Origin of the sequence: Pseudomonas syringae pv. coryli str. NCPPB 4273, from assembly GCF_000972175.1 — a bacterium.
Taxonomy (GTDB): Bacteria; Pseudomonadota; Gammaproteobacteria; order Pseudomonadales; family Pseudomonadaceae; genus Aquipseudomonas; species Aquipseudomonas syringae.
Genome location: NZ_AWQP01000072.1, coordinates 1 through 57,225, shown reverse-complemented (window position 1 = coordinate 57,225; position 57,225 = coordinate 1). Strand labels below are relative to the sequence as shown.

General features: G+C 59.7%; 56 protein-coding genes (1 of these 56 only partly in view). 39 read left to right on the top strand and 17 right to left on the bottom strand.

The window, feature by feature from the left end:
- Positions 1–249 carry the final stretch of a UTRA domain-containing protein gene (locus P406_RS25000; protein WP_003390893.1) on the top strand. It extends 471 nt beyond the left edge of the window, so the window shows 249 of its 720 coding nt (coding positions 472–720); its start codon lies beyond the left edge, outside the window; it ends in the stop codon at positions 247–249.
- Between the two features lie 822 nt (positions 250–1,071).
- A complete protein-coding gene (locus P406_RS24995) occupies positions 1,072–4,590 on the top strand; it encodes an Ice nucleation protein (RefSeq protein ID WP_442439554.1) in 3,519 nt (1,172 codons plus the stop codon).
- 255 nt (positions 4,591–4,845) lie between these two features.
- On the opposite strand, the gene P406_RS24990 is transcribed toward P406_RS24995, so the two are convergent.
- The 5 genes from P406_RS24990 to minC form a co-directional block, all read right to left on the bottom strand.
- A complete protein-coding gene (locus tag P406_RS24990) occupies positions 4,846–6,135 on the bottom strand; it encodes a M18 family aminopeptidase (RefSeq protein WP_003368366.1) in 1,290 nt (429 codons plus the stop codon).
- Positions 6,136–6,497: 362 nt separating this feature from the next.
- Complete coding sequence (locus tag P406_RS24985) at positions 6,498–7,133, bottom strand: RluA family pseudouridine synthase (RefSeq protein ID WP_003317452.1); 636 nt, start codon at positions 7,131–7,133, stop codon at positions 6,498–6,500.
- Between the two features lie 90 nt (positions 7,134–7,223).
- Entirely contained in the window at positions 7,224–7,478 is a 255-nt protein-coding gene (gene minE, locus P406_RS24980) for a cell division topological specificity factor MinE (RefSeq protein ID WP_003317453.1), read from the bottom strand.
- Entirely contained in the window at positions 7,478–8,290 is an 813-nt protein-coding gene (gene minD, locus P406_RS24975; RefSeq protein ID WP_003317454.1) for a septum site-determining protein MinD, read from the bottom strand. Before minD ends, minE begins: the two co-directional genes overlap by 1 nt.
- A gap of 231 nt (positions 8,291–8,521) precedes the next feature.
- On the bottom strand, positions 8,522–9,262 hold the full coding sequence (gene minC / locus P406_RS24970) for a septum site-determining protein MinC (protein ID WP_046237676.1): 741 nt from the start codon (positions 9,260–9,262) through the stop codon (positions 8,522–8,524).
- Positions 9,263–9,382: 120 nt separating this feature from the next.
- Here minC and P406_RS24965 point away from each other — a divergent pair, with 120 nt between their 5' ends.
- Entirely contained in the window at positions 9,383–10,315 is a 933-nt protein-coding gene (locus P406_RS24965; protein WP_046237675.1) for a lipid A biosynthesis lauroyl acyltransferase, read from the top strand.
- A 32-nt stretch (positions 10,316–10,347) separates the two neighbouring features.
- On the top strand, positions 10,348–11,529 hold the full coding sequence (locus tag P406_RS24960; protein ID WP_046237674.1) for a patatin-like phospholipase family protein: 1,182 nt from the start codon (positions 10,348–10,350) through the stop codon (positions 11,527–11,529).
- A gap of 41 nt (positions 11,530–11,570) precedes the next feature.
- On the opposite strand, the gene P406_RS28380 is transcribed toward P406_RS24960, so the two are convergent.
- From P406_RS28380 to P406_RS24940, 5 genes are read right to left on the bottom strand one after another with little or no spacing between them, the layout of a single operon-like run.
- Positions 11,571–11,807, bottom strand: a complete 237-nt coding sequence (locus tag P406_RS28380; protein ID WP_082100958.1) for a Rieske (2Fe-2S) protein — start codon at positions 11,805–11,807, stop codon at positions 11,571–11,573.
- A complete protein-coding gene (locus P406_RS24955) occupies positions 11,791–12,648 on the bottom strand; it encodes an iron-containing redox enzyme family protein (protein WP_046237673.1) in 858 nt (285 codons plus the stop codon). Before P406_RS24955 ends, P406_RS28380 begins: the two co-directional genes overlap by 17 nt.
- On the bottom strand, positions 12,648–13,445 hold the full coding sequence (locus P406_RS24950; RefSeq protein ID WP_046237672.1) for a dihydrodipicolinate synthase family protein: 798 nt from the start codon (positions 13,443–13,445) through the stop codon (positions 12,648–12,650). The genes P406_RS24955 and P406_RS24950 overlap by 1 nt, the downstream gene beginning before the upstream one ends.
- The gene (locus P406_RS24945) at positions 13,435–13,953 is read right to left on the bottom strand and encodes a DUF6190 family protein (RefSeq protein ID WP_003415657.1); all 519 of its coding nucleotides are present in this window, start codon (positions 13,951–13,953) and stop codon (positions 13,435–13,437) included. The genes P406_RS24950 and P406_RS24945 overlap by 11 nt, the downstream gene beginning before the upstream one ends.
- Positions 13,946–15,142, bottom strand: a complete 1,197-nt coding sequence (locus P406_RS24940) for an aminotransferase class I/II-fold pyridoxal phosphate-dependent enzyme (RefSeq protein WP_046237671.1) — start codon at positions 15,140–15,142, stop codon at positions 13,946–13,948. Before P406_RS24940 ends, P406_RS24945 begins: the two co-directional genes overlap by 8 nt.
- 219 nt (positions 15,143–15,361) lie before the next feature.
- Between P406_RS24940 and P406_RS24935 the strand changes: the two genes are divergently transcribed.
- Complete coding sequence (locus tag P406_RS24935; RefSeq protein ID WP_046237670.1) at positions 15,362–16,042, top strand: acyl-homoserine-lactone synthase; 681 nt, start codon at positions 15,362–15,364, stop codon at positions 16,040–16,042.
- Between the two features lies 1 nt (position 16,043).
- Here the strand turns inward: P406_RS24935 and P406_RS24930 are convergent, their stop codons facing one another.
- On the bottom strand, positions 16,044–16,787 hold the full coding sequence (locus tag P406_RS24930; RefSeq protein WP_003409569.1) for a helix-turn-helix transcriptional regulator: 744 nt from the start codon (positions 16,785–16,787) through the stop codon (positions 16,044–16,046).
- A gap of 287 nt (positions 16,788–17,074) precedes the next feature.
- Between P406_RS24930 and P406_RS24925 the strand changes: the two genes are divergently transcribed.
- Positions 17,075–18,178 (top strand): transketolase-like TK C-terminal-containing protein, encoded by a 1,104-nt coding sequence (locus P406_RS24925; protein ID WP_046237669.1) that lies wholly within the window; start codon positions 17,075–17,077, stop codon positions 18,176–18,178.
- A 2-nt stretch (positions 18,179–18,180) separates the two neighbouring features.
- Here P406_RS24925 and P406_RS24920 read toward each other — a convergent pair whose 3' ends face one another.
- Positions 18,181–18,633 carry a MarR family winged helix-turn-helix transcriptional regulator gene (locus P406_RS24920; RefSeq protein WP_003409572.1) on the bottom strand — a complete coding sequence of 151 codons (453 nt, stop codon included), beginning with the start codon at positions 18,631–18,633 and terminating at the stop codon, positions 18,181–18,183.
- Between the two features lie 144 nt (positions 18,634–18,777).
- Between P406_RS24920 and aceE the strand changes: the two genes are divergently transcribed.
- Positions 18,778–21,447 (top strand): pyruvate dehydrogenase (acetyl-transferring), homodimeric type, encoded by a 2,670-nt coding sequence (gene aceE, locus P406_RS24915; RefSeq protein WP_046237668.1) that lies wholly within the window; start codon positions 18,778–18,780, stop codon positions 21,445–21,447.
- Between the two features lie 97 nt (positions 21,448–21,544).
- Here the strand turns inward: aceE and P406_RS24910 are convergent, their stop codons facing one another.
- The 3 genes from P406_RS24910 to P406_RS24900 all read right to left on the bottom strand — a co-directional run bounded on the left by P406_RS24910 (position 21,545) and on the right by P406_RS24900 (position 25,523).
- Positions 21,545–22,399: a pirin family protein gene (locus P406_RS24910; protein ID WP_046237667.1), complete on the bottom strand. Its 855-nt coding sequence runs from the start codon at positions 22,397–22,399 to the stop codon at positions 21,545–21,547.
- Between the two features lie 189 nt (positions 22,400–22,588).
- Entirely contained in the window at positions 22,589–22,999 is a 411-nt protein-coding gene (locus P406_RS24905) for a PA2817 family protein (RefSeq protein WP_003317460.1), read from the bottom strand.
- A gap of 76 nt (positions 23,000–23,075) precedes the next feature.
- Positions 23,076–25,523, bottom strand: coding sequence for an acyl-CoA dehydrogenase (locus P406_RS24900; RefSeq protein ID WP_046237666.1), 2,448 nt, complete (start codon positions 25,521–25,523; stop codon positions 23,076–23,078).
- Between the two features lie 162 nt (positions 25,524–25,685).
- Here P406_RS24900 and P406_RS24895 point away from each other — a divergent pair, with 162 nt between their 5' ends.
- The 10 genes from P406_RS24895 (at position 25,686) to murB (ending at position 34,763) form a co-directional block, all read left to right on the top strand.
- Positions 25,686–26,309 (top strand): glutathione S-transferase, encoded by a 624-nt coding sequence (locus tag P406_RS24895; RefSeq protein ID WP_046237665.1) that lies wholly within the window; start codon positions 25,686–25,688, stop codon positions 26,307–26,309.
- Positions 26,310–26,492: 183 nt separating this feature from the next.
- The gene (locus tag P406_RS24890) at positions 26,493–27,425 is read left to right on the top strand and encodes an ABC transporter ATP-binding protein (RefSeq protein WP_003317464.1); all 933 of its coding nucleotides are present in this window, start codon (positions 26,493–26,495) and stop codon (positions 27,423–27,425) included.
- Positions 27,422–28,210: an ABC transporter permease gene (locus tag P406_RS24885; RefSeq protein WP_003421319.1), complete on the top strand. Its 789-nt coding sequence runs from the start codon at positions 27,422–27,424 to the stop codon at positions 28,208–28,210. The genes P406_RS24890 and P406_RS24885 overlap by 4 nt, the downstream gene beginning before the upstream one ends.
- 136 nt (positions 28,211–28,346) lie before the next feature.
- A complete protein-coding gene (locus P406_RS24880; protein WP_046237664.1) occupies positions 28,347–30,563 on the top strand; it encodes a DNA internalization-related competence protein ComEC/Rec2 in 2,217 nt (738 codons plus the stop codon).
- An 81-nt stretch (positions 30,564–30,644) separates the two neighbouring features.
- Complete coding sequence (pocA, locus tag P406_RS24875; protein ID WP_002552676.1) at positions 30,645–31,322, top strand: flagellar polar localization protein PocA; 678 nt, start codon at positions 30,645–30,647, stop codon at positions 31,320–31,322.
- Positions 31,319–31,750, top strand: coding sequence for a flagellar polar localization protein PocB (gene pocB / locus P406_RS24870; RefSeq protein WP_003317468.1), 432 nt, complete (start codon positions 31,319–31,321; stop codon positions 31,748–31,750). Before pocA ends, pocB begins: the two co-directional genes overlap by 4 nt.
- Entirely contained in the window at positions 31,750–32,745 is a 996-nt protein-coding gene (gene lpxK / locus P406_RS24865) for a tetraacyldisaccharide 4'-kinase (RefSeq protein ID WP_046237663.1), read from the top strand. Before pocB ends, lpxK begins: the two co-directional genes overlap by 1 nt.
- A gap of 17 nt (positions 32,746–32,762) precedes the next feature.
- Positions 32,763–32,948, top strand: coding sequence for a Trm112 family protein (locus P406_RS24860; RefSeq protein WP_002552679.1), 186 nt, complete (start codon positions 32,763–32,765; stop codon positions 32,946–32,948).
- Complete coding sequence (kdsB, locus tag P406_RS24855) at positions 32,945–33,709, top strand: 3-deoxy-manno-octulosonate cytidylyltransferase (RefSeq protein ID WP_003317470.1); 765 nt, start codon at positions 32,945–32,947, stop codon at positions 33,707–33,709. The genes P406_RS24860 and kdsB overlap by 4 nt, the downstream gene beginning before the upstream one ends.
- A 34-nt stretch (positions 33,710–33,743) precedes the next feature.
- A complete protein-coding gene (gene murB / locus P406_RS24850; RefSeq protein WP_046237662.1) occupies positions 33,744–34,763 on the top strand; it encodes a UDP-N-acetylmuramate dehydrogenase in 1,020 nt (339 codons plus the stop codon).
- 151 nt (positions 34,764–34,914) lie between these two features.
- On the opposite strand, the gene rne is transcribed toward murB, so the two are convergent.
- Positions 34,915–38,244 carry a ribonuclease E gene (rne, locus tag P406_RS24845; protein WP_442439553.1) on the bottom strand — a complete coding sequence of 1,110 codons (3,330 nt, stop codon included), beginning with the start codon at positions 38,242–38,244 and terminating at the stop codon, positions 34,915–34,917.
- A 717-nt stretch (positions 38,245–38,961) separates the two neighbouring features.
- Here rne and rluC point away from each other — a divergent pair.
- Genes rluC through sppA form a run of 3 tightly spaced genes read left to right on the top strand, consistent with a single transcriptional unit; the run spans position 38,962 to position 41,593 of the window.
- Complete coding sequence (rluC, locus tag P406_RS24840; protein ID WP_003409598.1) at positions 38,962–39,918, top strand: 23S rRNA pseudouridine(955/2504/2580) synthase RluC; 957 nt, start codon at positions 38,962–38,964, stop codon at positions 39,916–39,918.
- Positions 39,908–40,570, top strand: a complete 663-nt coding sequence (locus P406_RS24835) for an HAD-IA family hydrolase (protein WP_046237660.1) — start codon at positions 39,908–39,910, stop codon at positions 40,568–40,570. Before rluC ends, P406_RS24835 begins: the two co-directional genes overlap by 11 nt.
- Positions 40,571–40,594: 24 nt before the next feature.
- Positions 40,595–41,593, top strand: a complete 999-nt coding sequence (gene sppA, locus P406_RS24830; RefSeq protein ID WP_046237659.1) for a signal peptide peptidase SppA — start codon at positions 40,595–40,597, stop codon at positions 41,591–41,593.
- A 57-nt stretch (positions 41,594–41,650) separates the two neighbouring features.
- Here the strand turns inward: sppA and P406_RS24825 are convergent, their stop codons facing one another.
- Positions 41,651–42,229 (bottom strand): Maf family protein, encoded by a 579-nt coding sequence (locus P406_RS24825; RefSeq protein WP_046237658.1) that lies wholly within the window; start codon positions 42,227–42,229, stop codon positions 41,651–41,653.
- Between the two features lie 106 nt (positions 42,230–42,335).
- On the opposite strand from P406_RS24825, the gene P406_RS24820 reads away from it, so the two are divergent.
- The 19 genes from P406_RS24820 to P406_RS24730 form a co-directional block, all read left to right on the top strand.
- Entirely contained in the window at positions 42,336–42,863 is a 528-nt protein-coding gene (locus P406_RS24820) for a YceD family protein (protein WP_003390869.1), read from the top strand.
- A gap of 13 nt (positions 42,864–42,876) precedes the next feature.
- On the top strand, positions 42,877–43,059 hold the full coding sequence (gene rpmF, locus P406_RS24815) for a 50S ribosomal protein L32 (RefSeq protein WP_002552688.1): 183 nt from the start codon (positions 42,877–42,879) through the stop codon (positions 43,057–43,059).
- Positions 43,060–43,063: 4 nt separating this feature from the next.
- Positions 43,064–44,086, top strand: a complete 1,023-nt coding sequence (gene plsX / locus P406_RS24810; protein WP_046237657.1) for a phosphate acyltransferase PlsX — start codon at positions 43,064–43,066, stop codon at positions 44,084–44,086.
- 116 nt (positions 44,087–44,202) lie between these two features.
- Positions 44,203–45,141: an ACP S-malonyltransferase gene (fabD, locus tag P406_RS24805; protein WP_004418598.1), complete on the top strand. Its 939-nt coding sequence runs from the start codon at positions 44,203–44,205 to the stop codon at positions 45,139–45,141.
- 15 nt (positions 45,142–45,156) lie between these two features.
- Positions 45,157–45,900, top strand: coding sequence for a 3-oxoacyl-ACP reductase FabG (fabG, locus tag P406_RS24800; RefSeq protein WP_003318510.1), 744 nt, complete (start codon positions 45,157–45,159; stop codon positions 45,898–45,900).
- Between the two features lie 191 nt (positions 45,901–46,091).
- On the top strand, positions 46,092–46,328 hold the full coding sequence (gene acpP, locus P406_RS24795) for an acyl carrier protein (protein WP_003227051.1): 237 nt from the start codon (positions 46,092–46,094) through the stop codon (positions 46,326–46,328).
- A gap of 114 nt (positions 46,329–46,442) precedes the next feature.
- Positions 46,443–47,687 carry a beta-ketoacyl-ACP synthase II gene (fabF, locus tag P406_RS24790; RefSeq protein WP_003390862.1) on the top strand — a complete coding sequence of 415 codons (1,245 nt, stop codon included), beginning with the start codon at positions 46,443–46,445 and terminating at the stop codon, positions 47,685–47,687.
- Complete coding sequence (gene pabC / locus P406_RS24785) at positions 47,687–48,502, top strand: aminodeoxychorismate lyase (protein ID WP_046237656.1); 816 nt, start codon at positions 47,687–47,689, stop codon at positions 48,500–48,502. The genes fabF and pabC overlap by 1 nt, the downstream gene beginning before the upstream one ends.
- A 2-nt stretch (positions 48,503–48,504) precedes the next feature.
- Entirely contained in the window at positions 48,505–49,638 is a 1,134-nt protein-coding gene (gene mltG, locus P406_RS24780; protein ID WP_046237655.1) for an endolytic transglycosylase MltG, read from the top strand.
- Between the two features lie 19 nt (positions 49,639–49,657).
- Positions 49,658–50,290, top strand: a complete 633-nt coding sequence (gene tmk / locus P406_RS24775) for a dTMP kinase (RefSeq protein WP_003415681.1) — start codon at positions 49,658–49,660, stop codon at positions 50,288–50,290.
- Positions 50,283–51,269 carry a DNA polymerase III subunit delta' gene (locus P406_RS24770; protein ID WP_003347832.1) on the top strand — a complete coding sequence of 329 codons (987 nt, stop codon included), beginning with the start codon at positions 50,283–50,285 and terminating at the stop codon, positions 51,267–51,269. Before tmk ends, P406_RS24770 begins: the two co-directional genes overlap by 8 nt.
- 34 nt (positions 51,270–51,303) lie before the next feature.
- Positions 51,304–51,660 (top strand): PilZ domain-containing protein, encoded by a 357-nt coding sequence (locus tag P406_RS24765; protein WP_003409617.1) that lies wholly within the window; start codon positions 51,304–51,306, stop codon positions 51,658–51,660.
- 14 nt (positions 51,661–51,674) lie between these two features.
- Positions 51,675–52,460: a TatD family hydrolase gene (locus tag P406_RS24760; RefSeq protein WP_003318499.1), complete on the top strand. Its 786-nt coding sequence runs from the start codon at positions 51,675–51,677 to the stop codon at positions 52,458–52,460.
- Between the two features lie 304 nt (positions 52,461–52,764).
- Positions 52,765–53,418 (top strand): LysE family translocator, encoded by a 654-nt coding sequence (locus tag P406_RS24755; RefSeq protein WP_046237654.1) that lies wholly within the window; start codon positions 52,765–52,767, stop codon positions 53,416–53,418.
- A gap of 159 nt (positions 53,419–53,577) precedes the next feature.
- Entirely contained in the window at positions 53,578–54,240 is a 663-nt protein-coding gene (locus tag P406_RS24750) for a TetR/AcrR family transcriptional regulator (RefSeq protein ID WP_046237653.1), read from the top strand.
- A 123-nt stretch (positions 54,241–54,363) separates the two neighbouring features.
- Positions 54,364–54,966, top strand: a complete 603-nt coding sequence (locus P406_RS24745; RefSeq protein ID WP_003318496.1) for a DUF4823 domain-containing protein — start codon at positions 54,364–54,366, stop codon at positions 54,964–54,966.
- Between the two features lie 21 nt (positions 54,967–54,987).
- Entirely contained in the window at positions 54,988–55,548 is a 561-nt protein-coding gene (locus P406_RS24740) for a DUF1285 domain-containing protein (protein ID WP_046237652.1), read from the top strand.
- An 85-nt stretch (positions 55,549–55,633) separates the two neighbouring features.
- Positions 55,634–56,647 (top strand): aspartate-semialdehyde dehydrogenase, encoded by a 1,014-nt coding sequence (locus tag P406_RS24735; RefSeq protein WP_046237651.1) that lies wholly within the window; start codon positions 55,634–55,636, stop codon positions 56,645–56,647.
- A gap of 109 nt (positions 56,648–56,756) precedes the next feature.
- A partial coding sequence (locus tag P406_RS24730; RefSeq protein ID WP_046237650.1) for a type IV pilus assembly protein FimV occupies positions 56,757–57,225 on the top strand: 469 nt, incomplete at its 3' end.

Below are 57,225 nucleotides of genomic sequence, written 5' to 3'. Positions count from 1 at the left end.
GATCTGAACGAATCACTCACCGAGCTTTATGCTCGCAGTTATGACGTGCATTACGGGCAGGTGCGTTTCGACATGGTGCCGACCGCGCTGCATGCCGACGCGGCTGCCGCCCTGAAGGTTTCGCTTGGCAGCCCGGGCCTGCGCATCGCACGTGTCAATTATGATCGCAAAGATCGGTTGATCGACTGTGACCTCGAATACTGGCGTCATGATGCTATTCATGTGCGCGCCGAGGTGCATGGCGACTGAATGCCGGTGTGGCAAACCGGCTTTGTGGGCACTGACCTGCAACTCGTTAGTTGACTGTTTTCTATAAGTAAATACTCATTTCGTTGATGAAAACTTATGCAGTGCACGGCCTGTTTAATAGGTTTTGTATAATATATGCGTTTGATTAACAAAAAAAATCAATGAGCGTTATTCTATTACTGCTGGCGGCGCAGGGTTAAATTAGTTGGTTTTTCATGAGATTTTCCAGAGTAATTATTCTAATTTTTAACGGGCTGTAAGAAAAATCTCAATATTAATTAATACTTATTAATAGGGTGTGGTAGGTTTTTAGTGTGGAAGGTGGTGCACTGCTTAGTTGGTGTTATGTGCACCATCGTTCCACGTTGGGATTAAGGCTGACATGGCGGTTGTCCTATAAAGCAATGCTTGATAAGTGCAGCTGCTTTTATTTAAAGGATCTATGAGGATGCTGTAATGAATCTCGACAAGGCGTTGGTGCTGCGTACCTGTGCAAATAACATGGCCGATCATTGCGGCCTTATATGGCCCGCTTCCGGGACGGTGGAATCCAAATACTGGCAGTCAACCAGGCGGCATGAGAATGGTCTGGTCGGTTTACTGTGGGGCGCTGGAACCAGCGCTTTTCTAAGCGTGCATGCCGATGCGCGATGGATTGTCTGTGAAGTCGCCGTTGCCGACATCATCAGTCTGGAAGAGCCCGGAATGGTCAAGTTTCCGAGGGCCGAGGTGGTTCATGTCGGCGACAGGATCAGCGCGTCACACTTCATTTCGGCACGTCAGGCCGACCCTGCATCAACGCCGACGCCGACGCCGACGCCAATGGCCACGCCCACACCCACGCCCGCGACAGCAAATGTCGCGTTACCGGTGGCCGAACAGGCCAGTCATGAAGTGTTCGATGTGGCGTTGGTCAGCGCGGCGGCCCCCCCGGTAAACACCCTGCCGGTGACGACGCCGCAGAATTTGCAGACCGCCACTTACGGCAGCACGTTGAGTGGCGACAACCACAGTCGGCTCATTGCCGGTTATGGCAGTAACGAGACCGCTGGCAACCACAGTGATCTGATTGCCGGTTATGGAAGTACAGGCACCGCTGGCTCCGACAGCTCGCTGGTAGCAGGCTATGGAAGCACCCAGACCGCCGGTGGGGACAGCGCGCTGACGGCGGGTTACGGCAGCACCCAGACCGCCCGCGAGGGCAGCAACCTGACGGCCGGGTACGGCAGTACGGGAACAGCTGGCTCGGATAGTTCGTTGATCGCCGGTTACGGCAGTACTCAGACTTCCGGAGAAGACAGCTCGCTCACGGCGGGTTACGGCAGCACGCAGACGGCTCAGGAAGGCAGCAATCTCACCGCAGGGTATGGCAGCACCGGCACGGCAGGCTCGGATAGCTCGTTGATCGCCGGTTACGGCAGTACACAAACCTCGGGAGGCGACAGTTCGCTGACCGCAGGCTACGGCAGCACGCAAACGGCCCAGGAAGGTAGCAATCTCACCGCAGGTTACGGCAGCACCGGCACGGCAGGCTCGGACAGCTCGTTGATCGCCGGCTACGGCAGTACCCAGACTTCCGGGGAAGACAGCTCGCTGACGGCGGGTTACGGCAGCACGCAAACGGCCCAGGAAGGTAGCAATCTCACCGCAGGGTATGGCAGTACCGGCACTGCGGGCTCGGATAGCTCGTTGATCGCCGGCTATGGCAGTACCCAAACCTCGGGAGGCGACAGTTCGCTGACTGCGGGCTACGGCAGTACGCAGACCGCCCAGGAAGGCAGCAACCTGACCTCCGGATACGGCAGCACTGGTACTGCCGGTGCCGACAGCTCGTTGATCGCCGGCTATGGCAGCACGCAGACTTCGGGAAGTGACAGCGCCCTGACCGCAGGCTACGGCAGCACGCAAACGGCTCAGGAAGGCAGCAATCTCACCGCTGGGTATGGCAGCACCGGCACGGCAGGTTCCGACAGCTCGCTGATCGCCGGTTACGGCAGCACGCAAACCTCCGGCAGTGACAGCTCGCTCACGGCGGGTTACGGCAGTACGCAGACGGCCCAGGAAGGCAGCAATCTGACGGCGGGTTACGGCAGCACGGGTACAGCAGGTGTCGACAGTTCATTGATCGCCGGATATGGCAGCACGCAGACGTCTGGAAGTGACAGTGCGCTGACAGCGGGTTACGGCAGTACGCAGACGGCCCAGGAAGGCAGCAACCTGACGGCGGGCTACGGCAGCACTGGCACGGCAGGTGCCGACAGTTCGTTGATTGCCGGATATGGCAGCACGCAGACATCAGGCAGCGAAAGTTCGCTCACCGCAGGCTATGGCAGTACCCAGACTGCCCGCGAAGGCAGCACCCTGACGGCCGGATATGGCAGTACGGGAACAGCTGGCGCTGACAGCTCGTTGATCGCCGGTTACGGCAGCACGCAAACCTCGGGCAGTGAAAGCTCGCTCACGGCAGGTTATGGCAGTACCCAGACCGCACAGCAGGGCAGCGTACTCACCTCAGGCTATGGCAGTACGCAAACGGCCGGGGCTGCCAGTAACCTCACCACCGGCTACGGAAGTACAGGCACCGCAGGGCATGAAAGCTTCATCATCGCGGGTTACGGGAGTACACAGACAGCGGGCCACAAAAGTATCCTGACCGCTGGTTATGGCAGTACCCAGACGGCCAGGGACGGTAGCGACCTGATTGCGGGCTATGGCAGTACGGGGACCGCAGGCTCAGGCAGTTCGCTGATCGCAGGTTATGGCAGCACCCAGACCGCGAGCTACAGAAGCATGCTGACCGCCGGCTATGGCAGTACCCAGACCGCCAGAGAACACAGTGACCTTGTCACAGGCTATGGCAGCACTTCGACGGCAGGGTCAAACAGTTCGCTGATCGCCGGCTACGGCAGCACTCAGACGGCGGGCTTCAAAAGCATATTGACCGCAGGTTATGGCAGTACCCAGACGGCACAGGAGCGCAGCGACCTAGTCGCAGGCTACGGCAGCACGTCGACTGCGGGCTATTCCAGTTCCTTGATCGCCGGCTATGGCAGCACGCAGACGGCAGGCTATGGGAGCACCCTGACGACCGGTTATGGCAGTACGCAAACCGCTCAGGAAAACAGCTCGCTCACCACAGGTTACGGAAGTACCTCCACTGCGGGCTATTCCAGCTCGCTGATCGCGGGTTACGGCAGTACTCAGACGGCAGGCTACGAGAGCACGTTGACCGCCGGTTACGGCAGTACGCAAACCGCGCAGGAGCGCAGTGACCTGGTGACAGGTTATGGAAGTACTTCCACTGCGGGATATGCGAGTTCGCTGATTGCGGGTTATGGCAGCACGCAGACAGCAGGTTACGAGAGCACCTTGACCGCCGGTTACGGCAGCACGCAAACCGCACAGGAAAACAGCTCGCTCACCACCGGCTACGGAAGTACTTCCACTGCCGGCTTTGCCAGCTCGCTGATCGCCGGTTATGGCAGTACGCAGACAGCCGGCTATAAAAGTACCCTTACGGCCGGTTATGGCAGTACTCAGACCGCAGAGTACGGAAGCTCGCTCACTGCGGGCTACGGCAGCACTGCAACGGCCGGGCAGGACAGTTCATTGATAGCCGGTTATGGCAGCTCCCTGACCAGCGGAATCAGGAGTTTTCTGACCGCAGGCTATGGCAGCACGCTGATCGCCGGACTTCGCAGCGTTTTGATCGCCGGTTATGGCAGTAGTCTTACATCGGGCATTCGCAGCACATTGACTGCGGGTTATGGCAGCAACCAGATTGCAAGTTACGGCAGCTCGTTGATTGCAGGCCATGAAAGCATTCAGGTCGCCGGAAATAAAAGCATGCTGATCGCCGGCAAGGGCAGTTCGCAGACAGCGGGTTTTCGCAGCACGCTGATTGCCGGTGCGGGCAGCGTACAACTGGCGGGTGATCGCAGCAGGTTGATTGCCGGTGCAGACAGTAATCAGACCGCAGGTGACCGCAGCAAACTACTGGCCGGTAATAACAGTTATCTGACTGCCGGCGATAGAAGCAAACTGACCGGCGGACATGACTGCACCCTGATGGCGGGAGACCAAAGCAGATTGACCGCTGGTAAGAACAGTGTCTTGACGGCAGGCGCGCGTAGCAAACTTATTGGCAGTGAAGGCTCGACGCTCTCGGCGGGAGAAGACTCCACACTTATTTTCAGGCTCTGGGACGGGAAGAGGTACAGGCAACTGGTTGCCAGAACGGGTGAGAACGGTGTTGAAGCCGGTATACCGTATTACGTGAACGAAGATGACGATATTGTCGATAAACCCGACGAGGACGATGACTGGATAGAGGTCGAGTAGCCCGCGTTATTCCAGCACTCCACGACTGAATCATCGACAGGGTGCGTCGATGGAATTCGGGACATGAAGTCCCTTTATAAACTAACGACTTGTTGTTGCGTACCAGGGGGTTATGAGTGACGCAGGCAAACGCATCTTTTTTATCGTCGTGATTAGAGAAAGTTTTATTTCTTTCCATGGGCATTTTAGCGGGCGTCAACACCAATATGCGGGAGCAGCAGGCCGCTCCCACGTTATCGGTGATCGCCTCAGCCGTTATGGCAACTCGTGGCTGGCATAGAACGCGCTCAATACCTTGACCAGATGCGCCAGGTCATGGCTGCCGGCCAGTTCGCGAATCGAGTGCATGGCGAACGTCGGCAAGCCGATGTCTACCGTGCGGATACCCAGGTGGCTGGCAGTGATCGGTCCGATGGTCGAACCGCAACCCATGTCGCTGCGCACCACGAAGCTCTGCACCGGCACTTCTTCGGCCATGCACAGATGGCGGAAGAAACCGGCGGTTTCGCTGTTGGTGGCGTAACGCTGGTTGCTGTTGACCTTGATCACCGGCCCGGCGTTGAGCTTGGGACCGTGATTGGCGTCGTGCTTGTCAGCGTAGTTGGGATGAATGCCGTGGGCGTTATCGGCCGATATCAGCAGCGACTTCTGAATCGTGCGCACGTAGTCTTCGCTGCTCGGCAACAGGCGCTGGACGATCTGCTCGAGCATCGCACCGTCTGCGCCACAAGCGGAAGACGAGCCGACTTCTTCGTGATCGGTGCACACCAGCAGGGCGGTTTCGTCGCTCTCGGTGTTGAGCAGTGCCTGCATCCCGGCGAAACACGACAACAGGTTGTCCAGGCGTGCGCCTGCCAGGAAGTCCCCGTTGAGGCCGACCACGGCGGCGCCCTGGGTGTCGTAGAAACTCAGCTCGTAATCGAGCACCACATCGGCATTGAGTCCGTGTTCGCGGGCCAGTTGGTCGGTCAGCAGCGCCCGGAAGTCCGCTCGCTCGTCACCGGCAACCTGCGCCAGGATGGGCGGCAGTTCGTTTTGCGCGTTGATCGCCCAGCCTTCGTTGGCCGTGCGGTTCAGGTGAATCGCCAGATTGGGAATCACGGCGATCGGCAGTTTGAAGTCGATCAGCTGGCTTTCGACCTTGCCATCGCGGCGGAAAGTGACGCGACCGGCCAGCGACAGATCACGATCAAACCAGGGAGCCAGCAAGGCGCCGCCGTAGACTTCGACGCCCAGCTGCCAAAAACCCTGGCGTTGCAGTTCCGGTTGCGGCTTGACCCGCAGGCACGGGCTGTCGGTGTGTGCGCCGACCATGCGGATGCCGCCAGTAAGGGGCGACTGACGACCCATCCGGAAAGCGACGATAGAAGAGTCATTACGGGTGACAAAATAACGGCCCCCGGTTTCTACTGCCCACGTGTCACGTTCGTCCAGCCGCTGAAAACCTGCGGCTTCGAAGTGTTGCACGAGTGTGGCAGTGGCGTGGAAGGGGGTAGGAGAAGCCTTCAGGAAATCAATAAGGCCTTTGTTCAACTCTGCGCGCATAAATAGCTCCAGACAACAATGGCGCGAGTTTACCGTATTGGATGATTTGCTGCCTTGGGTTGCGCTTATCGCACAGCTCTCGTGCCGATGTGCTGCGTTACACAACGGTTCTACGGTGCCAGTGGGGGTGAGGCTCGACTCAAGTCACCTTTTCGCCCTTGCGGCGAGTTACTTTGACGGGCCAAAGTGAGGCGTCGCAAGGGCGCAAAGGTAACCTGAGCCGAACACCAATCCATCTGACACCACAGAACCGCTGTGTGACGCGGAGCGTCACGAACTGCATTCCCACGCGGAGCGTGGGAACGATAGTCAACGGCATGCCGGCGCGGAGCATCTGCAAGATAGTCAGCGCATCATTCAGATCAGAACGGCGCAGCACACTCGAAGGTCATTCGCTCGCCAGTCCCTGGATGCGTGAAGCTCAGCATGCTGGCATGCAGACACAGACGCGGATAGGCCGCCAGCGCTTCCGGATGCGCGTACAGACCATCACCCAACAGCGGATGCCCGATCGACAGCATGTGCACCCGCAACTGATGCGAGCGGCCAGTGATCGGCGTGAGCTCGACACGACAGTGAGTATCATGCCGCTCGACAACCTTCCAGAACGTCAGCGCGTGTTTGCCACCCTCGTGATCCACCACATGCCGGGGCTTGGTGGGCGGGTCATAGCGCAATGGCAGATCGATACTGCCGCTGTCCAGGGACGGTTGGCCCCAACACAGCGCGGTGTAGGCTTTCTCGGTTTCGCGGTCATGAAACTGACGCGACAGCTCGCGATGCGTATCGGCATCACGGGCCAGCAGAATGATGCCCGAGGTTTCCCAGTCCAGGCGATGGACGATACGCGCTTCGGGGTAACCGTTTTCCTGCAGGCGGGTAATCAGGCAATCCTTGTTATCGTCGGCACGGCCGGGAACGGAAAGCAGCAGGGTAGGCTTATCGATCACCAGAACGGCGGCGTCCTGATGAATGATGCGGATGTTCGACAACGGCATGCAACGGCCTCGAAACGCTAGAAACGCCAACGGCGGCAAGGGCGCAGCTTCCGTAGAAGTGCGCCGATACCGCCGCGAGCGACTGCCTGATCAGCGATCGGGCAGGGTGATATTGAGTTCCAGAATCGAACAGCTGCCCTGGCTTTCCAGAGCGACCTGTACCTGGTCAGACTCGATATTGACGTATTTACGGATCACTTCCACCAGCTCTTTCTGCAGCGCAGGAAGGTAGTCCGGGGTACTGCGTTGGCCGCGTTCGTGAGCAACGATGATCTGTAGACGCTCTTTCGCTACCGAGGCCGTGCTTCCTTTTTTGCGGTCACGAAAGAAGTCAAAAATATTCATTAATTACCCCCGAACAGGCGTTCAAAGAATCCTTTCTTATGCACATCCAGAAACCGGTGCTCAAGTGTTTTGCCCAACAGGCGGTCAACCGCATCGCTGTAGGCCTGACCCGCGTCGCTCTGGTCATCGAGAATGACCGGCACGCCCTGGTTGGAAGCTTTCAGTACAGCCTGGGATTCTGGGATCACGCCGAGCAGGGTAACGGCAAGGATTTCCTTGACGTCTTCCACTCCGAGCATTTCGCCCTTGCTGACGCGCTCAGGGTTGTAGCGGGTCAGCAGCAAGTGTTCCTTGATCGGGTCTTCGCCACGTTCGGCGCGACGCGATTTGCTGGCCAGCAGGCCCAGCATGCGGTCGGAATCGCGCACCGACGAGACTTCAGGGTTGGTCACGACGATGGCTTCGTCGGCGAAGTACATGGCCAGGTGAGCACCGGTTTCGATACCGGCCGGCGAATCGCAGACGATGTATTCGAAGGATTCCTTCAGTTCCATGAGGACTTTTTCAACGCCCTCCTTGGTCAGCGCTTCCTTGTCGCGGGTCTGGCTGGCGGCCAGCACGAACAGGCCTTCGATCTTCTTGTCCTTGATCAGCGCCTGTTGCAGGTTGGCTTCGCCATTGACCACGTTGACGAAGTCATACACGACCCGGCGTTCGCAACCCATGATCAGGTCGAGGTTACGCAGGCCGACGTCGAAGTCGACGATGACTGTCTTGTGGCCGCGCAGTGCGAGACCGGTACCGATGGCGGCGCTGGTGGTGGTCTTGCCCACACCACCCTTGCCGGATGTAACAACGAGAATCTTGGCCAAGGTGTATCACCCCTAGAGGAAAAGGACATTGAGTCCCTGAAGGGCATCTCTTGGCGCCGCGTCCGCCGAAGCATTCTGGAAGTCCTGGGGTCTGATTCCGGAAAGCTAGCACTAAGCTATTACTTTCGACTCATATACCCGCTGAAAAGCAGTGCTTTTCAGAACTTCCTGCCGCCTTCACGACAACTTCGCGACGAATCAGAGATGCTTTGAAAATTGCGGCAGTATCCGTTAAAGACGAATGATGTTCAACACATCACCTGACAAGCTGATCTGGACCGGCGAGCCCCATAACGGGTCCCTGCGCAAGTCCTCGGACACCTTGTATTGCCCGGCAATCGAAATCAGCTCGGCACTCAACTGCTGACAGAAGATGCGTGCCTTGGTATCGCCCTTTATTCCCGCCAGTGCCCTGCCACGCATCGGGCCGTAGACATGGATGTTTCCATCGGCGAGAAGTTCCGCACCGGGACTGACCGGCGCGACTACCACTAGGTCGCCGCCCTGGGCGTAGATCTGCTGACCGCCGCGTACTGGAGCGGTTATCACTCGGGTCGGCTTGACCAGGGGCTCGGGCGGTTTTTCCGGCATTTTTTTCGGTGCTTCGGTTTCAACCGGGTCGATCACGCGTTCACGTGCGCCGGACGGCGGCAGGACCGGGAGGTCGACGGCAATCGCTGCAGCAATGTCTTCGATACGGTTGGCGCGGATCGCCAGGGTGCGCAGGCCGTGCTGGCGACAGATACGCACCAGACCCGGGAGATCCACCGGGCCTTCGTTCGGTGCGAGTTTGTCCAGAGCCAGGATCAATGGCGTATTGCTGAAGAAGTTGGGGGCTTGTGCCACCTTGGCCGCCAACTGCCTGTCGAGCACTTCAAGGTTGGTTCGGGCCAGCTCCATCACGGTGATGGCGAGCATGCTGCCCTTGAGCTGAAATACAGGTTCCGGGTTTTGCGATTCAATCTGGCTCATGGTTGATATACACAACAGCTTGTCGCTAAAAGTGCCGAGACTTATAGCGAGAACGCCCGCGAGCCGCAAGCGGCTAGAACCGTTGTAGAATGCGCGGCCTTTGTTCTGACGGAAGCCCAAATGGATCGCCCGCGCTTTAAAGCCAGTTTCCTTCACCCCCGTTTCTGGCTGCTATGGCTGGGGCTGGGGCTCTTGTGGCTGATTATCCAATTGCCATTTCGCGTTCTGCTGGTCATCGGTCGGGCACTGGGCGCCATCATGTACCGTGTGGCCACTGATCGAAAAAAAATCGCGTCACGCAATCTGGAGCTGTGCTTCCCGCATTTGTCCGCGGCCGAGCGCAAGCGTCTGCTCAAGGCAAACTTCGCCTCCACCGGGATTGCCTTCTTCGAGATGGCCATGAGCTGGTGGTGGTCGAAAAAACGTCTGGCCAGGCTTGCCCATGTCGAAGGGCTCGAGCATTTGCAGAATGCCCAGGAAAAAGGCGAGGGCGTGATTCTGATGGCGCTGCATTTCACCACGCTGGAAATCGGCGCGGCGCTGCTAGGCCAGCAGCACACCATCGACGGCATGTATCGCGAACACAAGAGCCCGCTGTTCAACTTCGTCCAGCGTCGCGGGCGCGAGCGCCATAACCTTGATTCACTGGCTGTCGAGCGAGACGACGTGCGCGGCATGCTCAAGTTGCTGCGCGCCGGCCGGGCGATCTGGTACGCGCCGGATCAGGACTATGGCGCCAAGCAGAGTATTTTTGTGCCGCTGTTCGGCATCCAGGCCGCGACCGTGACCGCCACCAGCAAGTTCGCCCGCCTGGGCCGTGCGCAGGTCGTGCCCTTCACTCAGCGGCGTCTGGCAGATGGCAGCGGTTACCGGCTGGTGATTCATCCGCCGCTGGACAACTTTCCGGGTGAGAGCGATGAAGCGGATTGCCTGCGCATCAACCAATGGGTAGAAAAGGCCGTCACTGAATGCCCCGAACAGTATCTTTGGGCCCATCGACGCTTTAAAAGTCGACCAGCCGGTGAACAGAAGCTATATGAGAAGCGTAGATAAAAAGCGTCGTTGATCACCGAGGTCAGTCGTAGATGCAGGATCGCGCAGTAACGAGCAGTGCAGTAAGTGATGTCGAGCCTGTAACCGGGTTGATATTGTCGGGTGGCGGGGCGCGTGCGGCCTATCAGGTCGGCGTGCTGGCAGGCATTGCCGACCTGCTGCCGCCTGGTTCGCCCAATCCCTTTCCGGTTATCGTCGGTACGTCGGCTGGCGCGATCAATGCGGTCAAGCTGGCCAGCGGCGCGCTGCATTTTCGAATCGCCATTCATCAATTGACCGAATTCTGGCAGTCGTTTCGCAGCCATCAGGTGCTGCGCAGCGACTGGTCCGGGGTGATTCATCAGGCCAGCCGTTTTTTCGGTCGCAGCCTGCTGGGTTTCGGACGCAATATCCCGGTCGCCTTGCTCAACAGTTCGCCCCTGCGTGATCTGCTCAATGAGCGGCTGGACCTGTCCGGAATCGAAGCGGCCATCGACGCCCATCATTTGCGTGCAGTGGCGGTGACGGCCTTCGGTTACGAATCGGGTCAGGCGGTCACGTTCTATCAGGGCCGCGGTACGATCGAACCCTGGCTGCGCCATCGCCGTATCGGCCGTCCGACGCAACTGACCGTGGATCACTTGCTCGCCAGCTCAGCCATTCCCTTGCTGTTCGCCCCCGTGATGCTGGACGAGGAATACTTTGGCGACGGGGCCGTGCGCCAGTCGGCACCGATCAGCCCGGCGCTGCATCTGGGCGCCAATCGTGTGCTGGTGGTCGGCGTCAGCGGCAACCCGCGCGGCCTCAAAATAGAAAGACCTGCCCCCCGCGCGCCCCGCGGCGTTCAGCCCAGCCTGGCGCAGATCAGCGGCCACATGCTCAACAGCACCTTCATCGACAATCTGGAAAGCGATATCGAGCTGCTGGAACGCTTGAACACCGCCAGTGCGTTGCTGCCCGAGGATCAGGTTCGGCAGCCGGGCATGGAGCCGGTGGAAGTGCTGGTGATTTCGCCGAGCCGTCCGCTGGATGAAATCGCGGCCCGTCACCGCCGCGAACTGCCCCCCGCACTGCGCACGTTTCTGCGCGGGCCGGGCGCGACCAAGAGCAGCGGCGCCAGTGTGCTGAGCTATCTTCTGTTCGAGTCAGGTTATTGCAGCGAATTGATCGAACTGGGTCGTCACGATGCGATTGCTCAGGGTGCCGAGCTGAAGCGCTTTTTGCGTCTGACCTGACGTCGCTACGGCAGGGGCGATCCCTGCCGTAGCACGTGCTGTCATCTCACTCTGCGTACTTGCAACTGACCGCACGGCGGACCGCTCAGTTGCTCCCCGGTTTCGAGACTGAACACCGAAAAGTGCAGGGGACAGGTGATCGACCGGCGTTTCTCGTTGACCACTCCATGCTCCGGCCATCCTTCACGATGCGGGCAACTGCTTGGTATCAGGTATTGTTCCTGGCCGATGTTTACGGTGAACGTGTCGGGACGACGAAACTCAGCAGGCTCGTTCAAGGCTGACCTCCTTGTTGAAGTGTTTGAGCCGACGGGCTTTATCTACCGCCAGGTCGAACGCCAGGTTGGTGATCTCGCGTCCCATGCAGATGCCCCGCCAGGCTTTTACCGGATCCAGATCCCCATTGACGTCCATGGCTTTGAGCAGGCGCTGTCCCTCGATGGCGTGGAAAACGTCGATATGAACGTGCTCTGAATAGCAGGTATGAGCCTTGATGTGCAAGCGCTCGCAAAGCTGCGTGTAGCACTCGAAAAAGAACGGCACCACGGTCTCGAAGTAAGTGATGACTCCGGCGAACCATGACGCATCGTCCGCCCGCATCGCCAGCCAGCAGAACATATTGGGAAAGTTGAAACCGGCGCTGGAGTTGGCATCTACGTAAAACTGCAGGTCCAGCGGCATTTCCAGTTCGCGCAACAGGTCCTGATAGAGCGTGGTATGCGAGCGCTTGAGGTTTCCCGAACCGAACTCGTCGATCATCATGCGCAGCATGGGCATCTGTGCGGGAAGGCTGAGCCTGGGCATCAGGTGATAGAACACCTGTGCTTCGGTCAGACCATCCAGCGCAAACTCCTGAACCAGAATCCGGAATTCGTCGAGCGTCATGTCGTTGGCGACATACTGTGCGCTGGGCGGTACTTCGCTGCTCTCCTGTTCGACCAGCTCGGTCAGCATCCTGCGCAGACCAGCAAGATCATCAGGCGCATCTGCCGTCATGCTGCGTTCGATGGCATCGTCGATCCAGCGTTGCTCGAACGCCAGAATCTCCGGTGGAATAGGCACCAGCTTTTCGATAAGCGCACGGTTGGCCAGAAACAGTTGCTTGTGCAGGTCTTTCATCAGGCAGCCTCCTCGGTCACGACTCGTTCGCTGTTGATCACGCCCCTGGCTTTGAGCTCGCGCTTGATATGCGCGTACCAGTCCGGGGCATTGAGCAGATAACGCTGGTTAAGCATTGCGACTTCGTCGCTGAGTGCGGGCTGTTGCCGGGTAGCCGCTGTCCGGCACAGCAGCGGTTCCAGATTGGCCAGCGAAACCACATTGCCGTCGGACTCCAGGTCTTTGGCCAGTTGCATTTCCCAGCCGATGAAGTAGTCGACGCCCTCCTGCCGGATGGCATCTACCTGAGCCTGCGGGCGAGACATCGAGGGCGAGTCCTTCAAACCAATGACTCTGGGTAACTGCGCGATGGCCTTGAGGGTGTCGAAGGACTTTTCGTTGCCCGACAGGGCGGCCTCGTTGTACATGAAGATATCTAGGTGCGTCGCGTCATGAATGGTCTGGTAATGCTCGATGATCGCCTGCTGGCTGATACCGGGCGTCAAGGGTGAGGTGAACATCACTGCTCGAGCACCGGCAACCTCAGCCAGGCGGGCAAAGTCCAGCACCTCTTGCGTAGAGTGGCGTTCAATCCCGGCGATGACGCTGCGGTCGCCCGCGTGCCTGAGGGTCAGCCTCAGCATCTGCAGCCATTGCTGACGTGACAGCCGCCAGCCCTCGCCGGAGGTCAGGCACGGAATGTAGCCGTCGACATGCGGCGCGAGGCTGCCCAAAAGGCGTTCGAGACTGGCTTCGCAGACCTGATCCTGCTCGTTCAGAGGCGTTATCAGGGGCACCAGAATGCTCTTACCAGACATGTTGAAAGTCCTCGTTGCGGATCACCATGGCGCAGGACTGGTCATAGAGACGCTGCAGCGTCTCCGGAAACGTCTGTCGTCGAATGGCGCTTTCGAATGGCTGGAGGAAAGGCTGCAGGACTTGCAGGCGCAGCAACTCCAGATCGTGGGTATAAAACGGGATTTCCTGCTCCAGTACCTGAGCCGCCAGCAGTTTCTTGTCGGCTGGCAGGCCCTTGAACTGCGTCTCACCCGCTGCGCGCTGGAGCACTTGTTCGCTATAGCCCTGACGCTGGATCGCCATGTCGGTATGCAAAACATCCATGAACGGGTAATAGGCGTCCTGCAAGGCACGGCCTTTTTTCCAGATGATTGCGTCGCAAATACCTATCTGGGCGAAATTCATCTGCACGCTGCTCTCGTAGAACCGGGAGAAGAACCCCAGGGATTTGTCACGCACGCCCGGATCGGCATGGTGCATGCCCATGAAAACGGTCGCATCGATCATCGGCAGGTCGAAGTCAGACATGAACGTTCTCCAGTGCCTGCGCAATTGCCTGAACGGCGGCCTCGAATTCGTCCGGTTTGCGTGCCAGTGCCAGGCGTATGTAGCGCTGGCCTTTTTCCGGCTGGCTCCAGTAGAAATACTTGCCGGGCAGCACGTAGACGTCTGATTGCAACAGGTAAGCCTGCAAGTCATCGGCGTTTACGCTGGCGGGCAGGATCTCGAACCACGCCACGCTGGTATCGATCATCGGTTGCACATACTTCAAGACCTTGCCCTCAAGACAGGCCCGCGCTTTGCTGCGGTTGATGTCCAGCACCGAGCGCACGGAGTCGAAGTCATCGTCGTTGCTGTCCTCGATGTAACGGGTCACGACGTTGAGGATGAACGGCGAGACATTCAGCAGGACGCTGGTGACGATGCTGTAGATATCGGCGTTGATGTCGCGGCTGGCCATGAGTGTTGCGCATTTGGTGTCCTGCAGGGGCCAGGTCTTGCCAGTGTCTTCCATGACCAGGTACTGAGTGCCGATGTCGTCGAGAATCGCGTAGGCATCCACGCGATGCTTGCCGGCGGCCTTGAAGAACGAGGCGAAACAGAAATCGAGGATCAGCAGCTTGTTGTAGTCCCGGCAGTAGCGGGCCACTTCGACAAACGTGTCCGGCCCCTCGGCAAACAGGCTGGAACCTGTCGGGTTGTTGGGATCGACCAGAAAGATCGCATCCAGTCCGATGGCGGCCTTCTGCAACTTTGCGTACACCTCGGTCGATGACGTGAACAGGCTTTCATCCAGGGCCGACATGGGCACTTCGATATGTTTCAACAGGTCATGCAGGTTGTCGAAGCAGGGCTCGATCAGCCCGACACTCATGTTCTTTTTGCGCAAATAGGTTGCGGTGATATGCATGGCGATGGACGCTGCGTAGACGAGATAGATTTCGTCGTGGCGCTTCAACGCATGGTGCTGGCCGTGGAAGGTGAAGAAGGCCTGAATGAATGCCTGTTCACTCTGATATTGGGTCTGGTTCTGTGCCCGATACCACAGCTCGGGCAGGCTGGCGACGATCATGCGCTGGGTCTCGCTCTGATCCTGATGCGTGTGGGCATCGGCCAGATTGAAGCGGGTCTTGAGGGCAGAAATTTCGTGTTGAGTAATATCGTCCAGAACAGGAACTGCGCTCAACGTGTCGATACCGGCATATAGACTATTCATACCATTATCCCTGTGGCGTCATTATTGTTTGGGAAGTCGCCGTCCTGGATAGCCAGAACGCTGGAACAGATTTCCTTATTTTTGGCAAAAATAACACTGTACCTAAGTGCACACTGTTGAGCGTTAGTGTTTCAAAGTGTTGACCTGTTCTTAAGTACAGTAGATTTACTTATTTAAATACGTGATGCTTTACGCTGGTTGCGTCGGGTGGGGTTTATTATGTCGAGCGGGTTTGAATTTCAGGTAGCCAGTTATAGTCAGGTGCCCGTCACGTTGCTGGAAACGCTGTACGCGCTGCGCAAGAAGATCTTTTCGGATCGCCTTGAATGGAAGGTTCGCGTCAGTCATGCGTTCGAGTTCGATGAGTACGACAGTACCGCTGCGACTTACCTGATAGGCCGTTGGAATGGGGTCCCGCTGGCCGGGCTTCGGCTGATCAATACCTGCGACCCGTACATGCTGGATGGGCCATTTCGCAGCTTTTTCGACTATACGGCGCCCAGAAATGCTGCCATGGCAGAGTCGAGCCGGTTCTTTGTCGACACGGAGCGTGCCCGGTCGCTGGGTATTCTGCACGCGCCACTGACTGAAATGCTGCTGTTCTCGATGCACAATCACGCAACCTCGGCGGGTCTGCAATCCATCATTACGGTGGTCAGCAAGGCGATGGCGCGGATCGTGCGCAAGTGCGGGTGGGAGTACCATGTTCTGGCAACGGGGGAGGCTTCGCCAGGCGAGACGGTATTGTTGCTGGACATGCCTGTAAACGCCGACAACCATCAACGGCTGCTCGGCAGCATTGCCCTCAGGCACTCTGTCACGGACGGCTTGCTGCGCTGGCCGACGCCGCTCGATGCGTCGGTATCGTTGCAGCAAGCACGCATGGACAGCGCAGCCTGAGTCAGACCATTCCCATATTGATGGCTTTGTACACGGCCTGTTTGGCGGTGCGCACTTCGAGTTTGCTGGAAACGTTGGACATGTGAAATTTCACCGTGCGTTCCGAAATGGAAAATATCTCGGCGATTTCGCTGTATGCCTTGCCCATGGCCACCCATTTCAGCACGCCTATCTCGCGGCTGGACAACTTGCACTGCGCGGGTTGCGGAAAGAGTTCGTGGGGCGCCTGGGTCTTGGTCAAACGATCATGGAAGCGGATGAGGCTCATCTGGATATCAGCGGCCTTGTCGCGGATTCGCTGATCGAAGTCGGTCTGTTGCCTGGCATTGCAAAGACTCAGCGCGGCGAAAAGCCCACTGGCATCGTGCAGGGTGAAAGTGGCCCCGGAGGACAGCTGGTATTTGGCCGAGCGCTTCAGGAAATCATCGGTTTCGACGCCCTGAATGGCATGTCGGGCTTCTCTCCAGAAAAATGGCGTAATGCTATGCCAGGCATGTTTGATGATGGGATCAATAAGGTGATAGTTGGAGGCAATATACGATTTCAACCACGAATCAGGATAATTGGACAGGATGACCGGTTTGACAGTGCGTGTCTTTGGGCTGGAAAAGTAGGCATAGGTGAAATCGCCAATACGATGCAGGTCGTTTTCAAAGTCTTCAATCAGTTGACGCAGAGGAGCAGGGGCTCCGTTGATCTTTAAGGGCGGGCAGTCAAGTTGGTTGTGCACGGTACGAACCTCCATGTAATACCTTGTTTATTGTTTGTTTGCGGCCTGGCCGTATTCATTATCCTCATTTGTACTTTCAGCCGTACATGAAAACATGGACGGCGTGTGTCTTTTGTTTTTGAACAAGGGCTTGGCCGTTGAAAATAATACACTCATCGACCTGCCGAGCTGCGAACGCATGTGTGTTCGGGTACTGGCCATCGCCCTACGGTAAGGCGGGCCAGTGATTTTTATTGCGATTGCAATCATATTCTTGGTTCCATCAAGGTGCAAGGATGCTTGTCCGACAGCAAGGAGTAGTGATGAACAGCGCAAATAGCCACTCGTTGGCACCTCAGACCCGATCCGCGGCGTTGGCCTGCATGGAAAAGATTCAGGCGGTTGCGGGGCTTGCACTGCGTGGGTGCTGTTCGCCCCTGTTTGCGATGGCCGATATCGTCGAACGCCTGACCAGAGATCCGTCCACCTCGCGGCGGATATCGGTGGTGCGGGCCAGCAAGCATATGTCATGCGGGCAGGAATGCTTGCTTGCCAGCGCCTGGCCCATGAGATTTGCTACGCAGGCCGGGGCGGCAGAGTTGCCGCTGATTTACATGACCAGCAGCGAAACGTCCGCCGAGTTGAGCGCGCTGGCGTCGGAGTCGTTCCAGCGGGGCATCTTCTGCAATGACATCGAGACGCTGCCGTCACGCTGGCCCAAGGGTGCTCATCCCTGGTTGCCGCTGTGGCTGCTGTCGAACCGCAAGTGCCAGCCGTTCGATCCTGCGGATGCTGCCGAAGCGCGGGCGATCACACTGCACGCCCTGCACAGTCTGTATGTCGAAGGCCGTAGCGGTTTCTACTACATGGCGTTGCACGACGAATCCAATGAGGAAGTCAGTGAACTGAGTGAGGCTCAGGCGGTGGCGGCTGTACAAGGCATGTACCGGATTAGCGACGCCGTTTGCAGTCATGAAGGTCGTCGCGTACGCCTTCTGGGGGCGGGCCTGGCGCTGCGCTCGGTACGCCAGGCTGCCTGCCTGCTCCGGGAACACTGGGACGTCGATTGCGAAATCTGGAGCTGCCCCAGCTATACCCGAGTCGCGCGTGATGCCGAAGCCGCGCGACGCTGGAACCGTTTCCACCCCACGCAACCCGCACGATCCTGGCATCTGCGTGATTGCCTTGGCGAAGAGCAGGATGCTGTGGTGGCCGTCACCGGCTACCCGCAGGCCGTGGTTGAACAGCTGCGTGAGCATGTTCCGGGGCGGTTCGTCGGGCTGGGTGCCGATTCCGCGGCCCCGCAGGATACGTCTGCAACCAGTGCGAAGTGGATCGTCATACAGGCCCTGACGGCGCTTGCGGAAGGCGGGCAATTGGGCTACGAGCCGCTGAAACTCGCCTTGCAACGCTATCAATTCGTCTGATGTCAGCCTTTTCCAGCGCTTTGCCGGGCGGCCAGCGCGGCACGCTCCAGCGCGTCGGCGAACACGCGGCGCTGCTGGTCGTCGAATTGCGCCAGAAACAGCTCGTCGACTGCCGTTTCGTAAACCTGCCACATCTGTTTGCGCAGGGTCCGGCCCTTGTCGGTGATCGCTGCCACGGCGCCTCGGCCATCGCTGTCGGACCTGTGGCGTGCCACCAGCCCTTCACTTTCGAGTCGGTCGACCAGACGAGTCAGGTTGTAGCGTTCAATGGCCATGACATCGGCCAGTTCATGCATGCGGCGCATGCCTTGCGGGCCGCTTTCAATGCCCCAGAGCGCGTCATACCACGCATAGGGCGGCAGCTCGGCCGCCGCCAGACGTCGTTCGATTTCGCGAATCAGACAGCGGTGTGCCCTGACGAATCTGAACCACGTATCCGGTTCGGCTGACGACATGATTCACCTTTGTCTGAAATTCTTGAGGGTTGCAATAGTAACCGAGCGCGGGATAAATTCCGGTATGTGATTGCAATTGCAATCAGATTTTTCAAGGCAGACGCCTGTCCGGCGTCCACTGCCGCATCACAGTAGGAGGCGACGATGGCACAGCAACCCCGGTTTCTTGACGAGGATCCGCAAGAAACCCGCGAATGGCTCGAATCGATTGAGTCGGTACTCAACACTGAAGGGCGCCCGCGCGCTCACTATCTGATCGATCAGTTGCTGGACTTCGACGTCGCCCAACATGGCGATTTCTACGGTCGGGTCACCACGCCTTACGTCAACACCATTCCCAGTGACCGCCAGCAGCCTTATCCGGGCGACCTTCAGGTTGAAAAACGCATCAACGCGTTCATCCGCTGGAACGCCCTGGTGATGGTGCTGCGTGCCGGCAAGCATTCCGGCGTGGGCGGCCATATCGCGTCCTACGCATCAGCTGCCGTGCTTTACGACGTCGGGTTCGACCACTTCTTCCGGGGACGTACCGAGCAGTTCGCCGGTGACCTTGTTTATATTCAGGGCCATTCTTCGCCAGGCATTTACGGCCGGGCGTATCTGGAAGGTCGTCTGAGCGAGGAGCAACTGGACAACTTCCGTCGCGAAACCGATCGTGACGGCATTTCTTCCTATCCGCACCCGCGCCTGATGCCGGACTTCTGGCAGTTCCCCACCGTCTCCATGGGGCTGGGGCCCATCACTGCGGCGTATCAGGCACGCTTCATGCGCTACCTGGAGAATCGCGGGCTCAAGGAGCATCAAGGACGCAAGGTCTGGGCGTTCCTGGGCGATGGCGAAATGGATCAGCCTGAGTCACAGGCAGCCATTGCTCTGGCCGGGCGCGAGAAACTCGACAACATCATTTTCGTCGTCAACTGCAACCTGCAACGCCTTGACGGGCCGGTACGCGGCAACAGCAAGGTCATCCAGGAGTTCGAAAGTCTGTATCGCGCCGCTGGCTGGAACGTGATCAAGGTCATTTGGGGCGGCGGCTGGGATGCGCTGCTCGAGAAGGACAAGAGCGGGCTGCTGCGTCAGCGCATGATGGAATGCGTGGACGGCGAGTACCAGAACTACAAATCCCAGAATGGCGCCTACGTTCGCGAGCATTTCTTCGGCAAATACCCGGAGCTGCTGGAACTGGTCAGCGACATGAGCGATGACGACATCTGGAAGCTCTCGCGTGGCGGCCACGATCCGGAAAAAGTCTACAACGCCTACGCTGCCGCGATGCGCCACAAGGGTGGGCCGACCGTGATCCTGGCCAAGACCGTCAAAGGTTTCGGCATGGGCGAGGCGGGTGAGGGGCAGAACATCAACCACCAGTTGAAGAAGCTCGGGGCAGAGGCGATCAAGGCCTTCCGCGACCGCTTCTCGCTGGACATCACCGATGACCAGCTGGGCGACATGCCTTACCTGAAACCGGCCGAAGGCAGTACCGAAGCGCTGTACCTCAAGGCTCGCCGGGCTCACCTGGGCGGTTACATTCCGGCCCGTTTCAGTGACGCCGCCACCCTGCAGATTCCGCCGCTCTCGGTGCTGGATACCCAGCTCAAGAACACCGGCGATCGCGGCATATCCACGACCATGGCCTTTGTGCGCATCCTCTCGACGCTGCTCAAGGATCCGAACATCGGCAAACTGATCGTGCCGATCGTGCCGGATGAGTCACGAACCTTCGGTATGGAAAATCTGTTCCGTCAGATCGGTATTCATTCCCACGTCGGTCAGTTGTACACGCCGCAGGATGCAGGGCAACTGAGCTACTACAAGGAAAGCACCGACGGGCAGATCATGCAGGAAGGGCTGAATGAGTCAGGTGCCATTTCTTCCTGGATCGCGGCCAGTACCTCCTACGCCAACCACGGTGTGATGACCGTGCCGTTCTATATCTTCTACTCGATGTTCGGCTTCCAGCGGGTGGGCGATCTTGCCTGGGCTGCGGGCGACGCCAGGGCGCGAGGCTTCCTGCTGGGCGCCACGTCAGGTCGAACCACACTGATGGGCGAGGGGCTGCAGCATGATGACGGGCACAGCCATGTCATGTCGTCGACGATACCTTGCTGCGTGTCTTACGACCCGACGTTTGCCTTCGAGCTGGCGGTGATCATTCAGGACGGCATGCGTCGTATGTTTGCCGAAAATGAGGACATCTATTACTACATCACCTTGCTCAACGAGAACTACCCGCACCCGGATCTGCCCGAAGGCGCCGAGGCCGGCATTCTCAAGGGCATGTACCCGTTGCAGGCCAGTGCATCGATCAATACCGGCAAGCACGTGCAGTTGATGGGCTGCGGGTCGATCCTTCTGGAAGTCATCGCGGCCGCCAGATTGCTCGAAGACGACTTTGGCGTGAGCAGCGAAATCTGGAGCGTCACCAGCCTGACCGAACTGCGTCGTGAAGGCCAGGATGCCGAGCGCTGGAACCTGCTGAATCCCGAGCAGGAGCCGCGTCTGAGTTACGTGGAAAGCTGTCTGGCAGACAGGGAAGGGCCGGTGATCGTGGCGACCGATTACATGAAAATCTTCGCCGACCAGATCCGTCCGTTTGTACCCATGCGCCGTTTCGTGGCACTGGGTACTGACGGCTTTGGCCAGTCCGATACGCGTGAATCACTGCGTCATTTTTTCGAGGTGGACCGTTACTTCGTGGCGGTGGCTGCGCTCAAGGCGCTGGCCGATGACGGCAAAGTCGAGCGCAAGGTGGTCGCGCAGGCCATCGAACGTTACAAGATCGACCCAGGCAAGCAGAACCCTGTGCTGGTCTGAGTCGCGCTGGTATCTGCTCTGAAACCGGCAAGGCGATCCGCCTTGCCGGTGAAGGGGCCAGTACAGACGAAGGGGAGTCTGACGGCTTGAACCGGTTTCACGCCGTCAGACGATCTTCCCGGAAGTCACGAATCGCCTGCTCGATCTCTTCCTTGGTGTTCATCACGAAGGGGCCGTATTGCACGATCGGCTCACGTAACGGCTTGCCTGCAATCAGTAACAGCCGCGCACCGGCGGCGCTGCTGATCTGCACTTCACCGCTGTCGGACAGGCGTGCCATTTGGCGCTTACCGATCGGCTGGGTGCTGCCTTCCAGCTCGACACTGCCTTCATAGACGTACAGCAGCACAAGGTGCCCTTCGGGTACGTGCGGGCTGATACGGCTGCCGGCAGGCATGTCAAAGTCAAAGTACAACGGCTCGGTGTCCGGGCGCTGTACCGCCCCGGCCTGGCGAACCTGGCCATCGTCGAAATGCCCGGCCAATACCACCACCTGCACATCGGCCTGGGTGGTGACACTCGGAACGTTTTCCGGCTGGATGTCCTGGTAGCTGGCATCGCTCAGCTTGTTCTTGCCCGGCAGGTTCAGCCACAGCTGAAAGCCGCGCATGGTGCCTTCTTCCTGTTCAGGCATTTCGCTGTGGATGATCCCGCGTGCCGCAGTCATCCACTGTACACCGCCGCCCTGCAGAAGGCCGACATTGCCCATATGGTCTTCATGACGCATACGGCCTTCAAGCATGTAGGTCACCGTTTCGAAGCCCCGGTGCGGGTGAGGTGGAAAGCCGGCGATGTAGTCATCCGGCTTGTCCGACCCGAACTCGTCCAGCATCAGAAAAGGGTCGAACTGCTCCACGCCACGCCCGCCAAAAACACGCGTGAGTTTGACGCCCGCGCCATCGGACGCTGGTTGACCCGTTTGAATGGACAGGACTTTACGAAATTGAGTCATGGGAGAGAGAGCACTCCTTATCAGGTGATACGAAGTGTCATGGTATACCTGTTTATTCGATAAATTTATTCGAATGGCAGGACAGAATTATCGTATTAATCGATGGTTGGCACGGTGTGGCGTATTGGCGCGGGTTGACTGGCCACCTGCCCGGAATGACCTCCGGAGCAGGCTTGGAGCCAGGGATGCTCAGTGCTTGCTGCCCTGTGTCGACATGCTCAGCAGCTGTTTCTCCTGATTCCAGTCGAACGGTTCTTCGTTCTGCTCGGCTTCGTAGCGGCGTTCTTCCAGCGCCTGATACAGCTCGATTTCATCATCCGGCATGAAGTGCAGGCAGTCTCCGGCGAAGAACCACAGCAGGTCGCGCGGTACCAGGTGCGCGATTTGCGGGTAGCGCTGGATGACCTGGCAGAGGATGTCCTGACCCAGGTATTGGCTTTCGATGGGATCCTGCGGCAGCAGCTCGACCAGTTCGTCGAAACGCTCCATGAACAGCGCGTGGCTTTCTTCCGGAACCTGCTCGGCCTCGCCCAGCGCGACCAGAATGCTGCGCAGGTGTGCCAGCAGGCCAAGTTGGTGATCGAGAGTGGCGTCGGCCATTGGGTAATCCTCAAATGCAAAAACAGGCGCGAGAGTATAAAGCTCTACGCGCCTGCTGTGTGGTGCGACCTGACTATCAGCGAATCTTGCCGGCTGCCAGGGTCAGCTCTTCCTTGTCGAAATCATCCACATCGATCACCTTGCGGCGGGCTGCCTCGGCGGTACGCAGGGTCTGCGCTTCGTCGGCCTGCAACACACCGATGCGCAGCGCGGCGTCGATGACAGGCTCGCCAGCGTCCGGCTTGACCTGACCACTCTTGATTGCCACTTGCAGCTTCTTGTGCAGCGGATACGCAGCGCTGAGCAGATCGATGGCCTGTTGCAGTGCGCCGACCGGGTCGTCTGCCGATTGCGGGCGATAGCAGCCTGCCAGCAACTCTTCCAGCGTCGGATCGCCTTTGGCGCGGCCCAGTACCTGGGCAACTTCGGCGTCCAGTCTGTCCGACGGTCCCTTGTGCCGGCGACCGAACGGGAACACTACGGCACGCAGCACCCCGCCCAGTATGCGGTTGGGGAAGTTGCTGAGGATTTCGTCCATCGCACGTTCCGAATGCCCCAGACTTTCTTCCATGGCCCAGCGGAACAAGGGGCTCATGTGGTCCGGCGATCCGAGGTCGTGATAACGCTTGAGCGCCGCCGAGGCCAGGTACATATGGCTGAGCACGTCACCCAGGCGGGCCGACAGGCGTTCGCGGCGTTTCAGTTCGCCACCCAGCAGCATCATGCTCAAGTCGGCGAGCATCGCGAACGCGGCTGCCTGGCGGTTAAGCGCGCGGAAGTAGCCCTGGCTGAGGCCGTTGCCCGGCGCTCTTTCGAAATGACCGAAGCCCAGGTTGAGGATGAAGGTGCTGGCGGCATTGCTCACCGCAAAACCGATGTGTTTGAGCAACAGGCTGTCAAACTCGATCAGCGCCTGCTGTTTGTCCTCACGCCCGGCCAAGGCCATTTCCTTGAGCACGAACGGATGGCAGCGAATCGCGCCCTGGCCGAAGATCATCAGGTTGCGCGAGAGGATGTTGGCGCCCTCGACGGTGATGAAGATCGGCGCGCCTTGCCAGTTGCGACCCAGGTAATTGTTCGGGCCCATGATGATGCCCTTGCCGCCATGCACGTCCATGGCGTGACCAATACACTCGCGGCCACGCTCTGTCAGGTGGTACTTGAGGATCGCCGAGAGCACCGATGGCTTCTCGCCCAGGTCGACTGCATTGGCCGTCAGCATGCGCGCACTGTCCATCAGCCAGGCGTTGCCGCCGATGCGCGCCAGTGCCTCCTGGATGCCTTCGAATGCGGAGATAGGCACGTTAAACTGCTCACGCACCTTCGCGTACTGGCCAGTGACCAGGCTGGTGTACTTGGCAGCGCCGGTGCCGACGGCCGGCAGCGAGATCGAACGACCCACCGACAGGCAGTTCATCAGCATCATCCAGCCCTTGCCCAGCATCGGTTGACCACCTATCAGGTAGCTCAGCGGGATGAACACGTCCTTGCCCGAGTTGGGGCCGTTCATGAACGCCGCGCCCAGAGGCAGGTGACGGCGGCCGATTTCCACGCCGGGCGTCTCGGTGGGAATCAGCGCCAGGCTGATGCCCAGATCTTCTTTTTCGCCGAGCAGGTGCTCAGGGTCGTGGGCCTTGAAAGCCAGACCGAGCAGGGTCGCGACCGGGCCGAGGGTGATGTAGCGTTTTTCCCAGGTCAGGCGCAGGCCGATGACTTCTTCACCCTGCCACTGACCTTTGCAGATGATCCCGGTGTCGGTCATCGCACCTGCATCGGAACCGGCCAGCGGACCGGTCAGCGCAAAGCAGGGAATGTCTTCACCGCGTGCCAGACGTGGCAGGTAATGATTGCGTTGCTCGTCGGTGCCGTAATGCAGCAGCAATTCAGCCGGGCCGAGGGAGTTGGGCACCATCACTGTGGACGCCAGGTCGCCGCTGCGGGTGGCCAGCTTCATGGCCACCTGAGAGTGGGCGTAGGCGGAGAAGCCCTTGCCACCGAATTCCTTGGGGATGATCAGCGCGAAGAAACCGTGCGCTTTCATGTGCGCCCAGGCTTCAGGCGGCAGGTCCATGGCTTGGCCGATTTCCCAGTCGCTGACCATCGCGCAGAGTTCTTCGGTCGGACCGTCGATAAAGGCTTGTTCCTCTTCGGTCAGCTGGACTTTCGGGTAGGCCAGCAGCTTGTCCCAGTCCGGGCGACCGCTGAACAGCTCGCCATCCCACCAGACCGTGCCGGCATCGATCGCATCACGCTCGGTTTGCGACATCGGCGGCAGGACTTTTTGAAACCAGCTGAACATCGGCGCAGTGAAGTGTTTGCGGCGCAGATCGGGCAGCATTATCGGTATGAACACTGCCAGCCAGAGCAACCAGAACACTGTCAGCAGCCATCCTGGCGCGTGACTGAAAATGCCCATGGCCAGCAGGTAGACAGCTACCACGCCAAGCGCCGGGAGCGGGGCGGTTCGCCGATGAGCCAGCCAGGCAATGCCGACGACCAGCACAACAATCCACAACAACAGCATAAGTATTCCTCCGTGATGACCGCCGCCGTGGCAGCGATCAAGAACTGGTCGCCAGGCAGTGGTGGGGCGACATCGATAGTGACCCCTGGTTGACGAGTAAGTTGCCGCCGCTTCGGGGTAGACTGTGAGCCTTTATTTATCAGCGACTGCGAGGGGAACGCAATGCTCAAGATCTGGGGGCGGAAGAATTCCAGCAATGTGCGCAAGGCACTCTGGATTGCCGAGGAAGTGGGCGTGCCCTACGAGACGCAGGACGCCGGTGGTGCATTCGGCCTGGTCAACGAAGCGGCCTATCGCGCGAAAAACCCCAACGGCCGGATTCCGATGATCGAAGACGGCGACTTCGTGATGTGGGAGTCCAACGCCATCGTGCGCTATCTGGCCGCCCGCCATGCCCCCGATTCTGATTTATACCCCGCAGACCTGCAGGCCCGCGCCAACGCAGACAAATGGATGGACTGGACCACCTCGACCATCGCCGCGCCGTTTAGCCCGGTGTTCTGGGGCGTGGTGCGCACGCCGGCCGACAAGCAGGACTGGCCGGCCATCGAGCAAGGCATCAAGACGCTGCACAGCCTGCTGCTGGTGGCCGACGAGGCGCTGTCGCGACAGCCCTATCTGTCTGGCGATGCGTTCGGCATGGGCGATATTCCCTTGGGATGCTTTGCCTACGGCTGGTTTGAAATGCCGATTGAACGTCCGCCGCTGCCTCACCTCCAAGCCTGGTATGAGCGTCTCAAGACGCGCCCGGCTTATCGCAAGGCGGTCATGACCCCCCTGACCTGAGCATGTGAAGTGAGCAAGTGAAAGGGCTGATCGGGTGCATGTCCGGCGCTCGATATTTACTATTAACAGATGTGTCTGTACTTGAACGGCGCAGCCGAGCACCATTGCGCGGCTGGGTCGTCACGGCAGGCGGCTGGTGACAGTCATCTTCAATTCCTTTTTCTGATGAGTACCTTTCCCGATATGTCTTCCGCTCTGTCCATTCGGCAGTTAACCAAAACCTACGGCAACGGTTTCCAGGCCTTGAATGGCATCGATCTGGACGTCGCCGAAGGTGATTTCTTCGCTTTGCTGGGCCCCAACGGCGCTGGCAAATCCACCACCATCGGCATCATCTCGACACTGGTCAACAAGACCAGCGGTACGGTGAACATCTTTGGCCACGACCTGGATCGCGAGCCCGCTGCGCTCAAGCGTTGCATCGGTGTCGTGCCGCAGGAGTTCAACTTCAACCAGTTCGAGAAGACCCTGGACATCGTCGTCACTCAGGCGGGCTACTACGGCATCCCGGCGAAAATCGCCAAGGAGCGCGCCGAGCAGTACCTGACGCAACTGGGACTGTGGGAAAAGCGCGATGTGCCTTCACGTTCGCTGTCCGGCGGCATGAAGCGGCGTCTGATGATCGCCCGTGCGCTGATTCACGAGCCGCGCCTGCTGATCCTCGACGAACCCACCGCAGGCGTGGACATCGAGTTGCGCCGTTCGATGTGGACCTTTCTGACCGAGCTGAACAGCAAAGGCATCACCATCATCCTCACCACGCACTACCTGGAAGAAGCCGAACAGCTGTGCCGCAACATCGGCATCATCGACCACGGGGTGATCGTGCAGAACACCGGCATGAAGCAACTGCTCAGCACGTTGACCGTCGAGACGTTCGTGCTCGATCTCAAGGCGTCCTGGCAGACCGCGCCACAATTGCCCGGTTTCCCTTGCCGCCTGCTCGACAGTCACACGCTGGAAGTGCAGGTCGACAAGAACGTCGGCATCACTGCGTTGTTCAGCCAGTTGGCCTTCCAGAACATCGAAGTCTTGAGCCTGCGTAACAAATCCAATCGCCTTGAGGAGTTGTTTGTGTCCCTGGTGGAAAAAAACCTCGCGAAGGTGGCGGTATGACCGTACCCAACGGCGAGTTGCGCCCCAACCTGATTGCCCTGAAAACCATCGTCTACCGTGAAGTGCACCGCTTCATGCGGATCTGGCCGCAGACCCTGCTGCCGCCAGCCATCACCATGGTTCTGTACTTCGTCATCTTCGGTAACCTCATCGGTCGCCAGATCGGTGACATGGGCGGCTTTACCTACATGCAGTACATCGTGCCGGGCCTGATCATGATGTCGGTGATCACCAACTCCTACGGCAACGTGGTATCGAGCTTCTTCGGTGCCAAGTTTCAGCACTCCATCGAAGAGCTGATGGTGTCGCCAGTCTCGCCGCACACCATTCTGGTCGGCTACACCCTGGGCGGTGTGTTGCGTGGGCTGATGGTCGGTTTCATCGTCACCATGCTGTCGATGTTTTTCACCGACCTGCAAGTGCACCACTTGGGCGTGACCATCATCGTGGTCGTGCTGACGGCGACGATCTTCTCGTTGCTGGGTTTCATCAACGCAGTGTTTGCGCGTAACTTCGACGATATCTCGATCATCCCGACGTTCGTGCTGACCCCGCTGACCTACCTGGGCGGCGTGTTCTACTCGATCAACCTGTTGCCGCCGTTCTGGCAGACCGTGTCGCTGGCCAACCCGGTCCTGCACATGGTCAATGCCTTCCGTTACGGCATTCTGGGCGTCTCCGACATCAAGATCAGCATCGCCCTGGCGTTCATGATCGTAGCGACCTTCGTGCTGTATATCGGCTGCGCCAGGTTGCTGGTGAGCGGTCGCGGTATGCGTCAGTAACACATTGGCTTCGACCCGCCAGGCTGGCGGGTCGAGCGTTGGCCGGGACCGGCCGTTCAGATTCTGCAACACACCACCTCTTCCGACATTTCCCCAGTGCGCTGATTCTTGAGGCTTTCCGCTGCAAGGAACCGTCATGCGCACAGGGATGATCGCGCTCGCGCTCGGGCTGCTTGCCCTGCGTTTTCTACCGGCGCTGCCGCCGACCTGGCTATTGCTGCTGATGCCGATACTGGCGTTGATGCTGCTGCCGTTTCGCACCTATCCACTGGCGCTGTTCCTGCTCGGCTTCACGTGGGCGTGCGTGTCGGCGCAGTGGGCGCTGAGTGACCGGTTGGCGCCGCGTATCGATGGTCAGACGCTGTGGGTACAGGGCAAGGTGGTCGGTTTGCCGAGTGTCGCCGAAGGTGTGGTGCGTTTCGAGCTGGAAGGCGCCTGGTCACGACGTGCCAAACTGCCCGCGCGAATCCGGGTGGCCTGGTACGGCGGCCAGCCCGTGAACAGCGGGGAGCGCTGGCGCATGGCGGTCAAACTCAAGCGACCGTCCGGGCTGGTCAATCCGGATGCTTTCGACTATGAGGCCTGGCTGCTGGCGCAGCGCATCGGTGCGACCGGCACGGTGGTGGATGGTGAGCTATTGGCACCCGCGCGTGCCGCCTGGCGCGATGCCCTTCGTCAGCGCCTGCTGGCGGTCGATGCGCAGGGCCGGGAGGGCGGTCTGGCAGCGCTGGTGCTGGGCGATGGCTCAGGGCTATCGAGCACCGACTGGCAGGTGTTGCAGGATACCGGCACTGTGCATCTGCTGGTCATTTCCGGCCAGCACATCGGTTTGCTGGCCGGGGTGATTTACGCTTTGGTCGCAGGCTTGGCGCGCTGGGGGCTGTGGCCACGCTTTTTGCCCTGGCTGCCGTGGGCGTGTGCGCTGGCGTTCAGCGCTGCACTGGGCTACGGACTGCTGGCCGGTTTCGAGGTGCCAGTCCGGCGCGCCTGTGTGATGGTCGCGATGGTACTTCTGTGGCGCTTGCGTTTTCGCCATCTGGGCGTGGTCTGGCCCTTGTTGCTGTCCTTCAACGCGGTGCTGATCTTCGAGCCGCTGGTGACGCTGCAGCCGGGTTTCTGGCTGTCCTTCGCGGCGGTCGGCATTCTGATCCTGATTTTCAGTGGGCGTCTCGGCGCCTGGCGCTGGTGGCAAAGCTGGACACGGGCGCAATGGCTGATCGCCGTTGGCTTGTTGCCGATCTTGCTGGCGCTGAACTTGCCGATCAGCCTCAGTGGGCCGTTTGCCAACCTGCTTGCCGTGCCTTGGGTCAGCGTGATCGTCCTGCCTCCGGCATTGCTCGGAACGCTGTTGCTGCCGGTCCCTGTGGTCGGGGAAGGTCTGCTGTGGCTGGCGGGCGGGACGCTGCAGTGGTTGTTCGTGTTCCTCGACGCGGTGGCTGCCGCATTGCCGGCCTGGTTGCCCAGTGCGGTGCCAATCTGGGCATGGTGGTTGAGTTTGCTCGGGGCGTTACTCTTGTTGCTGCCCAAGGGCGTGCCCATGCGTCCGCTGGGCTGGCCGTTGCTGTTGCTGTGCGTTTTTCCGCCGCTCGAATCAGTGCCTGAAGGCCAGGTAGAAGTGTTGCAACTGGATGTGGGGCAGGGCCTGGCGATTCTCCTGCGCACTCGCAATCACACCCTCCTGTATGACGCAGGTCCGCGTTTCGGTGAGTTCGATATCGGTCAGCGCGTGGTCGTGCCCGCCATGCGCAAGGCAGGCGTCCGCCATCTTGACCTGATGTTGATCAGCCATTCCGACGCAGACCATGCCGGCGGTGCGGCGGCGGTTCATCAGGCCTTTTCGGTGAGCCGGGTGCTGGGTGGCGAGCTGGCCAGACTCGCCCCGCAACTCGACGCCCGATTGTGCGAGAGCGGTGCGCGCTGGGAGTGGGATGGCGTGGTGTTTTCCACGTGGCGCTGGGAGCAGGGGCCTGACGGCAACCCCGCCTCCTGCATCCTCAGCGTTGACGCCAGGGGCGAGCGTCTGCTGCTGGCGGGCGATATCGACGTGAGCGCCGAGCGCGCGGCAATCGACAGCGGGTTCGACCTGCGTGCCCACTGGTTGCAGTCGCCGCATCACGGCAGCCGGACCTCATCGTCCAAAGCGTTTCTTCGCGCCGTCGCACCGGTCGGCGTGCTGATTTCCCGTGGTCGCAACAATGCGTTCGGTCACCCACACCCGTTGGTCATGGCGCGCTATCGAGGCTTGGGCATCGCCAGTTACGACAGTGCCGAGCTGGGCGCTGTGCGTCTGCAACTGGGTACGTTCGGAGCGCCGCAGGCCGAGCGTGCGCAACGGCGCTTCTGGCGTGATTGAGTGAATGGATATCGATCTCGGCGTTCGGCACTTGGCGACCCTATGGTAGAGTGGCGCCAATTTTTCGAGGGAGTGATCACTGTGTGGGAACTGGTCAAATCTGGCGGCTGGATGATGCTGCCGATTATTCTGAGCTCCATCGCCGCCGCCGGCATCATCATCGAGCGCCTGTGGACGTTGCGTGCCAGCCGTATCACGCCACCGCACCTGCTCGGGCAGGTCTGGCAGTGGATTCAGGAAAAGAAGCTGGACGGCGAAAAACTCAAGCAGCTGCGCGCTGACTCGCCGCTGGGCGAAATCCTTGCCGCAGGTCTGGCCAATTCCAGGCATGGTCGCGAGATCATGAAGGAGTGCATCGAAGAAGCCGCTGCCCGGGTCATTCATGAGCTGGAGCGCTACCTCAGCGCACTGGGGTCGATCGCTGCCATGGCGCCGCTGCTTGGTTTGCTGGGCACCGTGCTGGGCATGATCGATATCTTCGGCTCGTTCAACAGTTCCGGGGCCACCGCCAACGCCGGCGTGCTGGCAGGTGGTATTTCCAAGGCGCTGATCTGTACGGCGTCGGGTCTTATCGTCGCGATCCCGGCGATTTTCTTTCATCGCTTCCTGCAGAGCCGCGTCGATGAGTTGGTGGTCGGCATGGAACAACAGGCCATTCGTCTGGTTGAAGTGGTGCAGGGCGACCGCGATGTCGATCTGATCGACGCCAAGATCGATCTCAAGTCGCTGGCCAGAGCGGGCGGGGGCAAGAAGAAGTGAAATTTCGCCGTCGCAGACCCCGGGAAAACATCGACATCAATCTGGTCTCTCTGATTGACGTGGTGTTCATCCTGCTGCTGTTCTTCATTGTGACGACCACCTTCACTCGCGAAACCCAGTTGCGGGTGGATCTGCCACAGGCCGTTACCGGAACGCCGGACGTGGATGCCAGCGCCAAACAGCTGGACATTGCCATCAACGCCGACGGGATTTTCTCGCTGAACAATCAGTTGTTGCCGAAAAACGACCTGGCGACGCTGATCGAGGCGCTGCAGCGCGAGTCGGGGGGCGATACCAGCCTGCCGCTGTCGATCAGCGCCGACGGCAAGACCCCGCACCAGTCGGTCATCACGGCCATGGATGCGGCGGGCAAGCTGGGCTTCAGTCATTTGCGCATGACCACCGTCGAGGCCACACCGGCTAACTGATGGCATTCACTGACCGTTTGCTCGATGCCTGGTACAAGGGCCACCCTGCGCTGACGCTGTTGCGCCCGCTCGAAGGCCTTTACCGGCGTGTCGTAGAGCGCAAACGGGCTCGGTTTCTGGCGGGCGAGGGTGATATCTATCGCGCACCGGTGCCGGTCATCGTGGTGGGTAATATCACCGTCGGTGGCACTGGCAAGACGCCGTTGATTCTCTGGATGATCGAGCACTGCCGCCGTCGTGGCCTGCGTGTCGGTGTGGTCAGCCGCGGTTACGGCGCCAAGCCGCCAAGCCTGCCGTGGCGCGTCCTTCCTGAACAAAGTGCCAGCGAGGCGGGGGATGAGCCCCTGCTCATCGTGCAGCGCTGCGGCGTGCCGCTGATGATCGATCCGGATCGCAGTCGCGCCGTACAGGCCTTGCTCGCTGCCGAACCGCTGGATGTGATTCTTTCCGACGACGGCTTGCAGCATTACCGTCTTGCCCGCGACCTGGAACTGGTGCTGATCGATGCCGCTCGTGGTCTGGGCAATCGCCGTTGTCTGCCGGCCGGGCCATTGCGCGAACCGGTCGAGCGGCTGAGCAGTGTCGACGCCTTACTTTATAACGGCGCGACGGCTGACAGGGACGATGGCTACGCCTTCAGGCTCAAGCCTTCGGCACTGATCAATCTGCGCAGTGGCGAACGTCAGCCGGTGGATTATTTTCCGGCCGGGCAGGCGCTGCATGCGGTCGCCGGAATCGGCAATCCCCAACGTTTCTTCAATACCCTCGAAGGATTACACTGGCGGCCGGTGACTCACGCATTCGCCGACCATGCTGTCTACAGTGCCGAGGCGCTGACATTTACCCCCGCGCTGCCCTTGGTCATGACCGAGAAGGATGCGGTTAAATGTCGTGCCTTTGCCGCTGATGACTGGTGGTATCTGGCAGTGGATGCAGTACCTTCCGATACCTTTGTCGGTTGGTTCGACCAGCAACTGCTACGTCTCTCTCCATGATTGCTTCAGGATCTCCTATGGACACCAAACTACTCGATATCCTCGCTTGCCCCGTCTGCAAGGGACCATTGAAGCTCAGCGCCGACAAGACCGAGCTGATCAGCAAGGGCGCAGGTCTTGCCTATCCGGTGCGCGACGGCATCCCGGTGATGCTCGAAAGCGAAGCTCGCACCCTGAGCACCGACGAGCGGCTGGAAAAATGACCGCAGCGTTTACCGTTGTCATTCCCGCGCGCTATGGCTCCAGCCGCTTTCCGGGCAAGCCGCTGAAAACCATTGCCGGCAAACCCATGGTTCAACTGGTCTGGGAGCAGGCGTGCAAGAGCAGCGCCGAACGCGTGGTGATTGCCACTGACGATGCACGCATTGTCGAAGCCTGTCAGGCTTTTGGTGCCGAAGTGCTGCTGACGCGCGACGATCACAACTCCGGGACCGATCGTCTGGCCGAAGTGGCCGCGCAATTGGGTCTTGCGGCTGACGCGATTGTCGTCAATGTGCAGGGCGACGAGCCGATGATCCCGCCTGCGGTGATCGATCAGGTGGCGTCCAATCTGGCCGCCCATCCCGAAGCCGGCATGTCTACGCTGGCCGAGCCTATCGACGACGTGGCCGCGTTGTTCAACCCCAACATCGTCAAGGTGGCTACGGACATCAACGGCCTGGCGCTGACGTTCAGCCGGGCTCCCTTGCCGTGGGCGCGCGATGCGCTCGCAGCAAACCGCGACCAGTTGCCTGCCGGCGTGCCTTATCGTCGGCACATCGGTATCTACGCCTACCGTGCGGGCTTCCTGCATGACTTCGTCAGCTGGGGGCCGTGCTGGCTGGAAAACACCGAAAGCCTGGAACAATTGCGTGCGCTGTGGAATGGCGTGCGGATTCACGTTGCCGACGCGCTCGAAGCGCCACCCGGTGGCGTCGATACGCCTGAAGACCTGGAGCGCGTCAGGCGCTTGCTGGAGGGTTGATGCGCTTGGTCCAGTGGTTCGGGAAGGCGAGGGTATGACCTTGCAGGTGCAGTCCGCGATTTCCCTCAAGCCGTTCAATACGTTCGGTGTGGATGTGCAAGCCCGGTTATTTGCCGAAGCGCATAGCGATGATGACGTTCGCGAGGCGCTGGCCTATTCGGCCGAGCACGATGTGCCACTGCTGGTGATTGGCGGTGGCAGCAACCTGCTGCTCAGCGCTGACGTGCAGTCACTGGTGGTGCGCATGGCCAGCCGCGGCATTCGCATCGTGCACGAGGACTGTCTCGAGTCGATTGTCGAGGCCGAGGCCGGCGAGCCCTGGCATCCGTTCGTGCAGTCCTGTCTGGAGCTGGGGCTGGCGGGGCTGGAAAACCTCAGTCTGATCCCAGGCACCGTTGGCGCGGCGCCCATGCAGAACATCGGCGCTTATGGCGTCGAGATCAAGGATGTCTTCCATAGCCTGACTGCGCTGGATCGTGAAACCGGCGAATTGCGCGAGTTTTCTCTGCCGGACTGTGCGTTCGGCTACCGCGACAGCGTGTTCAAGCATCAGGTCGCGCGCTGGTTGATCCTGCGTGTGCGTTTCAAGCTCAGTCGCGTAGCTCGCCTGCACCTCGAATATGGCCCGGTTCGTCAGCGTCTTGACGAACAGGGTATCGATCAGCCGACGCCGTTCGATGTCAGCCGTGCGATCTGCGCCATTCGCAGTGAAAAGCTGCCTGACCCCGCGGTGCTGGGCAATGCCGGCAGTTTCTTCAAAAACCCGATCATCGCTGCCGAACTGTACGCAACGATCAAGCAGCGGCACCCAGGCGTGGTCGGCTACCCGCAGGACGATGGCCGGGTGAAGCTGGCGGCCGGGTGGCTGATCGAGCAGGCGGGTTGGAAGGGGTATCGCGATGGTGATGCTGGCGTGCACAAGCTCCAGTCGCTGGTGCTGGTCAACTATGGGCAGGCCAGCGGCTTGCAGTTGCTAAGTCTGGCGCGCCGTATCCAGACCGACATCGCCGAACGTTTTGGTGTCGAGCTGGAGATGGAGCCGAACCTCTACTGATAGCCTGGAGAGGGTCTCTTGTGGGTGGCTCGCTCGCGAAGAGATCAGATCAAGCGCCGCGTATTGAAGATGAACGCGGTGCAATCCTCAATCAACGGACATGAAAAAGCCCCGCCTGTTTGCACAGGCGGGGCTTTTTCATGGGCCGGGATTAGACGAGGGGTTTAGGCTCGTTTTCTTTCTCGGCTTCATGTTGCGGTTTAACTGCTGGATGCTCAGTTGCCGCTTCTTCGGTCTTTTCCTCGGCTGCCGGTGAAGGCTGTGCCGATTCTGCTTCAGCGGCAGCAGGCGCTGCCTCGACGACCGGAGCGCTGGCAGCAGCGGCTTCCTGTTGACGACGTGCTTCTTCTTCACGCTTGCGGCGACGAACTTCACGAGGATCGTTCGGTGCGCGGCCTGTGCTGCTGACCACTGGTGCAGGCGCTGCTTCTTCAGCCGCAGGTGTCTGCTCTTGTGGGGCAGGTGCCTGTTCTTCAATGATCGGCTGAGGCGCGACGTAAGGCGCAGGCTCTTCTTTCAGCGTTACCGGCTCGACGACAGCTGCAGGTGCAGGCGTTGGCAGTTCGGATGATTCAGTGGCTGGCACTTCCTCATGAGCCGCTGCTTCGACCGGCGCCTGTGGTGCTGGCTCTGGCGTCGGCTTGAACGGCACTACGCGTTCTGCGTGAGGTGCTTCGAACAGTTCGGACTGTGCAGCAATCGCAGGTGCTTCGACCGCTGCCGGCTGAACTTCAACCTCTGGAGCAGGCTGTGCTACAGGAGCATCGTCTGCCACAGGGGCTTCAACGGCAGGTGCTTCGACAGCCGGCTCGGCAACGGTCGGTGCTTTTTCGGCAACCGGTGCTTCGGTGGCTGGCGTTTCAGCTACTGGCGTTTCGGTCACAGGCGCTTCGGTCGCAGATGCTTCGGCAGCAGGTGCCTGATGCACCGGCTCGGCGTCTGCAGCGGCTGCGTTGCTGTTGGCACGTTCGGCCTGCTGATGCGCGTCGGCTTCGGCAGGCGCGCTGATCACGCTGCTGGCAGCGGAAGCTGCAGCGGTGAAGCCCAGACCCGCCGACAGGTCGGTGGCGCTGCCTTCTTCTTCGTTGCCGTTCTCTTCGGAGCCTTCGATCACGTTGCCATTGGCATCGCGCTGACGCTCACGACGATTGCTGCGACGACGCTGGCCACGCGAGCGGCGGCGAGGGCGGTCGCCTTCGCTACCGTCGTTGCCTTCCTGGTTCTCGTCGTTGGTCTGCTCTTCGTTGAGCAACACTTCCTCTTCTTCGCTCACGGCAGCCGCGGCCTGTTCGGCGCGTGGTTGACGTTCTTCACGAGGTGCGCGCGGCTGGCGCTCTTCGCGTGGTGCGCGTTCAGGACGCTCTTCACGAGCGAGGCTCACCGCCGGGGCGGCATCCAGAGGCTCGCGCAGTTCGCGAACCGGACGATCTTCGCGCGCTTCACGTGGCTTGCGTTCGCGGGTGGTACGGGCTGGACGCTCTTCGCGCGGTGCCGACTCGTCACGGGCTTCACGCGGTTCGCGAACGGTGCGCTCTTCACGAGGTGCACGTTCCTCACGCGGAGCACGCTCTTCGCGAGGTGCGCGCTCTGCACGCTCTTCGCGGGGGGCGCGTTCTTCACGAGGCTTGCGCTCTTCGTCGCGGCGATTGTTGCGGCCACGGCTCTGCTGGCGGCCGTTGCGGCGTTCTTCGTTGCGGGCTGGACGCTGTTCTGCAACAGGCTTTTCAACCACGACCGGAGCAACAGGCTCTTCCTTGGTCGCGAACAGGCTGACCAGGGATTTCACCAGGCCCTTGAACAGGCTTGGCTCGTGAGCGACAGGTGCCGGTGCAGGCGTTGGTGCAGGGGCTGCGGCTTCTACCGGGACCGGCGCATTGGCGCGAGCCGGAGCAGTCTTGACGGCTGCTTCCTGACGAACCAGGGTGCGGGTTGCGGCGGCCAGTGGTGCAATTTCTTCCACTTCGGCAGCGGCAGCAGCGATTTCGTAGCTGGTCTGGCTGCTGTGCGCTTCAGGGCTGTCATCACGCAGACGCTGAACTTCGAAGTGCGGCGTTTCCAGCTGATCGTTCGGCAGAATGATGATGCGGGCACGGGTGCGCAGTTCGATCTTGGTGATCGAGTTGCGTTTTTCGTTGAGCAGGAAGGCCGCGACCGGGATCGGCACCTGAGCGCGCACTTCGGCAGTGCGGTCTTTCAGGGCTTCTTCTTCGATCAGGCGCAGGATGGCCAGCGACAGCGATTCAACATCACGGATGATGCCGGTGCCGTTGCAGCGAGGGCAGACGATGCCGCTGCTTTCGCCCAGCGATGGACGCAGGCGCTGACGGGACATTTCCAGCAGGCCGAAGCGCGAAATACGACCGATCTGCACGCGGGCACGGTCGGCTTCCAGGCTTTCGCGGACTTTTTCTTCCACGGCGCGCTGGTTCTTGGCCGGCGTCATGTCGATGAAGTCGATGACGATCAGGCCGCCGATGTCACGCAGACGCAGTTGACGGGCGATTTCCTCAGCCGCTTCAAGGTTGGTCTGCAGGGCGGTTTCTTCGATGTCGCTGCCCTTGGTAGCGCGCGCCGAGTTGATGTCGATGGACACCAGGGCTTCGGTCGGATCGATGACGATGGAGCCACCGGAAGGCAGTTCGACTACGCGCTGGAAGGCGGTTTCGATCTGGCTTTCGATCTGGAAGCGGTTGAACAGCGGAACGCTGTCTTCGTACAGCTTGATCTTGCTGGCGTACTGCGGCATCACCTGACGGATGAAGGTCAGTGCTTCTTCCTGGGCTTCGATGCTGTCGATCAGGACTTCACCGATATCCTGGCGCAGGTAGTCACGGATGGCGCGGATGATGACGTTGCTTTCCTGGTAGATCAGGAAAGGGGCGGAGCGATCGAGGGACGCTTCCTTGATGGCGGTCCATAGTTGCAGCAGGTAATCGAGGTCCCACTGCATTTCTTCGCTGCTGCGGCCCAGGCCGGCAGTACGAACGATCAGACCCATGTCGGCTGGCGCGATCAGGCCGTTGAGGGCTTCACGCAGTTCGTTGCGCTCTTCACCTTCGATACGACGCGAGATGCCGCCGGCACGAGGGTTATTGGGCATCAGGACCAGGTAGCGGCCTGCGAGGCTGATGAAGGTGGTCAGGGCTGCGCCCTTGTTACCACGTTCCTCTTTCTCGACCTGAACGATGACTTCCTGGCCTTCGCTCAGGACGTCCTTGATGTTGACGCGGCCTTCAGGGGCTTTCTTGAAGTACTCGCGGGAGATTTCCTTGAGGGGCAGGAAGCCATGGCGCTCAGAGCCGAAATCGACAAAGGCAGCCTCGAGGCTGGGTTCGATGCGAGTGATTCGGCCTTTATAGATGTTGGCCTTCTTCTGCTCGCGTGCACCTGACTCGATGTCCAGGTCGTAGAGGCGCTGGCCGTCTACCAGTGCAACACGCAACTCTTCGGGTTGAGTTGCGTTAATCAGCATTCTTTTCATGTAGTACCGTCGGTTTCCGGGCTGCCGGAAACGGCGTTCGGCACACACGACTTCTCACGGTCGGTGTCAGGGCACGTCAGGAGTGGTTGGACACTCCAGTGTCTAGCGAGGTCCTCGCCCAGAGGGGGCGGAGGGTCGCGACGACGTTTCCTGCTTGCTGTGGTGGCATAAGACACCCCTTTCAGCAAAAGCTTTGTCAGGAGGAGGAATCGACCATCGGTAGCGGACGAGATGAAGCGTCTAGAACAAGCCTTGTGCTACACAGTCCGATGGTTGTGCGTCTCCACCCTACACGTATCCCTGATAATTCGGGTGCTGCCGCGCGCAGAATCCGCAGCGGGTTGGCATTTACCGCGACCTTCGATAGGGAAGGTCGCGCATCATGGCTTGAGGCGTTGTTCCCGAAGCATTCGCTCGTAGCGTCTGAAAGCGACTGCACTTTGTGAACTGGCCATGAACTGTCCGCACTGGCCGCGAGCTGTCTGCTCTGCTGTCAGGCGTGTTTCCGGCCTCATGTCACCTGCGCTTGTTACGTTTTCAGCGTGCTCCGTTGTCACCGAACACTGCGTAGGACGGCCTCCCGTCCTTGTGAATTGCGTTGGTCAGGGCCGGTTGTCAACCGTTGGTCCGCTGTCCGGCCGCTTTTGGCGGCGTTCGCGACTATAGCAGCAATCATTAAGTGCTTCAAATCCATAAAAAATTGTTATCATTTGCGGCATGACGAATATTGCCCCTCCAACCCCCGGCGTCCAGCTGGTTGAGGTTGCCCCGGAACTTGCCGGTCAACGCATCGATAACTTTCTGATCACTTATCTCAAGGGTGTGCCCAAAACCTTGATTTACCGCATTTTGCGCAAAGGCGAAGTGCGTGTGAACAAGGGGCGGATCAAGCCGGAGTACAAGTTGCAGGCAGGCGATATCGTGCGCATTCCCCCTGTGCGCGTGCCTGAGCGCGACGAGCCTGTGCCGGTCGCGCAGGCACTTTTGCAGCGTCTCGAAGCTGCGATCGTCTATGAAGACAAGGCGCTTATCGTGCTCAACAAGCCGGCAGGTATCGCCGTGCATGGCGGCAGCGGCCTGAGCTTTGGCGTGATCGAAGCGTTCCGCCAGCTGCGCCCGGATGCCAAGGAACTCGAGCTGGTGCACCGTCTCGATCGCGACACGTCCGGTCTGCTGATGATCGCCAAGAAACGCAGCATGCTGCGTCATCTGCACGAAGCCCTGCGCGGCGACGGCGTCGACAAGCGCTACATGGCGCTGGTCCGCGGTAACTGGGCAACGGCGTTGAAGCAGGTGCGTGCGCCGCTGATGAAAAGCAACCTGCGCTCCGGCGAGCGCATGGTCGAAGTGAATGAAGAGGGCAAGGAAGCCCTGACGATTTTCAAGGTGCTGCGTCGTTTTGGCGACTTTGCCACCATGGTCGAAGCCAAGCCGGTCACCGGGCGTACTCACCAGATCCGCGTGCACACCTTGCATGCGGGTCATGCCATTGCAGGTGACACCAAGTACGGTGACGAGAATTTCAGTCGCGAAATTCGCGATCTGGGCGGCAAGCGTCTGTTTCTGCACGCCTACATGCTGACGGTGCCGATGCCCGATGGCAGCAAACTTAATGTGCAGGCGCCTGTCGATGACATGTGGGCCAAAACAGTGGAGCGTCTGTGTGCGCCGTGATTACGATCTGTTGATTTTCGACTGGGACGGCACATTGGCCGACTCGGTCGGGCGCATCGTCCTGTCCATGCGCACGGCGGCCATCGAGACCGACCTCGAAGTTCGCGACGATACGGCGATCAAGGGGATTATCGGCCTGGGGTTGCCCGAGGCGATTCGAACCCTGTATCCGCAGATCAGCGGCAATCAGCTGATCGATTTTCGGCAGCGCTACGCGGACAGTTACATGGCCATGGATAACGTGCCGTCGCCGCTGTTCGACGGTGTGGTGGAATCGATACAGGCGTTTCGCGAGGACGGCTATCGTCTGGCGGTCGCTACCGGCAAGGCGCGTCGCGGGCTTGATCGTGTGCTGAAGGCCAATGGCTGGCAGGGTTACTTCGATGCCACCCGGGCGGCCGACGAGACCGCAAGCAAGCCTGATCCGCTGATGTTGAACGAGATCATGGCGCACTGTGGAGTTGCGCCGCAGCGTTCGCTGATGATTGGCGATGCTTCGTTCGATCTGCTGATGGCTCGCAATGCGGGTATGGATTCGGTTGCGGTGGGCTATGGCGCTCAGCCACTGGAGTCGCTGCGTCAGTTCGAGCCGCGGCTGGCTATCGAGCATTTTTCCGAGCTGCGCACCTGGTTGAACGGGCGCAGCGTCTAGTTTTCGGGTTGGAGTGATTGGAACATGTCTGACGAATGGAAGGCACCCGTTTCGCAAGGCGCGGACGAGGGCAGCAATGGCAGGGAAGAGGCAAAAAGCTGGAAGCTTCTTGAAAAGACGCTACTGGCCAGTGTTCAGGAGCAGCGCCGGGCGCGTCGCTGGGGGATCTTTTTCAAGCTGTTGACGTTCGCGTTCCTGTTTGTTGCAGTGATCGTCCCGATGCTGGATTTCGAGGGCGGTACTTCGCGCCGTTCCAGCCACACTGCGCTGATCGATGTGCAGGGTGTGATTGCCGACAAGGAAGCGGCCAGTGCCGAGAACATTGTCACTGCGCTGCAGAAGGCCTTCGAGGATGAAAAGACCAAGGGTGTCATTCTGCGTATCAACAGCCCGGGCGGCAGTCCGGTGCAGTCGGGCTATGTCTACGACGAAATCCGTCGTCTGCGTGCAGCGAAGCCGGACATCAAGGTGTATGCGGTCATTACTGATCTTGGTGCTTCGGGGGCTTATTACATCGCCAGTGCCGCTGACCAGATCTATGCCGACAAGGCCAGTCTGGTGGGGTCGATCGGTGTGACGGCAGCAGGTTTCGGTTTTGTCGGTGCCATGGACAAGCTCGGTGTTGACCGTCGTACCTATACCTCTGGCGAGCACAAAGCGTTCCTTGACCCGTTCCAGCCGCAGAAGGCTGATGAAACACAGTTCTGGCAGGGTGTGCTGGACACGACTCATCGCCAGTTCATTGCCAGTGTCAAGCAGGGTCGTGGCGACCGGCTGAAGGACAAGGAGCACCCAGAGCTGTTCTCCGGGCTGATCTGGACCGGCGAGCAGGCTGTCGCGCTCGGCCTGGTGGATGGTCTGGGCAGTGCGAGTTATGTTGCGCGAGACGTGATCAAGGAAAAGGACATCGTCGAATACACCGTCGAAGAGTCGCCTTTCGATCGCTTTTCGAAAAAGCTGGGCACCAGTATCGCCGAGCGAATTGCCATGCTGGTCGGTTTCAGCGGCCCAAGCCTGCGTTGATGGCTTGATGTAGACATAAAGAACCCGGCCAATGGCCGGGTTCTTTGTATGTAAGGGTCAGGGTACGCTGACGCCTTCCTTTATTAGCATGTCCACCAGACGTATCAGCGGCAGGCCGATCAGGCTGGTTGCGTCGCTGCCTTCGGTGCTGCGAAACAGGCTGACGCCAAGGCCTTCTGCCTTGAAGCTGCCAGCGCAGTCATAGGGCTGTTCGGCATGCAGATAGCGTTCGATGCTGGCCCGGTCGAGTTCGCGCATGTGCACTGTAAAAGGCACGCAGTCGACCTGGCACTCGCCGGTCGAGCTATTGAGCAGGGCCAGGCCGGTCAGGAAGGTCACGCTTTTGCCGCTCGCTGCCGTCAGCTGGTCCAGTGCGCGTTCGAAGCTGTGCGGCTTGCCCAGGACCTGTTCGTCAAGGACGGCGACCTGGTCGGAGCCGATGATCAGGTGCTGTGGATACTCAGCGGCGAGCGCTTGGGCTTTCTCCCGGGCAAGGCGCTGTACGAGGTCGAATGCGGCCTCGTTCGGTCGCCGGCTTTCGTCGATATCCGGAGACCTGCAGGTGAATGGCAGGCGCAGGCGGGCGAGCAGTTCGCGGCGGTATGAGGAGCTGGAAGCGAGGAGCAGGGATGGCATGCGGTTCTCCGTAGGCTGAGCGTTGATTCTAAAGAGTGGCCGGAGTGACGAACAGGCCTGAATTTCCTTTGACATGCCCGGGGGGCATCCCTAGAATGCTGCGCCTATGTTGAATGACCCGATTCCATCTCACGTTGACCCGCGCAAATTGTCCGATCGCGGCACTACCCTTCAGGGTGAAGTGCTGCTGGGCGATCTGAAGAGACTCTGCGACCCGCTTGCCGACACTGTCGGTACGGTGCAGGCGAAATTCGTTTTTGAGCGTGACGAACGCCGTTCTGTGGTTATCCACAGTTCGATAGACGTCCCGGTCAAGATGGTTTGCCAGCGTTGTCTTGAGCTGGTGACCCTGCCGATCCACAGCGAATGCAGTTACGTTGTGGTGAAGGAGGGTGCGAATACCCAGTCGTTACCGAAAGGTTATGACGTGCTGGAACTGGGCGAAGATCCTTTGGATCTGCTGGCATTGATCGAGGAGGAGCTATTGCTCGCCTTGCCCATTGTGCCTGCTCATCATCCTGAAGAATGCCAGCAACCGGCGGGTCTCGATGAGCCCGAACCGAGCGTGGACGAGGTAACGCGGTCCAACCCGTTCAGTGTATTGGCGCAGTTAAAGCGTGACCCAAACGTTTAGGAGTTAATCAATTATGGCTGTTCAGCAGAACAAAAAATCCCGCTCTGCCCGTGACATGCGTCGTTCGCACGACGCTCTTGAGGCAAGCACTCTGTCGGTAGAAAAGACCACTGGTGAAATTCACCTGCGTCACCACGTATCGCCAGAAGGCGTATACCGTGGTCGTAAAGTGATCGACAAGGGCGCTGACGAGTAATTTCTTGTCCGCTCCGATCATCGCGATCGACGCAATGGGCGGGGACTTCGGTCCCCGCAACATTGTTCAGGCAAGCCTCGCGTGCCTGACAGCTACTCCCTCGCTTCACCTGGCCCTTGTCGGCCAAGCCTCCCTTATTGAAGAACTCGTCTCTGCTCATGAAGCCGTGGATCGTTCGCGCCTGCGTGTCATTCATGCCAGTGAAGCGATTGCGATGGACGAGCGTCCGTCTCAGGCGTTGCGTGGCAAGCCTGACTCTTCCATGCGCGTTGCTCTCGAGCTGGTGGCCAGCGGTCAGGCCCAGGCATGTGTCAGTGCCGGCAATACCGGTGCGCTGATGGCGCTTTCCCGGTTTGTGCTCAAGACCTTGCCAGGGATTGATCGCCCGGCAATGATCGCAGCCATTCCCACTCGCTCAGGTCATTGCCAGCTGCTGGACCTGGGGGCGAACGTCGATTGCAGCGCCGAGGCGCTCTATCAGTTTGCAGTGATGGGCTCGGTGCTTGCCGAGATCCTCGGTGTCGCAACGCCCAGAGTGGCCTTGCTCAATGTGGGCACTGAAGACATCAAGGGCAATCAGCAGGTCAAGCGTGCTGCCGGTCTTTTGCAGTCTGCCTCGGGGCTTAACTACATTGGCTATGTCGAAGGCGACGGGTTGTACAGGGGAGAGGCTGACGTGGTGGTGTGTGATGGTTTCGCCGGCAACGTATTGCTCAAGTCGAGTGAGGGGCTGGCGACCATGATTGCGGCCAGGATCGAGACGCTGTTCCAGCGCAATCTGCTCAGCAGGGCGGTCGGCGCGCTGGCGTTGCCCTTGCTGAAGCGCTTGCAGACCGACCTGGCGCCCGCCCGTCATAATGGCGCGAGCCTGCTCGGGTTGCAGGGGGTCGTGGTGAAAAGCCATGGCTCTGCAAGTGTTTCAGGCTTTCAGAGTGCGATTCATCGAGCGCTCGTCGAGTCCCGTGAGAACCTGCCACAGCGTTTGAAGGGGCGGCTTGAAACGATGTTTCAGGACGACCGAAGCTGAAAATGTGACGCATCAGACTGGTCAGTCATCCAACCGATCAGTCATATACATTAGAATTCCCGCGTTCGGCCTGTCCGGACGCCCATTTTGGCGACAATAATTCAGAGGCTTGTCAAATGTCTGCATCCCTCGCATTCGTCTTTCCGGGTCAAGGATCGCAATCGCTCGGTATGCTCGCCGAACAAGGCGCGCAACATCCGCTGATCCTCGACACTTTCGAGCAGGCTTCCGAAGCCCTCGGCTATGACCTGTGGGCATTGACTCAGAACGGTCCTGCCGAGCTGCTCAATCAGACCGACAAGACCCAGCCGGCCATTTTGACCGCTTCGGTTGCCTTGTGGCATGTGTGGCTGGCCGAGGGCGGTGCGGTTCCTGCGTTCGTCGCCGGTCACAGTCTGGGTGAATACAGCGCACTGGTAGCCGCGCAAAGCCTGAGCCTGGCCGACGCCGTAAAGCTTGTCGAGCGTCGCGGCCAGTTGATGCAGGAAGCGGTACCAGCGGGTCAGGGTGGCATGGCCGCCATTCTGGGGCTCGATGATGCCGACGTTATCGCAGCCTGCGCCGAAGCGGCACAGGGTGAGGTCGTCAGTGCCGTGAATTTCAACTCGCCGGGCCAGGTGGTGATTGCCGGTTCCGCCGAGGCTGTCAAGCGTGCCATGGAGCTGTGCAAGGCCCGTGGCGCCAAGCGCGCTTTGCCATTGCCGGTCAGCGTGCCATCGCACTGCGAACTGATGCGCCCGGCCGCCGAGCGTTTCGCCGAGGCCGTTGAAGCCATCGAATGGCAAGCGCCGGAAATTGCGCTGGTACAGAACGTCAGCGCCAGTGCCGTCAGTGATCTGGCGACGCTCAAGCGTGATTTGCTGGAGCAGTTGTACAAGCCGGTACGCTGGGTCGAATCCATTCAATGCCTGGCCAGTCGCGGTGCGACCCAGCTTGTGGAGTGCGGTCCGGGCAAAGTGCTGGCCGGTCTGAACAAGCGTTGCGCCGACGGCGTGATGACCTACAACCTTGATACCCCGGACGCCTTTGCCGCCGCGCGCGCGGCACTGGCCTGATTAGGAGAAGCCTGCATGAGCCTTCAAGGTAAAGTGGCACTGGTAACCGGTGCAAGTCGCGGCATTGGTCAAGCCATTGCTCTGGAATTGGGACGCAACGGTGCTGTTGTCGTGGGGACCGCGACGTCAGAGTCCGGTGCCGAGCGCATCAGCGCGACGTTCAAGGAAAACGGCATCGAAGGCTTTGGCCTGATGCTGGATGTCTGCGATGCCGAGTCTGTGAATTCGGTTCTGTCCACCATTCAGGAGCGCGTCGGCGCACCGTTGATTCTGGTCAATAACGCCGGTATCACCCGTGATAACCTGATGATGCGCATGAAAGATGACGAATGGTATGACGTCGTCAACACCAATCTGAACAGCCTTTTCCGTCTTTCCAAGGGCGTTCTGCGTGGCATGACCAAAGCGCGTTGGGGGCGTATTATCAGCATTGGTTCGGTTGTGGGTGCCATGGGCAACGCCGGTCAAGTAAACTATGCTTCCGCGAAGGCCGGTCTGGAAGGCTTCAGTCGGGCTCTGGCCCGTGAAGTGGGCTCGCGGGCGGTCACCGTGAATTCGGTGGCACCGGGTTTTATCGATACCGACATGACGCGTGAGCTGCCTGAGGCTCAGCGTGAGTCACTGATTACCCAGATACCCCTGGGCCGTTTGGGGCAAGCCGAAGAGATTGCGCACGTAGTCGCTTTTCTTGCGTCCGAAGGCGCAGGCTACGTTACCGGGGCCACAATCCCTGTTAACGGCGGCATGTACATGAGCTAATGTGACGACCTGTTTCAAAAAAATGTCATACGAGCTGTCTAAAATCCGTTATAAAGCTGCAATCTATGAATGGGCAAAGGTACGGTTGGGCATAAGGGGAGAGCGTTAAGCTTGAAATTCGCAAAACCTCTTCTATACACTTACCCACTGGCCAGATGCCTGAACATTTCCACTAGGAGTTAAAACTAGGTATGAGCACCATCGAAGAGCGCGTCAAGAAAATCGTTGCAGAGCAACTTGGCGTCAAACAAGAAGAGGTTGTCAACACTGCTTCTTTCGTTGAGGACCTGGGCGCTGACTCCCTGGACACCGTCGAGCTGGTAATGGCTCTGGAAGAGGAATTCGAGACCGAAATCCCTGACGAAGAAGCGGAAAAGATCACTACCGTTCAAGCAGCAATCGACTACGTCACTAGCCATCAGGCTTAAGATTTGTAATCGCTGACTGCTGTCACGGGAAAACCGCACTGCTTTAACCGGCGTGCGGTTTTTTCTTTAAAAAACGCTGTGATTGTTCCGTAAACAAGAGAGAAGGAGAGTCCTGTGTCGCGTAGACGCGTCGTGGTCACCGGGATGGGCATGCTTTCGCCACTGGGCAATGACGTGCCCAGCAGTTGGCAAGGCATTCTGGCGGGCCGCAGTGGCATTGGCCTTATCGAGCACACGGACTTGTCAGCCTTCACCACCCGCTTCGGCGGCTCGGTCAAGGGTTTCAACGTCGAAGAATACCTCGCGCCCAAAGAAGCGCGCCGCCTCGATCTCTTTATTCAGTATGGCCTCGCGGCCAGCTTTCAGGCCGTGCGTAATGCAGGCCTTGAAGTCACTGATGCAAACCGTGAGCGCATCGGCGTTGCCATGGGTTCGGGCATCGGTGGTCTGACCAATATCGAAAACAGCAGTCGCCTGCTGCACGAGCAGGGTCCGGGGCGGATATCACCGTTCTTCGTTCCTGGCTCGATCATCAATATGATTTCCGGTTTCCTGTCGATCCATCTGGGCGCACAGGGACCCAATTACTCCATCGCGACGGCTTGCACGACTGCAACCCACTGCATCGGCATGGCGGCTCGCAACATCGCCTATGACGAAGCGGACGTGATGATCGCCGGCGGCGCTGAAATGGCCGCCTGTGGACTGGGTCTGGGCGGCTTCGGTGCAGCGCGTGCACTGTCGACCCGCAACGATGACCCGACCCGCGCCAGCCGTCCCTGGGACAAGGGCCGTGATGGCTTCGTCCTGTCCGACGGTGCAGGTGCCATGGTGCTCGAAGAGCTCGAGCACGCCAAGGCGCGTGGCGCGACCATTTATGCAGAGCTGGTCGGGTTCGGCATGAGCGGCGACGCCTATCACATGACTTCGCCACCTGATGACGGCGCCGGTGCTGCACGCTGCATCGTCAATGCGTTGCGTGATGCCAAGGTCAATCCCGATCAGGTGCAGTACATCAACGCACATGGTACGTCGACGCCTGCAGGCGATCTGGCCGAGGCTTCTGCGATCAAGTCGGTATTCGGTGATCACGCCTACAAGCTGGCAGTCAGTTCGACCAAGTCGATGACCGGCCACCTGCTGGGCGCCGCCGGTGCTGTCGAAGCGATCTTCAGCGTCCTGGCAATGGTTGATCAGGTGGCTCCACCGACCATCAACCTGGATGAGCCAAGTGAAGGCTGCGATCTGGACTTCGTGCCTCACGAAGCGCGCCGCATGCCGATCGACGTCGTTCTGTCGAACTCCTTCGGCTTCGGTGGCACCAACGGCTCGCTGGTATTCCGTCGGTTCGCCGAGTAATGCCCGACTGGGTCGATGGCTGCCCCGCAGACGCCTTGTCCCTCAAGGACCGAGGGCTGGCCTACGGCGATGGACTGTTTGAAACCATCGTCGTCAAGGCCGGGCAGCCATTGCTCCTGGAGCGCCATCTGCAGCGTCTCGAGAGCGGCTGCGCACGCTTGTCGATCGCAACCGATCACGCGCTGATTCGCGCAGAAATGACCCGCTTCGCTGCAGCACTTGGCGATGGGATCATGAAGCTCATCCTGACCCGTGGCGACAGCCAGCGCGGCTACGCTCCTGCCCCCAATGCCCAATCGCGCCGAATCCTGCAGGGCGGCCCTGCGCCAGCCTATCCCGGTGCGCATGCCGAGCAGGGCGTGCGCCTGTTTGCCTGCCAGACGCGTCTGGCGGAACAGCCGCTTCTGGCCGGACTCAAGCACCTCAATCGTCTGGAGCAGGTACTGGCCCGATCCGAGTGGAGTGATAGCGAGCACGCCGAGGGCTTGATGCGTGACGCGTCCGGGCGACTGATAGAGGGTGTTTACAGCAACCTGTTTCTGGTCAGTGAGGGCCGTCTGCTGACTGCTGATCTCAGCCGCTGCGGGGTTGCAGGTGCGATGCGTGCCGAGTTGCTGGATCAGGCACCAAAGCTGGGAGTGGCTGTCGATATCCGTGACCTGCACATGTCTGACCTGGAATCGGCAGACGAAGTGTTTCTATGCAATAGCGTGTACGGCGTCTGGCCGGTTTGCAGCTTTGCAGCGTTGAACTGGCCGGTCGGGCCGCTGACCCGTAAACTGCAAGGTATTGCTCGCACCCTTCTGGATATCTGATTTTGATCCGAAAAATATTGGTGTTGCTGGAAACGGCGGTTGTCCTGGCAGGTTTGCTGCTCGGTTTTGCGTTCTGGCAGCAGTATCAGGCGCTGAACCAGCCACTTGAGGTGGCTCAGGAGCAACTGCTGGACGTACCGGCCGGTTCGACGCCGACCGGCGTACTCAACCGATTGCAGGCCGATGGCGTGATCAAGGACGCTTTCTGGCTGCGTCTTTACTGGCGTTTCAACCTGTCCGGACAGGCGCTGCACAGCGGTGAATACCGCATGGTGCCGGGCATGAACGTCAAGGGCCTGTTCGACGTCTGGAAGCGCAAGGAAGTCGTGCAATACAGCCTGACGCTGGTCGAAGGCTGGAATTTCCGCCAGGTACGTGCTGCGCTGGCCAAACAGGCCAAGCTCGATCAAACGCTGTCAGGTCTGTCCGACAGCGAGCTGATGGCGAAAATCGGCCACCCCGACGTGTTTCCTGAGGGCCGTTTCTTTCCGGACACTTACCGCTATGTGCGAGGCATGACCGATGCCGAATTGCTCAAGCAGGCCTACAGCCGCCTGGAAGAAGTACTCGACGAGGAATGGAATGCGCGTTCATCAGAGGCTCCCTACTCAAATCCTTATCAGGCGCTGATCATGGCGTCGCTGGTCGAGAAAGAGACCGGCGTGCCTCAGGAGCGCGGCCAGATAGCCGGTGTGTTCGTGCGTCGCCTGAAGCTGGGCATGCAGTTGCAGACCGACCCGACCGTGATCTACGGCATGGGCGAGCGCTACAACGGCAAACTGACCCGCGCCAACCTCAAGGAAGCCACACCCTACAACACCTACATGATCGCCGGCCTGCCGCCGACGCCCATTTCGCTGGTGGGGCGCGAAGCGATTCACGCTGCGCTCAATCCGGTGGACGGCAGCAGCCTGTATTTCGTGGCCAAGGGCGACGGCAGCCATGTGTTCTCGGACGATCTGGATGCCCATAACGCGGCCGTGCGTGACTATCAGCTCAAGCGCCGCGCGGATTATCGCTCCAGCCCGGCACCTGCCACACCTGCCACACCGGCACCGGCAGCTGACTCTCCCTCTTCGGAAGCCGTGCCTGCGGATGCTCCGGATGCCCCGCAGTCCGAGCCGAATGCGCAATGATGACGATTAAGGATGACTTGTGACTGGCTTGTTTATCACTCTTGAAGGCCCGGAAGGTGCAGGCAAAAGCACCAACCGCGACTACCTGGCGGCGCAATTGCGTGCGCAGGGTGTTCAGGTACTGCTGACCCGCGAACCGGGTGGTACTCCGCTGGCCGAGCGTATTCGCGAGCTGTTGCTGGCGCCCAGCGACGAGGCCATGAGCGCCGACACCGAACTGCTGCTGGTGTTTGCCGCGCGTGCCCAGCATCTGGCCGAAGTCATTCGTCCCGCGCTGGCGCGTGGCGAGGTGGTGCTCTGTGATCGGTTTACCGATGCCACCTACGCCTATCAGGGCGGCGGTCGCGGCCTGTCCCATGAGCGTATTGCAGCGCTGGAGCAATTCGTTCAAGGCGACCTGCGCCCTGACCTGACGCTGGTGTTCGACTTGCCGGTAGAGATCGGCCTGTCACGCGCCGCTGCACGCGGTCGGCTGGATCGGTTCGAGCAGGAAGGCCGTGCGTTTTTCGACGCCGTGCGTAGCACCTATCTGGAGCGCGCCAAGGCTGAGCCTGCGCGCTATCGCTTGGTAGACGCCGGACAGACCCTGGCCGATGTGCAGGCTTCCCTCGACACCTTGCTGCCTCAGTTGCTGGAGTTACAACGTGGCTGAAGCCTATCCCTGGCAGGCTTCGCTCTGGCAGCAGATGGCCGGTCGCGCTCAGCACGCTCACGCCTATCTGCTGCACGGGCCTGCGGGTATCGGTAAGCGCGCCCTGGCTGAACGGCTGATGGCCAGCTTGTTGTGCAAGACGCCTGACGGGCTTGATGCCTGCGGGCACTGCAAGTCCTGTCTGCTGCTGGCGGCTGGCAGCCATCCCGACAATTACGTGCTCGAACCGGAAGAGGCGGACAAGCCGATCAAGGTCGATCAGGTGCGTGATCTGGTCAGTTTCGTGGTGCAGACCGCCCAGATGGGCGGGCGCAAGGTGGTGCTCGTCGAGCCGGTGGAAGCGATGAATACCAACGCGGCCAATGCCTTGCTGAAAAGTCTGGAAGAGCCTTCAGGCAATACCGTTCTGTTGCTGGTCAGTCATCAACCGAGCCGCTTGCTGCCAACGGTCAAGAGCCGCTGTGTGCAGCAGGCCTGCCCATTACCCGGCGAACAGATGAGCCTTGACTGGCTGAGCGGCGCATTGCCCGATTGCACGCAGGACGAGCGCTTCGAGTTGCTGACGCTGGCCGCCGGGTCGCCGCTGGCTGCGGTCGCGCTGCACGCGCAGGGCGTTCGCGAACAGCGCGCGCTGGTGGTCGACGGCGTCAAGAAGCTGCTCAAGCAACAACAGTCGGCTACTCAGCTGGCCGAGGGCTGGAAGGATATTCCGTTGTTACTGCTGTTCGACTGGTTCTGTGACTGGTCGCACCTGATCCTGCGCTATCAGATGACGCAGGACGAGGAGGGCCTTGGCCTGGGTGACATGCGCAAGGTGATTCAATACCTGGCGCAGAAGTCTTCTCGCGCCAAAGTGCTGGATATTCAGGACTGGATTCTGGCGCAGCGCCAGAAAGTCATGTCCAAGGCCAACCTCAATCGGGTTTTGCTGCTTGAAGCGTTGTTGGTGCAGTGGGCAGGCCTGCCGGGACAGGCGTAGACTCTGCGTTATCCGGAACCGTTGAGGTGTTGTCATGAGTCTGCCGCCGAGCACAGGTCCACGTAATGGCATTCTGTCCCTGACCATCAAGGACAAATCCGTTCTTTACGCTGCTTATATGCCGTTCATCAGAAACGGCGGGCTGTTCATTCCGACCAGCAAAAGCTACAAACTGGGCGATGAAGTGTTCATGCTGCTCAATCTGATGGACGAACCGGAGAAGGTTCCGGTGGCCGGTCGTGTTGCCTGGATCACGCCAAAAGGCGCGCAGGGCAATCGCACTGCCGGCGTTGGCGTGCAGTTCAATGACGGCGACAACACCGCCCGCAATCTGATCGAAACTCACCTGGTCGGCGCTCTCAAGTCCGATCGTCCAACCCACACGATGTAGTTGTGTTTTAACCCATGCTTGTAGATTCCCATTGTCACCTTGATCGCCTTGACCTTGCCCAGCACGACGGCTCTCTGGATGCCGCACTCGACGCCGCCCGCGGCAGAGGGGTCGGGCATTTTCTCTGCATCGGTGTCAGCGCCGACAATGCGGGTGCGGTGAAGGCACTTGCCGAACGCTACGCGGATGTCGACTGCTCGGTGGGCATTCATCCGCTGGACGTGAAGCCCGGCGAAATGCCGCCCCTGGACTGGTTGCTCAAGGAGCTGGATCACCCGCGGGTGGTTGCGATTGGCGAGACCGGTCTGGACTACCACTACGAACCTGAAGCAGCCGAGCTGCAACAGGCGTCTTTCCGGGTTCACCTCGAGGCGGCCAGAATCACTGAAAAACCAGTGGTCATCCACACTCGAGGCGCACGTGCCGATACCCTCAGCCTGCTGCGTGAAGCGGCCTTGCCCCACGCCGGTGTCCTGCACTGTTTCACCGAGGACTGGGAGATGGCCAAGGCCGCGCTGGACCTGGGTTACTACATTTCGCTGTCCGGTATCGTGACGTTTCGCAACGCCGATGCCCTGCGCGATGTTGCAAGGCAGGTGCCCGCCGATCGTCTGCTGGTCGAGACCGACTCCCCGTACCTCGCGCCCATCCCGTACCGGGGCAAGCCGAATCTGCCCCAGTACGTACGTGAGGTGGCCGAGTTTCTGGCAATGTTGCGAGGCGAGTCCTACGAGCGCTTTGCCGAGCAGACCACGGCCAATTTCGCTCGCCTGTTTCCGCTGGCGCACGTTCAGCGCTGACAGATGCGCACGTTCACGGGTAGACAAATCGCAGGCAAAAAAAACCCGGATTCTGGGGGGTGAAGCCGGGTTAAGACCATTAGGAGTAAAACAAAGGCGCGCGAGTCCTTTGGCGCCTCTACTGCCGAGTCATTTGGGGAATGATGACGCGGCAGCAGCTTAAGTATTGTTCAGGACAGCGTAGCGTCCAGTGTCTTTTGATCGTTTTTTAAACAGTTTTGGAATACTAAAGCGCTCCTTGAGTGCTCGATGAACACTTTGTATCGGGCGAAATGCGGGTGCGCTGCAGTAGTGGAGTGGTGGGGTGGAGTTTTCCAACGGTTTTCTGCTGAGTCTGTCCTTGTGTCTGGACATTGGTCTGGCAAACATCGCCATGATCACGCTGTCCATGCAGCGCGGTTTTTACAGAGGGCTGTGGCTAGGGTTGGGAACCTGCGTCGGTGATCTGGCCTACGCAATCCTGGCGATGCTCGGCATGGCCGTGCTGCTGCAATATGAAGCCGTGCGCTACGTGCTCTGGATTGGCGGCACTGCGGTGCTGGCCTGGTTCAGCTTCAGGATGATCATGAGTGCCACCACCGTCAGCGCCGGTCTCGACAGTCAGTCGGTTGAATCGGAAAAATCCAGCCTGGCGCTGTTCCTGCGCGGGATCTTTCTGGCGATGTCCTCACCCAGCGCCATCCTTTGGTTTGCCGCAGTCGGCGGAGCGCTGATTGCCCGACAAGGCTCTGATCTTGTCAGCGCTTCGACCTTTCTCGCCGGGTTTGTCGCTGCGGGCGTGGTCTGGTCGATCTCGCTGTGTGCGCTGGCTCACCAGGGTGGGCGTTTCATGGGCGAACGAATGTTGCGCTGGTCGTACATTGCCTCGGCGCTGATCTTTGCCTACTTCACGTTGTATGTGGTGATCACGGGTTATCTGGAGTTTGTCGTCGCTGCTCCCGCGTTGCCAGCGCACTAGGTTGCCACTGCGCTGGAACGGTATCGGGCGTCCGGTATGACCGGTGCGGATTTCCCGTCCCAATCGTTCGTGCAGGTCGACAAATATGGATGAACCGTGCAATTTAGCGCCGATTGGGCATAATACCCGGCTTCGATTTCGATCCTGACAGACCTCTCTATGCAGAAAGAACCTCGTAAGGTCCGTGAATTTCGCCGCCGTGAGCAGGAAATTCTCGACACCGCGCTAAAGCTGTTTCTCGAGCAAGGCGAAGACAGCGTCACTGTCGAGATGATCGCGGACGCCGTCGGCATTGGCAAAGGCACCATCTACAAGCACTTCAAGTCCAAGGCGGAAATCTACCTGCGCCTGATGCTCGACTACGAGCGGGACCTGAACGAGCTGCTGCACTCGGCCGATGTCGACAAGGACAAGGAATCGCTCTCGCGCGCCTACTTCGAATTCCGCATGCGTGACCCGCAGCGCTATCGCCTGTTCGACCGCCTGGAAGAGAAGGTGGTCAAGGGCAATCAGGTGCCTGAGCTGGTCGAAGAACTGCACAAGATTCGCGCTTCCAACTTCGAACACCTGACGCTGCTGATCAAAGGCCGCATCAGCGAAGGCAAGCTCGAAGATGTCCCGCCTTACTACCATTACTGTGCTGCCTGGGCGCTGGTGCATGGCGCTGTTGCGCTGTATCACTCGCCGTTCTGGAGCAACGTGCTGGAAGACCAGGAAGGCTTCTTCCACTTCCTCATGGACATCGGCGTACGCATGGGCAACAAGCGCAAGCGCGACGGCGAAGTCAGCGTCGAGCCCACGCCAGATCCTGCCGCCGAATAACACGCCGGCCCGGCCCTGAGCATCAGCTTCAAGGCTTTGGCGCCGGCCGTGTCAGAGATGGCGCGGAAGCTGCATCCGACGACCATTCGCCGGTTTTCCGTCACCGGTATTTGGGAGGGGATAATGCGTAGCCTGGTTATGCTGCTCGCGCTTCTGGCGTTGAGTGGCTGCATGAAAGTCAGTGACATGGGCGAAGGTGTTCGCGAGCAATTCAGCGACGCAGGTCTGCTCGACCATAGCGAAACCCGTCGTACTGCCAACTGGCGCGTGCAGCCTGACTCGTTCATTTACATCGCTCAGGGCGCCTTCGTGCCGCCAGGCAACGCCTATCCGCGCCCCAACGTGGTGGCTGAAGAGGCCTTCAAGGGGTTTATCGAGTATTTCCCTATGGTCCGTCGCGCCCGCGGCCCGCTGGGGCTGGATGAAGCCATGGTCGAGGCGCGTGCTGCGGGCGCACATTATTTGCTCTATGCGCGTTTCGCCAAGGCTGATGACCGCATCGGCAATGGCGATCAATGGGCTGATCAGGAAGCGGTGGATCGTCTGGGCGTCGACAGCGGTGTCATTCAGCTGATGCTGATCGAGACCGGCACCCGCTACCTCATCGACAGCGCACGCATTCGCAGCCGTGGCGGATTGCTGACGCTTTACGACAAAAGCCCCGAGGATTTGCTGGGTCCGCCTCTTGAGGACTACGCTCGTACCTTATTGGGTGTCGAACGCTAGAAGCCGCGTCAGGAGAGTTGAGTGACCGATTCAAACAAGGCGGGTGATCTGCTCGCTCAGATCCCCAAAACCAAAGGGTTGCCGCCTGTTCATTTGTGGAATCCGGATTTCTGCGGCGATATCGACATGCGTATCGCTCGCGACGGTACCTGGTATTACCTGGGCACGCCGATCGGCCGCAAACCGATGGTTCGGCTGTTCTCGACCATCATGCGCCGCGATGGCGATGACTATTTCCTGATCACGCCCGTCGAAAAGGTCGGCATCACGGTTGATGACGCGCCTTTTGTCGCCGTCAGCCTCGAGGTGCTGGGGGAGGGCGAGGGCCAGGTGTTGCGCTTTCTGACCAATGTAGAGGATCAGAGCGAAGCGGGACCGGAACACCCTTTGCGGGTTGTCACCGACCCTGATACCCAGGAACCGGCGCCGTACATTCATGTGCGAAGCAATCTTGAGGCGCTGATTCACCGCAATGTTTTCTATCAGTTGGTCGAGCTGGCCGTTTCCCGCGATATAGACGGACAGCGCTGGCTGGGTGTCTGGAGCCATGGCGTGTTTTTCCCGATAGGGCTCGAGCCTTGAAATACACACCTGATTGCCGGCTTGAATTGCCTGTCGGCAATGCGGCGGTTAAAGTGCCGCTCCCTGATTTTCCTGAGGTTTTTGCATGAGCCAGTCCTTTGATATCGCCGTAGTCGGCGCAACCGGTACTGTCGGCGAAACCGTTGTGCAGGTTCTGGAGGAGCGCAATTTTCCGGTGGGCAATCTGTACCTGCTGGCCAGCATCGAGTCCGCAGGCCACTCGGTGCCGTTTCGAGGCAAGAATGTGCGCGTACGCGAAGTCGACGAATTCGATTTCAGCACGGTGCGCATGGCGTTTTTCGCAGCGGGGCCTGCGGTCAGTCGCAGTCACGCCGAAAAGGCGGTAGCAGCGGGGTGCACGGTCATCGACTTGTCGGGCGCATTTACCTCAGCCCAGGCGCCGAATGTCGTGCCGGAAATAAATGCTACGCTTTTGCACAGCCGTGGTATCGCGCCTTGTCTGGTTGCCAGCCCCAGCGCTTCTGCCACTGCGGTTGCCCTGGCTCTGGCGCCGTTGCGCTGCCTGATCGATATTCAGTCGGTGACGGTAACGGCGTGTCTGGCGGTATCGGCACTGGGGCGTGAAGGCGTCAGCGAGCTGGCACGTCAGACCACCGAACTGTTGAATGTCCGCCCGCTGGAAACGCGGTTTTTTGATCGCCAGATGGCGTTCAACCTGCTGGCTCAAGTAGGTACACCGGACGCGTCGGGGCACCTGCCGCTGGAAAGGCGTCTGGTCGAAGAATTGCGCGAACTGCTGGCGCTGCCATCACTCAAAGTGTCTGCGACCTGCATTCAGGTCCCGGTGTTCTTTGGTGACAGCTTCACTGTAGCGCTGCGCACGGCCGGGCCGGTCGACGTGGCGGCGGTCAATGCTGCACTCGATTCTGCAGAAGGGATCGAACTGGTCGATGCGGGTGATTACCCTACACCGGTGGGCGATGCGGTGGGTCAGGATGTGGTTTATGTGGGACGCGTCAGGGCGGGAACCGACGATTCCGAGCAGCTCAATCTGTGGCTGACCTCGGATAATGTGCGTAAAGGCGCGGCGCTCAACGCTGTGCAGGTTGGCGAATTGTTGATAAAAGACTATGTGTAAAAGATACTTGGCAACAATTTGAATAATTGTTTTAGCGGCGATACGCCTTACACCCAAATGCAGGACTACCTCCCCGGATCTCGGGGAATCTTTAAACAAGGGATGGGCTATGGTTCAGGTTCGTAAACTGGTATTAGCAATCGCTGCGGCATCAGCGCTGTCATCGGGTATGGCGCAGGCGCTGGGGCTCGGGGAATTGTCGGTCAAGTCGACCCTGAATCAGCCATTGGTAGCGGAAATCGAGTTGACCGAGGCTCAGGGACTCAACGCAACGCAAGTTGTGCCCAGCCTGGCCACCACGGCCGACTTCGCGCAGGCGGGTGTAACCCGTCAGGCATTTCTCAACGATCTCACCTTTACCCCGGTTATCAATGCCAGCGGTAAAAGTGTCCTGCGCATTACATCCAGCAAGCCGGTGCGCGAGCCTTATGTGAAGTTCCTGGTTCAGGTGCTCTGGCCCAATGGTCGGTTGCTGCGTGAATACAGCCTTCTGCTCGATCCGCCGAAATTCTCTCCCGAGGCAGCCGCTGCGGCGGCTGCCCCGGCCCCCGCTGCGGCGCCCGCGGCGCCCGCGCAAC

Bases quoted from the DNA above. Each gene is read 5' to 3' on its own strand.
- P406_RS24995 (WP_442439554.1), top strand. From the start codon at position 1,072: ATGGCCACGCCCACACCCACGCCCGCGACAGCAAATGTCGCGTTACCG.
- P406_RS24990 (WP_003368366.1), bottom strand. From the start codon at position 6,135: ATGCGCGCAGAGTTGAACAAAGGCCTTATTGATTTCCTGAAGGCTTCT.
- P406_RS24985 (WP_003317452.1), bottom strand. From the start codon at position 7,133: ATGCCGTTGTCGAACATCCGCATCATTCATCAGGACGCCGCCGTTCTG.
- minE (WP_003317453.1), bottom strand. From the start codon at position 7,478: ATGAATATTTTTGACTTCTTTCGTGACCGCAAAAAAGGAAGCACGGCC.
- minC (WP_046237676.1), bottom strand. From the start codon at position 9,262: ATGAGCCAGATTGAATCGCAAAACCCGGAACCTGTATTTCAGCTCAAG.
- P406_RS24965 (WP_046237675.1), top strand. From the start codon at position 9,383: ATGGATCGCCCGCGCTTTAAAGCCAGTTTCCTTCACCCCCGTTTCTGG.
- P406_RS24960 (WP_046237674.1), top strand. From the start codon at position 10,348: ATGCAGGATCGCGCAGTAACGAGCAGTGCAGTAAGTGATGTCGAGCCT.
- P406_RS24955 (WP_046237673.1), bottom strand. From the start codon at position 12,648: ATGAAAGACCTGCACAAGCAACTGTTTCTGGCCAACCGTGCGCTTATC.
- P406_RS24950 (WP_046237672.1), bottom strand. From the start codon at position 13,445: ATGTCTGGTAAGAGCATTCTGGTGCCCCTGATAACGCCTCTGAACGAG.
- P406_RS24945 (WP_003415657.1), bottom strand. From the start codon at position 13,953: ATGTCTGACTTCGACCTGCCGATGATCGATGCGACCGTTTTCATGGGC.
- P406_RS24940 (WP_046237671.1), bottom strand. From the start codon at position 15,142: ATGAATAGTCTATATGCCGGTATCGACACGTTGAGCGCAGTTCCTGTT.
- P406_RS24935 (WP_046237670.1), top strand. From the start codon at position 15,362: ATGTCGAGCGGGTTTGAATTTCAGGTAGCCAGTTATAGTCAGGTGCCC.
- P406_RS24930 (WP_003409569.1), bottom strand. From the start codon at position 16,787: ATGGAGGTTCGTACCGTGCACAACCAACTTGACTGCCCGCCCTTAAAG.
- P406_RS24925 (WP_046237669.1), top strand. From the start codon at position 17,075: ATGAACAGCGCAAATAGCCACTCGTTGGCACCTCAGACCCGATCCGCG.
- P406_RS24920 (WP_003409572.1), bottom strand. From the start codon at position 18,633: ATGTCGTCAGCCGAACCGGATACGTGGTTCAGATTCGTCAGGGCACAC.
- aceE (WP_046237668.1), top strand. From the start codon at position 18,778: ATGGCACAGCAACCCCGGTTTCTTGACGAGGATCCGCAAGAAACCCGC.
- P406_RS24910 (WP_046237667.1), bottom strand. From the start codon at position 22,399: ATGACTCAATTTCGTAAAGTCCTGTCCATTCAAACGGGTCAACCAGCG.
- P406_RS24905 (WP_003317460.1), bottom strand. From the start codon at position 22,999: ATGGCCGACGCCACTCTCGATCACCAACTTGGCCTGCTGGCACACCTG.
- P406_RS24900 (WP_046237666.1), bottom strand. From the start codon at position 25,523: ATGCTGTTGTTGTGGATTGTTGTGCTGGTCGTCGGCATTGCCTGGCTG.
- P406_RS24895 (WP_046237665.1), top strand. From the start codon at position 25,686: ATGCTCAAGATCTGGGGGCGGAAGAATTCCAGCAATGTGCGCAAGGCA.
- P406_RS24890 (WP_003317464.1), top strand. From the start codon at position 26,493: ATGTCTTCCGCTCTGTCCATTCGGCAGTTAACCAAAACCTACGGCAAC.
- P406_RS24885 (WP_003421319.1), top strand. From the start codon at position 27,422: ATGACCGTACCCAACGGCGAGTTGCGCCCCAACCTGATTGCCCTGAAA.
- P406_RS24880 (WP_046237664.1), top strand. From the start codon at position 28,347: ATGCGCACAGGGATGATCGCGCTCGCGCTCGGGCTGCTTGCCCTGCGT.
- lpxK (WP_046237663.1), top strand. From the start codon at position 31,750: ATGGCATTCACTGACCGTTTGCTCGATGCCTGGTACAAGGGCCACCCT.
- P406_RS24860 (WP_002552679.1), top strand. From the start codon at position 32,763: ATGGACACCAAACTACTCGATATCCTCGCTTGCCCCGTCTGCAAGGGA.
- kdsB (WP_003317470.1), top strand. From the start codon at position 32,945: ATGACCGCAGCGTTTACCGTTGTCATTCCCGCGCGCTATGGCTCCAGC.
- murB (WP_046237662.1), top strand. From the start codon at position 33,744: ATGACCTTGCAGGTGCAGTCCGCGATTTCCCTCAAGCCGTTCAATACG.
- rne (WP_442439553.1), bottom strand. From the start codon at position 38,244: ATGAAAAGAATGCTGATTAACGCAACTCAACCCGAAGAGTTGCGTGTT.
- rluC (WP_003409598.1), top strand. From the start codon at position 38,962: ATGACGAATATTGCCCCTCCAACCCCCGGCGTCCAGCTGGTTGAGGTT.
- sppA (WP_046237659.1), top strand. From the start codon at position 40,595: ATGTCTGACGAATGGAAGGCACCCGTTTCGCAAGGCGCGGACGAGGGC.
- P406_RS24825 (WP_046237658.1), bottom strand. From the start codon at position 42,229: ATGCCATCCCTGCTCCTCGCTTCCAGCTCCTCATACCGCCGCGAACTG.
- P406_RS24820 (WP_003390869.1), top strand. From the start codon at position 42,336: ATGTTGAATGACCCGATTCCATCTCACGTTGACCCGCGCAAATTGTCC.
- rpmF (WP_002552688.1), top strand. From the start codon at position 42,877: ATGGCTGTTCAGCAGAACAAAAAATCCCGCTCTGCCCGTGACATGCGT.
- fabD (WP_004418598.1), top strand. From the start codon at position 44,203: ATGTCTGCATCCCTCGCATTCGTCTTTCCGGGTCAAGGATCGCAATCG.
- fabG (WP_003318510.1), top strand. From the start codon at position 45,157: ATGAGCCTTCAAGGTAAAGTGGCACTGGTAACCGGTGCAAGTCGCGGC.
- acpP (WP_003227051.1), top strand. From the start codon at position 46,092: ATGAGCACCATCGAAGAGCGCGTCAAGAAAATCGTTGCAGAGCAACTT.
- pabC (WP_046237656.1), top strand. From the start codon at position 47,687: ATGCCCGACTGGGTCGATGGCTGCCCCGCAGACGCCTTGTCCCTCAAG.
- P406_RS24765 (WP_003409617.1), top strand. From the start codon at position 51,304: ATGAGTCTGCCGCCGAGCACAGGTCCACGTAATGGCATTCTGTCCCTG.
- P406_RS24760 (WP_003318499.1), top strand. From the start codon at position 51,675: ATGCTTGTAGATTCCCATTGTCACCTTGATCGCCTTGACCTTGCCCAG.
- P406_RS24750 (WP_046237653.1), top strand. From the start codon at position 53,578: ATGCAGAAAGAACCTCGTAAGGTCCGTGAATTTCGCCGCCGTGAGCAG.
- P406_RS24745 (WP_003318496.1), top strand. From the start codon at position 54,364: ATGCGTAGCCTGGTTATGCTGCTCGCGCTTCTGGCGTTGAGTGGCTGC.
- P406_RS24735 (WP_046237651.1), top strand. From the start codon at position 55,634: ATGAGCCAGTCCTTTGATATCGCCGTAGTCGGCGCAACCGGTACTGTC.